Origin of the sequence: Actinoplanes sichuanensis (genome assembly GCF_033097365.1) — a bacterium.
In the GTDB taxonomy this organism is placed as follows: Bacteria; Actinomycetota; Actinomycetes; order Mycobacteriales; family Micromonosporaceae; genus Actinoplanes; species Actinoplanes sichuanensis.
The window spans coordinates 11,209,077-11,266,747 of sequence record NZ_AP028461.1 but is presented as its reverse complement, the minus strand read 5'-3'; the positions used below and the strand labels follow the sequence as shown (position 1 = coordinate 11,266,747).

At 69.3% G+C, this 57,671-nt stretch carries 30 protein-coding genes and 1 riboswitch (2 of these 31 cut by a window edge); of the genes, 17 read left to right on the top strand and 13 right to left on the bottom strand.

Annotation, left to right across the window (positions count from 1 at the left end; translation table 11 throughout):
* From Q0Z83_RS51645 to Q0Z83_RS51620, 6 genes are all read left to right on the top strand, one after another.
* A protein-coding gene (locus tag Q0Z83_RS51645; protein ID WP_317790908.1) for a carbohydrate ABC transporter permease crosses the window boundary here: on the top strand, window positions 1-699 show its 3' portion. 231 nt of this gene lie to the left of the window's left edge; the window shows 699 of its 930 coding nt (coding positions 232-930); the start codon falls outside the window, past its left edge; its stop codon occupies window positions 697-699.
* A gap of 5 nt (window positions 700-704) precedes the next feature.
* On the top strand, window positions 705-1,577 hold the full coding sequence (locus Q0Z83_RS51640; RefSeq protein WP_317790907.1) for a carbohydrate ABC transporter permease: 873 nt from the start codon (window positions 705-707) through the stop codon (window positions 1,575-1,577).
* 5 nt (window positions 1,578-1,582) lie between these two features.
* The gene (locus tag Q0Z83_RS51635; RefSeq protein WP_317790906.1) at window positions 1,583-3,127 is read left to right on the top strand and encodes a glycoside hydrolase family 13 protein; all 1,545 of its coding nucleotides are present in this window, start codon (window positions 1,583-1,585) and stop codon (window positions 3,125-3,127) included.
* An 81-nt stretch (window positions 3,128-3,208) separates the two neighbouring features.
* Entirely contained in the window at window positions 3,209-6,754 is a 3,546-nt protein-coding gene (locus Q0Z83_RS51630) for a discoidin domain-containing protein (RefSeq protein ID WP_317790905.1), read from the top strand.
* Window positions 6,755-6,815: 61 nt separating this feature from the next.
* Window positions 6,816-7,289 (top strand): YcxB family protein, encoded by a 474-nt coding sequence (locus Q0Z83_RS51625; protein WP_317790904.1) that lies wholly within the window; start codon window positions 6,816-6,818, stop codon window positions 7,287-7,289.
* Window positions 7,290-7,321: 32 nt separating this feature from the next.
* Window positions 7,322-8,074, top strand: a complete 753-nt coding sequence (locus Q0Z83_RS51620; protein WP_317790903.1) for a ComEA family DNA-binding protein — start codon at window positions 7,322-7,324, stop codon at window positions 8,072-8,074.
* Window positions 8,075-8,136: 62 nt separating this feature from the next.
* Here Q0Z83_RS51620 and Q0Z83_RS51615 read toward each other — a convergent pair whose 3' ends face one another.
* The 3 genes from Q0Z83_RS51615 to Q0Z83_RS51605 all read right to left on the bottom strand — a co-directional run bounded on the left by Q0Z83_RS51615 (window position 8,137) and on the right by Q0Z83_RS51605 (window position 13,598).
* On the bottom strand, window positions 8,137-10,263 hold the full coding sequence (locus Q0Z83_RS51615) for a bifunctional SulP family inorganic anion transporter/carbonic anhydrase (protein WP_317790902.1): 2,127 nt from the start codon (window positions 10,261-10,263) through the stop codon (window positions 8,137-8,139).
* Window positions 10,264-10,359: 96 nt separating this feature from the next.
* A complete protein-coding gene (locus Q0Z83_RS51610) occupies window positions 10,360-12,318 on the bottom strand; it encodes a serine/threonine-protein kinase (protein ID WP_317790901.1) in 1,959 nt (652 codons plus the stop codon).
* A 209-nt stretch (window positions 12,319-12,527) separates the two neighbouring features.
* Window positions 12,528-13,598, bottom strand: coding sequence for an NAD-dependent epimerase/dehydratase family protein (locus Q0Z83_RS51605; RefSeq protein ID WP_317790900.1), 1,071 nt, complete (start codon window positions 13,596-13,598; stop codon window positions 12,528-12,530).
* A 195-nt stretch (window positions 13,599-13,793) separates the two neighbouring features.
* Here Q0Z83_RS51605 and Q0Z83_RS51600 point away from each other — a divergent pair, with 195 nt between their 5' ends.
* From Q0Z83_RS51600 to Q0Z83_RS51575, 6 genes are all read left to right on the top strand, one after another.
* Window positions 13,794-16,370, top strand: coding sequence for a carboxylate--amine ligase/circularly permuted type 2 ATP-grasp protein (locus tag Q0Z83_RS51600; protein ID WP_317790899.1), 2,577 nt, complete (start codon window positions 13,794-13,796; stop codon window positions 16,368-16,370).
* A gap of 12 nt (window positions 16,371-16,382) precedes the next feature.
* Window positions 16,383-18,143, top strand: a complete 1,761-nt coding sequence (locus Q0Z83_RS51595; RefSeq protein ID WP_317790898.1) for an N-acetylglutaminylglutamine amidotransferase — start codon at window positions 16,383-16,385, stop codon at window positions 18,141-18,143.
* A 15-nt stretch (window positions 18,144-18,158) separates the two neighbouring features.
* Window positions 18,159-19,964 carry a S9 family peptidase gene (locus Q0Z83_RS51590; protein WP_317790897.1) on the top strand — a complete coding sequence of 602 codons (1,806 nt, stop codon included), beginning with the start codon at window positions 18,159-18,161 and terminating at the stop codon, window positions 19,962-19,964.
* Between the two features lie 79 nt (window positions 19,965-20,043).
* On the top strand, window positions 20,044-21,321 hold the full coding sequence (locus tag Q0Z83_RS51585; protein WP_317790896.1) for an MFS transporter: 1,278 nt from the start codon (window positions 20,044-20,046) through the stop codon (window positions 21,319-21,321).
* A gap of 78 nt (window positions 21,322-21,399) precedes the next feature.
* Entirely contained in the window at window positions 21,400-22,170 is a 771-nt protein-coding gene (locus Q0Z83_RS51580; protein WP_317790895.1) for a hypothetical protein, read from the top strand.
* A 2-nt stretch (window positions 22,171-22,172) separates the two neighbouring features.
* On the top strand, window positions 22,173-22,676 hold the full coding sequence (locus tag Q0Z83_RS51575; RefSeq protein ID WP_317797362.1) for a mycothiol transferase: 504 nt from the start codon (window positions 22,173-22,175) through the stop codon (window positions 22,674-22,676).
* Here Q0Z83_RS51575 and Q0Z83_RS51570 read toward each other — a convergent pair.
* The 4 genes from Q0Z83_RS51570 to Q0Z83_RS51555 form a co-directional block, all read right to left on the bottom strand.
* On the bottom strand, window positions 22,668-24,137 hold the full coding sequence (locus Q0Z83_RS51570; protein ID WP_317790894.1) for an ATP-binding protein: 1,470 nt from the start codon (window positions 24,135-24,137) through the stop codon (window positions 22,668-22,670). The genes Q0Z83_RS51575 and Q0Z83_RS51570 overlap by 9 nt on opposite strands.
* Window positions 24,138-24,198: 61 nt before the next feature.
* A complete protein-coding gene (locus Q0Z83_RS51565) occupies window positions 24,199-25,854 on the bottom strand; it encodes an FAD-dependent oxidoreductase (protein WP_317790893.1) in 1,656 nt (551 codons plus the stop codon).
* Window positions 25,855-25,864: 10 nt separating this feature from the next.
* Window positions 25,865-27,004: an NAD(+)/NADH kinase gene (locus tag Q0Z83_RS51560; protein WP_317790892.1), complete on the bottom strand. Its 1,140-nt coding sequence runs from the start codon at window positions 27,002-27,004 to the stop codon at window positions 25,865-25,867.
* A 45-nt stretch (window positions 27,005-27,049) separates the two neighbouring features.
* Complete coding sequence (locus Q0Z83_RS51555; protein ID WP_317790891.1) at window positions 27,050-28,027, bottom strand: class I SAM-dependent methyltransferase; 978 nt, start codon at window positions 28,025-28,027, stop codon at window positions 27,050-27,052.
* Between the two features lie 216 nt (window positions 28,028-28,243).
* Here Q0Z83_RS51555 and Q0Z83_RS51550 point away from each other — a divergent pair, with 216 nt between their 5' ends.
* Window positions 28,244-28,765 carry a molybdate ABC transporter substrate-binding protein gene (locus Q0Z83_RS51550; protein WP_317790890.1) on the top strand — a complete coding sequence of 174 codons (522 nt, stop codon included), beginning with the start codon at window positions 28,244-28,246 and terminating at the stop codon, window positions 28,763-28,765.
* A gap of 56 nt (window positions 28,766-28,821) precedes the next feature.
* On the opposite strand, the gene Q0Z83_RS51545 is transcribed toward Q0Z83_RS51550, so the two are convergent.
* Window positions 28,822-29,484, bottom strand: a complete 663-nt coding sequence (locus Q0Z83_RS51545) for an adenosylcobinamide amidohydrolase (protein ID WP_317790889.1) — start codon at window positions 29,482-29,484, stop codon at window positions 28,822-28,824.
* 1 nt (window position 29,485) lies between these two features.
* Window positions 29,486-30,025 carry a GNAT family N-acetyltransferase gene (locus Q0Z83_RS51540; RefSeq protein ID WP_317790888.1) on the bottom strand — a complete coding sequence of 180 codons (540 nt, stop codon included), beginning with the start codon at window positions 30,023-30,025 and terminating at the stop codon, window positions 29,486-29,488.
* 70 nt (window positions 30,026-30,095) lie between these two features.
* On the opposite strand from Q0Z83_RS51540, the gene Q0Z83_RS51535 reads away from it, so the two are divergent.
* Window positions 30,096-31,067 carry an Acg family FMN-binding oxidoreductase gene (locus tag Q0Z83_RS51535; RefSeq protein ID WP_317790887.1) on the top strand — a complete coding sequence of 324 codons (972 nt, stop codon included), beginning with the start codon at window positions 30,096-30,098 and terminating at the stop codon, window positions 31,065-31,067.
* A 16-nt stretch (window positions 31,068-31,083) separates the two neighbouring features.
* On the opposite strand, the gene Q0Z83_RS51530 is transcribed toward Q0Z83_RS51535, so the two are convergent.
* Entirely contained in the window at window positions 31,084-32,754 is a 1,671-nt protein-coding gene (locus tag Q0Z83_RS51530) for an alkaline phosphatase family protein (RefSeq protein WP_317790886.1), read from the bottom strand.
* 88 nt (window positions 32,755-32,842) lie between these two features.
* Here Q0Z83_RS51530 and Q0Z83_RS51525 point away from each other — a divergent pair, with 88 nt between their 5' ends.
* From Q0Z83_RS51525 to Q0Z83_RS51515, 3 genes are read left to right on the top strand one after another with little or no spacing between them, the layout of a single operon-like run.
* Window positions 32,843-33,454, top strand: a complete 612-nt coding sequence (locus tag Q0Z83_RS51525) for a TetR/AcrR family transcriptional regulator (protein ID WP_317790885.1) — start codon at window positions 32,843-32,845, stop codon at window positions 33,452-33,454.
* Window positions 33,448-35,187 carry an ABC transporter ATP-binding protein gene (locus tag Q0Z83_RS51520; RefSeq protein WP_317790884.1) on the top strand — a complete coding sequence of 580 codons (1,740 nt, stop codon included), beginning with the start codon at window positions 33,448-33,450 and terminating at the stop codon, window positions 35,185-35,187. The genes Q0Z83_RS51525 and Q0Z83_RS51520 overlap by 7 nt, the downstream gene beginning before the upstream one ends.
* Window positions 35,184-37,145 carry an ABC transporter ATP-binding protein gene (locus tag Q0Z83_RS51515; protein ID WP_378079026.1) on the top strand — a complete coding sequence of 654 codons (1,962 nt, stop codon included), beginning with the start codon at window positions 35,184-35,186 and terminating at the stop codon, window positions 37,143-37,145. Before Q0Z83_RS51520 ends, Q0Z83_RS51515 begins: the two co-directional genes overlap by 4 nt.
* 62 nt (window positions 37,146-37,207) lie before the next feature.
* Here Q0Z83_RS51515 and Q0Z83_RS51510 read toward each other — a convergent pair whose 3' ends face one another.
* From Q0Z83_RS51510 to Q0Z83_RS51500, 3 genes are all read right to left on the bottom strand, one after another.
* On the bottom strand, window positions 37,208-40,465 hold the full coding sequence (locus tag Q0Z83_RS51510; RefSeq protein ID WP_317790883.1) for a Calx-beta domain-containing protein: 3,258 nt from the start codon (window positions 40,463-40,465) through the stop codon (window positions 37,208-37,210).
* A 93-nt stretch (window positions 40,466-40,558) separates the two neighbouring features.
* Window positions 40,559-40,637: riboswitch (cyclic di-GMP riboswitch) on the bottom strand.
* Window positions 40,638-40,941: 304 nt separating this feature from the next.
* Window positions 40,942-50,406 carry a Calx-beta domain-containing protein gene (locus Q0Z83_RS51505; RefSeq protein ID WP_317790882.1) on the bottom strand — a complete coding sequence of 3,155 codons (9,465 nt, stop codon included), beginning with the start codon at window positions 50,404-50,406 and terminating at the stop codon, window positions 40,942-40,944.
* Window positions 50,407-50,436: 30 nt separating this feature from the next.
* Window positions 50,437-57,671, bottom strand: the 3' portion of a protein-coding gene (locus Q0Z83_RS51500) for a Calx-beta domain-containing protein (protein ID WP_317790881.1). It continues 2,287 nt past the right edge of the window; the window shows 7,235 of its 9,522 coding nt (coding positions 2,288-9,522); its start codon lies off the right edge, out of view; the stop codon is at window positions 50,437-50,439.

The window sequence follows — 57,671 nt, the reverse complement described above, 5'->3', positions numbered from 1 at the left end:
GAGGATCCGAGTTTCTGGGTCGCCTGGAAGAACACCTTCTACTTCACCGGGCTCGCGCTGCTCCTCGGTTTCGTGGCACCGTTCTTCGTCGCGATCCTGCTCAACGAGTTCCGCCACGCCAAGGGTTATCTGCGCATCCTGGTGTATCTGCCGGTCATGCTGCCGCCGGCGTCGGCGCTCTACCTCTTCAAGTACTACGCGTACGACCCGAGCGAAGCGGGCCTGTTCAACGCGATCCTCTCGGCCGTCGGCCTGCCCACGTCGGAGTGGATGCAGTCGTCGACGATGACGATACCGGCCATGGTGATCGCCTCGACCTGGATGAACATGGGCGGCGCGGTACTGATCTACCTGGCGGCACTGCAGAACATCCCGGGCGATCTGTACGAGGCGGCCGAACTCGACGGCGCCGGTCTGTGGAAGCGGATCTGGCACGTGACGATCCCGCAGACCCGGCTGATCCTGGCACTGCTGGCGATGATGCAGATCGTCGCGACCATGCAGCTGTTCATCGAGCCGCTGATCCTGGCCAACGGCGCGGGCACGCAGGACGCGGCCACCTCGGTCGTGTACCTGATCTACCAGCACGCGTTCGTCCAGAACGATCTCAACGGCGCCGCCGCCCTCGGCGTGATCATGTTGCTGGTGCTGGCCGCCTTCTCCGCCGCCTATCTGCGGCTGAGCACGAAACAGGACTAGAAACCATGTCTCGAACCCTCATCTCGCATGCTCAGCTCCAGCGCGGACGCGGCCGGTTCCTCTACTGGGCGCTGCTCGGCATCGTCGTCACGGCGTTCACCCTGATCTTCATCGGGCCGTTGTACTGGATGGTCACCGGCGCCCTCAAGTCGGGCCAGGAGATCGCGCAGACACCGCCGACCCTGTTCCCACGGGATCCGGAGTTCGCCAACTACACCGACGCGTGGACCCAGTTGGCCCTGGGCAAGCTGCTGTTCAACACGTTCTACTACGCGGCCGGGGCGGTGCTGTTCCAGCTGATCCTGGACACCGCGGCGGCGTACGCCCTCTCCAAGCTCCGCCCGGTCTTCGGCAACGTGATCCTCGGCGCGATGCTGGCGACGCTGATGATCCCGGCGATGGTGCTGATCGTCCCGCAGTACCAGACGGTGATCAGCCTTCCGGTGCTGGACATCAGCCTGATCGACTCGCCGTTCGCGATCTGGCTGCCGATGGTCGCCAACGCGTTCAACATCTTCCTGCTCAAGCGGTTCTTCGACTCGATTCCGGAAGAGATCATGTCGGCCGCGTTCATGGACGGCGCGTCGCCGCTGCGTACCCTCTGGTCGATCCTGCTGCCGATGTCCCGCCCGATCCTGGGCGTGGTGTCGATCTTCGCGGTGACCGCGGTCTGGAAGGACTTCCTCTGGCCGCTGCTGGTCATGCCGCATCCGGAGACACGCACGGTCAGCGTCGGCATCTACGCCTTCGCCGCCGGCACCCCGCAGAACGTGGTGGTCGCCGCCTCGGTGATCGCGGCCGTACCGACCGTGATCATCTTCTTGATCTTCCAGCGCAACATCATGTCCGGCCTGACCACAGGCAGCCTCAAGGGATGAGCGGGATGACGAATCAGTGGTGGCGTGACGCGGTGATCTACCAGGTCTATCCGCGCAGTTTCGCCGACGGCGACGGGGACGGAGTCGGTGACATCGCCGGCATCCGCGCGCGGCTCGGCCACCTCCGAGATCTCGGCGTCGACGCGATCTGGATGAGTCCGTGGTATCCGTCACCGATGGCCGATGCCGGGTACGACGTCTCCGACTTCCGCGACATCGACCCGGTCTTCGGTGACCTGTCCGAGGCGGAGGCGCTGATCGCCGAGGCGCACGAGGCGAACATCCGGATCATCATCGACATCGTCCCGAACCACATCTCCAGCGAGCATCCCTGGTTCAAAGCGGCCCTGGCCGGCGGAAAAGAGCGGGACTACTTTTGGTTTCGTAAAAGCCAAAATATGCCCACAAACTGGGTCGGCGAATTCGGCGGGACGGCCTGGACGAAGGTCGACGACGACACCTGGTATCTGCATCTCTTCACTCCGGAACAGCCGGATCTGAACTGGGAACACCCGGCGGTGAAAGCCGAATTCGAGAGCATCCTGCGGTTCTGGTTCGACCGGGGCGCCGACGGTATCCGGATCGACTCGGCGGCGCTGCTCTTCAAGGACCCGGCACTGCCCGAGGTGATCGACGGCGAACCACATCCGTTCCACGACCTGGACGCGGTGCACGACGTCTACCGGTCGTGGCGGCGGATCGCCGACGAGTACGAGGGACGCGCGCTGATCGGCGAGGTGTGGATGCCCGACGTCGAGCGGTTCACCAACTATCTCCGTCCGGACGAACTGCACGCGGCGTTCAACTTCGACCTGCTCGGGTGCGCTTGGGACCCGTACCTCATGCGCTCCTCGATCGAACGCACCCTGGACGCGCACGACCGCGTCGGCGCACCGCCCACCTGGGTCCTGTCGAACCATGACGTGACCCGGCATGTCACCCGGTACGGCCGGGCCGACACCACGTTCAGCTTCGAGAACAATCTGGACGGCACTCCCGTCGACCTGGAGCTCGGCACCCGACGGGCCCGGGCGGCCGCACTGCTCACCCTGTCGCTGCCCGGTTCGGCCTACGTCTACCAGGGCGAGGAACTGGGCCTCTGGGAGAACGAGACGATTCCTGAAGATCAAATTCAGGATCCGATGTACGCCCGGCGAGGCCACACCCGAGACGGCTGCCGGGTGCCGCTCCCGTGGGCGGGCGACGAGCCGCCCTACGAATTCACCGCCAGTGTCCCGTGGCTGCCCCAGCCCGCCGAGTGGAAGGACCGGACCGTCCAGGCGCAGACCGGCGACCCCAGTTCGATGCTGGAGCTCTACCGGTCGGCGATCCGCCTGCGCACCTTCAAGGATCGGGATTTCGCCTGGCTGGACCGCGGCGAGGGGGTTCTCGCCTGGACCCGCGGTACCGATTTCGCCTGTGTGCTCAACCTCTCCGGCGCACCCGTCCCGCTGCCGGAGCACGAAACCGTCCTGCTCGCCAGCGGTCCCCTCGACGGCGATCTCCTGCCCCGGGACACCGCGGCCTGGCTGCGGCTGAGGACGAAGTAACGGCGTCCGGGCGGGCGGCACCCACCGAAGCCGCCCGCCCGGCGATCACCACCTCTCACGGAAGAAAGGTGCGCTCCCCCGATGTCCAAATTGTCCCGAAGAATCCTCGCCACGGTGGCGGTGACGAGCGTGGTCGCCGCGCTCGTCCACGCCCCCGCGGCACTGGCCGCCGGCCCGAACCTGGCGGCCGGAAAGACCTTCAGCGCGAGCAGCTTCACCGACGTCTACTCGGCCGGGAACGCCGGCGACGGCAACGCCAACACCTACTGGGAGAGCGGCAACAACGCCTTCCCGCAGTGGCTGCAGGTCGACCTGGGTACGTCCACCCAGGTCAACCAGGCGGTGCTGAAGCTGCCGCCGGCCACCGCCTGGAACACCCGCACCGAGACCCTGTCGATCCAGGGCAGCACCGACGGCAACTCGTTCAGCACGCTCAAGGCGAGCGCCGGCTACACCTTCAACCCGGCCGGCGGTAACACGGTGACCGTCGACTTCACCGCCGCCAGCGCGCGGTTCGTGCGGCTGAATTTCACCGGCAACACCGCGTGGCCCGCCGGTCAGCTGTCCGAACTGGAGATCTACGGCCCGGTGAGCGGCGACAGCCAGGCGCCCAGCGCGCCGGGTGGCCTGGCCTACACCCAACCGGCGAGCGGGCAGATCCGGCTCACCTGGACCGCGTCCACCGACAACGTGGGTGTCACCGGGTACGACGTCTACGCGAACGGGGTGCTGCGTACCTCGCTCGGCAACGTCCTGACCTTCACCGACAGCCAGCCCGACTCGGCGACCGTGGCGTACCACGTGCGGGCGAAGGACGCGGCCGGCAACGTCTCCGGCAACAGCAACACGGTGACCCGCAACGGCACCCCACAGACCGGCACGGACCTGGCGGCCGGCAAGCCGATCGAGGCGTCGTCGGTCATCCACACCTTCGTCGCGGCCAACGCGAACGACGGTGACACGAACACCTACTGGGAGGGCAGCGCGTATCCGGCGAACCTGACGGTGAAGCTGGGCGCCAACGCGGCCGTCTCGTCGGTGGTGGTCAAGCTGAACCCGTCGACCGCGTGGGGCACGCGTCAGCAGACGTTCGCCGTCCTCGGGCGGGAGCAGTCGGCGACCTCTTACACGACCATCGCCGGCTCTGCGACGTACACCTTCAATCCCTCCTCGCAGAACACGGTGACCGTGCCGGTCTCGGCGACCACCGCGGACGTCCGGCTGTCCTTCACCGCCAACACCGGCGCGCCGAGCGGCCAGGTCGCGGAGCTGCAGGTGATCGGCACCGCCGCGCCGAACCCGGACCTGACCATCACCTCGACGAGCTACTCCCCGGCCGCGCCGGTGGAGATGGACGCGATCACCGCGTCGGCCACGGTCCGCAACGCGGGCACCGCGCCGTCGGCCGCTTCGAACATCAACTTCTACCTGGGTACGGCCAAAGTGGGCACCGTGGCGGTCCCGGCCCTCACGGCCGGCCAGTCGCAGACGGCGAGCGTGAGCATCGGCGCCCGCGACGCCGGCAGCTACCAGCTGTCGGCGAAGGTCGACGAGGCCGGCGCGATCTTCGAGACCAACGAGGCGAACAACTCCTGGACCCACCCGTCCGCGCTGGTCGTCACCCCGGTGAGCAGCGCCGACCTGGTCGCCTCGTCGGTCACGTGGACCCCGGGCACCCCGGCCGCCGGCAACGCGGTCGCGTTCTCGGTGACCCTGAAGAACCAGGGTTCGGCAGCGACCTCGTCCGGGGCGCACGGCGTCACGCTGACGATCCTCAACGGCTCGACGACAGTTCGCTCCCTGACCGCCTCGTACACCGGGACGCTCGCGGCCGGCGCCTCGACCGTGCTCAACCTGGGCTCGTGGACCGCAGCGAACGGCCGGTACACGGTCCGGACGGTGGTGGCGGTCGACTCCGCGGAACTGCCGGTCAAGCAGGCCAACAACACCAGCGAGAAGCCGTTCTTCGTGGGTCGCGGCGCGAACCTGCCGTTCGACTTCTACGAGGCCGAGGACGGTCAGCTCGGTGGCGGCGCGGCGATCGTCGGCCCGAACCGGATCGTCGGCAACCTCGCCGGTGAGGCGTCCGGCCGCAAGGCGGTCACGCTGAACCAGACCGGCTCGTACGTCCAGTGGAACACCCGGGCGGCGACGAACACCGTGGTCGCGCGCTTCTCCATTCCGGACGGCACGACCAGCTCGATCAACGTGTACGTCAACGGCTCGCTCAACCGGACGCTGCCGCTGAACTCGAAGTTCGCCTGGCTGTACGGCAACGAGGCGAACCCGCAGAACTCCGGCACCGGACCGCGGCACATCTACGACGAGGCGAACATCCTGCTGACCGGTTCGTTCCCGGCGGGCAGCACGATCAAGCTGCAGAAGGACTCCGGCAACAGCGGCGACATCGCGATCGACTTCATCAACCTGGAGCAGGTCGCGCCGGTCGCCAACCCGGACACGTCGAAGTACGTCGTGCCCACCGGCTTCGACCAGCAGTCGGTCCAGGCCGCCCTGGACGCGGCCCGGCAGGACACGTCCAAGCTGGGCGTCTACCTCCCGGCCGGCGACTACCAGACGTCGAACAAGTTCCAGGTGTACGGCCGCGCCGTCAAGGTGGTCGGCGCGGGTCCCTGGTACACCCGCTTCCACACCCCGTCCACCCAGTCCGAGACCGACGCCGGTTTCCGGGCCGACGCGACCGCCAACGGCTCGACGTTCGCGGACTTCGCGTTCTTCGGCAACTACACGATCCGCATCGACGGGCCCGGCAAGGTCTTCGACCTCGCCAACGTCGCGAACATCACCATCGACAACATCTGGGCCGAGCACGTGGTCTGCCTGTACTGGGGCGCGAACACCGACAACATGGTGATCAAGAACTCGCGGATCCGGAACACCTTCGCCGACGGCGTCAACATGACCAACGGCTCGACCGGCAACCTGGTCGACAACAACGAGGCCCGGGCCACCGGCGACGACAGTTTCGCGCTGTTCTCGGCGATCGACGCGGGCGGTGCCGACGAGATCAACAACACCTACTCGAACCTCACGACGATCCTGACGTGGCGGGCGGCGGGTATCGCGGTCTACGGCGGCTACGCGAACACGTTCAAGAACATCTACATCGCGGACACCCTGGTCTACTCGGGCATCACGATCAGCTCGCTGGACTTCGGCTACCCGATGAACGGGTTCGGGGCCGATCCGCCGACCGTGTTCGACAACATCTCGATCGTCCGGGCCGGCGGCCACTTCTGGGGCGCGCAGACCTTCCCGGCGATCTGGATGTTCAGCGCCTCGAAGGTGTTCCAGGGCATCCGGGTCAGCAACGTCGACATCGTCGACCCGACGTACTCCGGGATCATGTTCCAGACTCAGTACATCGGCGGCCAACCGGTCAACCCGATCAAGGACAGCGTCTTCACCAACGTCACCATCACCGGGGCGCAGAAGAGCGGTGACGAGTACGACGCCAAGTCCGGCTACGGGATCTGGGCCAACCCGCTGCCCGAGGCCGGACAGGGTCCCGCGGTCGGCTCGGCCACCTTCACCAACCTGCAGATGAGCAACAACTACCGGGACATCGAGAACCCGACCAGCACGTTCACCATCGTCCGCAACTAGTCCCTCCGCCATCGACGTGCCCGCGCCACGGACGGCGCGGGCACGTTCGTACGATCCATCGGTGCACATCGAGTTCACTCACGCCCGCACCCGTGCGTACTTCCGCCGGGTCCTGGCCGCCGGCGCGGAGCGCAAGGCCCAGCCGTACGTCGTCGCCGCCGTCACCATCCTGGCCGTCGCACTGCTACTCGCCGTCGGCGGCGAGTTCAGCGCGAACGCCCTTCTGCTGGCCGGTCCGCTGGCCGTCGCGGCACTGATCCCCCTGGCGTTCGCCGGCTGGCTGTGGCGGCGCGGGGTCACCGTGCCGGCGTCCCGGCTGGCCCCGCGCACCTGGACCCTCACCGAGGAGTCCTACGCCTCGCGCACGGCCGACTCGACCACCGAGATCGCCTGGCCGGACTTCGTGTCGTTCCGCACCACCGACGACGCGTACGTGCTGCGGCACCGGGCCGGAGCGACCTTCGACGTGCCGCGCGAGCCGATGACCGCCGACCAGGACACCGAGCTGGCCGCGTTCCTGCGGGCGGCGCAGTAGAGGCGGTTGAGTCGGCGGCATACCGTCGAGGAATGCAACCCGATCCACGCGTCGCGCCCGGATGGCACCACGAGACCCCGCCGCGTACCGGGTGGTGGTATCTCATTCCGCTGTTCACCTGTGGCTACGGCACGCCGATCATGGTCATCCTGGCCGGTGTCAAGCTGCGGTCCCGGTTGCACACTCTGCTCGGGTTCGGCTACTTCCTGGGGATCGCCGCGCTCCTGGTGACCCGGTCGGTCGCATCGGCGGGCTACGAGTCCGACGACGAGAACGCCGTGGTCGGCCTGCTCTCCCTGATGTTGTGGATCGTCGGCACCATCCACGTCGCGGCGTTGCAGGCGAAGGTGCGGGACCGTTGGTACCGCAAGGCGGCCCGACGGCACCAGCACGGGCTCACCCACTACCCGCCGCCGTCGCCCTGGCAGCACGGCACCGGCGTCGACCCGGCCCTGGCCGCGGCGCAGTGGCGGGCCGCCCGCCGCGAGGAGTCCCGTCAGCTCCAGGTCAGCCAGCCGACGATGGCGACCGAGCTGATGATCGGCCGCCCCGACCTGCCCGGCCGCCAGTACGACGACGGCGGCCTGGTCGACGTCAACCACGTCCCGGCCGACTGGCTGGTCCGCTACCTGACCATCGACCGCGCCCTGGCCGACCGGATCGTCGAGGCCCGCGAACTGCACGACGGTTTCACCAGCCCGGAGGAACTGGTCGTCTACTGCGAAGGCCTCACCCCGGCGAAGCTGGACCAGTTCCGCGACCGTCTGCTGTTCGTGCCCCGCTGACCGGCCCGCTCACGTGGTGACCCGCGGTCCGTTCGGACCCCGGATCACCACGCGGCATCGGGTCAGGCGGCGGGCTGGACGGCTACCGGGCGGCGGGCGCCGAGGACCGGGTCGACCTCGTACATCCGGGCCTCGGCCAGGTCGAAGTACATGCCGGTCAGACGGAGACGGCCGGCCGCCTCGGCGGCCCGGACCACCGGATACGTCCGCAGGTTGGCGAGCTGCCGCACCACGTTCTCGGTGCAGCAGCGCTCCTCGTCGTCCGGGTCGCTGAACCGGACGCCCGAGTTGGCCAGCCAGTCCCCGAGCGCCGAACCCGCGCGGGCGGCGTCGTTCATCAGGGCACGCACCGCGCCGCAGCCGGAGTGGCCGCAGACGGTGATCGTGGTGACGCCGAGGATGTCGACCGCGTACTCGACGGCCGCGCCCACCGAATCGTCGGCGGCGGTGTGCGGCGGGACGATGTTGCCGATGTTGCGGACACAGAACAGGTCGCCCGGCCCGCTCGCGGTGATCAGGTTGGGGACCACCCGGGAGTCGGCGCAGGTGATGAAGAGCTGCTGCGGACTCTGCCCCTCCCGGGCCAGATCGGCCAGGTGCGGGCGGACCATCGGGGCGACGGTTCGCTCGAACTCGGCGATCCCGGCCGCCATCGCGCCGCGTCGCTGCTGGTCCATGTCCTGCCAGCGGGACCACGAGCCGACCAGACGCGGGGTGCGTTTGCCGTCGCCGAGCCGACCCGACGTGGCCTGGTGGAACCAGGAGTCGTGCACCTCCCGTACGGTCACCGAGCCACCGGCCCGTTCGTGACCGGACCGCCAGTCTCGGATCGTCTCGAACGCACCGTGGTCGAGATAGTCCAGGTGCAGTTCGATTTCGACGTCCGCACCGGCCGGCAGGGCGCCGAGCTCACGGCTGAGCCGGGCCGACTCGACGAACGACAGGGTGCCGTGGATGGTGACCAGCCACTGGCCGGGGGCCTGTTCGACCCGGCGGATCTCCGAGCGGGTGAGCCGCCACAGGATGAGAACGGCCGCGGTGAGCATGCCGAGGGCCACACCGGTGAGCAGGTCGGTGAAGACCACGCCGAGTGCGGTGATCAGGTAGGTGGGCAGTTCCCGGTGCCGGGCGTAGGTGCGGATCTGGCCGAGGTCGACGAGCCGCAGACCGACGACGATCAGTACGGCGGCCAGCACCGCCATCGGAATGGTCTCCAGCAGGTCGGCGAAGAACAGCACGAACGCCGCTATCCACAGGCCGTGCATGATCGCCGACGCGCGAGTCTTGGCGCCGGCCGCCACATTCGTCGAGCTGCGCACGATCACGCCGGTCACCGGCAGGCCGCCGAGCAGCCCGGACGCGGTGTTGGCGACCCCCTGGCCGACCAGTTCCCGGTTGAGGTCGGCGCGCGGGCCGTCGTGCAGCCGGTCCACGGCCACCGCGGAGAGCAGCGACTCGACGCTGGCGACGATCGCGATGGTCAGCACGGCGACGGTGATCTCGCGCAGCGGCGCGTCCGGCCAGGCCGGGCGGATCAGGCCGGACAGCGGTTCGTCGGGCAGGTCGACGCGGTCCACGTCGGCGTTCATCGCGGTGGCGAGAGCGGTCATCGACACCACCGCGACCAGTGCGGCCGGCAGCAGCGACCAGCGGACCAGGCGGGGCCAGAGCACCAGGATCACGACGGTGAGTACGCCGAGGATCGCGGCCGTTCCATGGTGGGCGATCAGTTGGCCGGGCAGGTCGATCAGGTTATGCCAGGCGGAACTCTGCGGTGAGCCGCCGAGCATCACGTGCACCTGGCTGAGTGCGATGACCAGGCCGATGCCGGCGAGCATGCCGTGCACGACGGCGGGTGACAGGGCGAGGGCGGCGCGGCCCAGGCGGGACGCGCCGAGTGCGATCTGGACCAGGCCGGCGACCGCGACGATGGCGGCCGTACCGGCGAAACCGAAGTCGGCGACGGTGCCGGCGACGATCACGGTGAGGCCCGCGGCCGGGCCGCTGACCTGTAAGGGGGCGCCTCCCAGAGCGCCCGCGACGATGCCGCCGACCACTGCGGCGACCAATCCTGCGAGTAGGGGCGCACCCGAGGCCGCGGCGATGCCGAGGGACAACGGGATGGCGATCAGGAACACGACGATGGACGCCGGCAAGTCCCGGCGCAAAAACTGCGTCAAGTCGGACATTTCGGCAATGTACCGAATCTTGGTTAACGGGTCATTACGTAAACGCCCCTTACAGAAAAGACACAGGAAGTGCGAAAACGCCGACCAAAACCCCGATCATGGGGTACGGCTGACCCGCGCGTAGGAGTCGGTGGAGGTGTCCTCGTCGCCGTAGACGGTGAGACTGGTGTCCGAGCAGAGGTACGTCAGGGCGTACGACGTGGTCGGGTTGGTCACCTCGATCGACTGGTATTTTCCGTTGCGGGTCATCTTGTACGTCGGCCCGCCGGAGAACCCGCTGCCGTAGATCTTGCCGTTGCGGCTCTGGACCTTCGACTTCCGGTATCCGCGGAGCGTCTCGACGTACTTGTTGCCCTTGATCGTCGCGGTGAGCGAAGCCGACCGGCTGTAGTCCTCGGTCGTGGCGCCGTCCTCGCGAATCTTCAGAATCACGCCACCGCTGCCGGTGAACATCTTGTCGACGCCCTCGAAATGGTTGATGACCTGCGTCGAGACCGACCGCCAGGTGCCCACCAGGCAGGCGTCGAGGTGCGGGTTGACCGGTTTGACCGGCTGCGCCACCGCCGAAGCCGACACCGGAACCGAAGGCGCCGCACTCCCGGTGCTCGGCCCGGCCGCGGCCGGCTCACCGCCGCCGGACCGGGAGTCGGGCCAGAACAGTCGCACCGAGCCACCGGCCAGCAGCACCCCGGCCACCACGGCGGCGACCGGCCACACCCGGACCTTCCCACCCCGCCGTGACGCGCCCGGCACCCCGGGATGAGCGGGCAGCGGCGTCACGGTCCGGGCCCGCGAACCCCCCGCCGCCGAGTCGTGGAGCGTAGCCACATCAGCGACCACCAGCCCGGTCGTGTCATCGACCGCACTGCCCAGGTCCATCGTGGCCACCGGAGCGGTCACCGGCTCGTCCGCCGCGACGACGGCGACCGTCTCCGGCTCGCCATCGGACGCCGTCGCCTCCGGCGCGACAGCACTCGTCGCGGAAACCGCCGCCGCGGTGGAAACCGAAGGTCCGGTGGGAACCGCCGCCGCGGTGGCGTCGGAGGTGGCATCGGCGACGGTGATCGGCTCCGGATCGGGGGCGCCGGGTGTCGCCGGGGCCGCGCCGCCCTGCTGGTGGGCGGTGGGGGCGGCGAGTGTCGGTGACGGGGCGACCAGGGTGCCCGGCAGGCCCTCCGGAGTGTCCTCGGTACGGGTCTGGCGCAGTGGCCACCAGCGTGAACGCCGCTTGGCGGAGGTGTCCGGGGCGGTGATCCGAGCGACGTTGGCGAGCAGCTCACGGGCCTGTTCTGCACCGAGGCGGCGGACCGGATCCTTGTCCAGCAGGCCCTTGATCACCGGCCACAGTCGTCCGGCGTGCGGCGGGGTCTCCGGCCGGTGGTGCAGGATCGCGGCCAGGGTGGCCTGGGTGTCCTCCCGCTGGAACGGTGACCGGCCGGTCACCGCCGTGTAGAGGGTGACGCCGAGCGACCACAGGTCGGCGGCGGCCGTCGCGGGCCGACCGTCGATCCGTTCCGGCGCCAGGTAGGCCGGGGAGCCGACCATCTGGCCGGTCGCGGTGAGGGCGGTCGCGTCGTCGATGGCGGCGATGCCGAAGTCGGTCAGCACCACCCGGCCCTCCTCCAGGAGGATGTTCGCCGGTTTCACGTCGCGGTGCGCGATGCCCTCGCGGTGGGCGGCCCGCAGCGCGTCGAGCACGTGCAGGCCGATCTCGGCGGTCCGGCGCTCGGTGAGCAGGCCGTGCTCGGCGATCGTCTCGGCCAGGGAACGGCCCTCGACCAGCTCCATCACGATCCACGGGGCGCCCTCGTCGGTGACCACGTCGTAGACGGTCACGATGGACGGATGCCGGAGACGGGCCGCGGCCTGCGCCTCCCGCAGCGTCCGCCGCACCTGTGGATCGGAGGGCTGCCCGGTGCCCGACACCTCCTTGAGGGCCACGTCCCGCCCGAGCAGGGTGTCCTCGGCCTGCCAGACCGCGCCCATCCCGCCGCGGCCCAGCATCCGACCCAGCCGGTACCGCCCGGCGATCACCCGTCCCGACCCGACGCTCATGACGCCGAATCTATCGGTCCCGATCCAACGCACCCTCCCCACCGCGCCGAACCGGCGCACCCGGGCGCGGGAGGGGGGCTCGGCTCAGGAACGCGGCGAGCCGGCCGCCGGACTGGCGCACCCGAGCGAGGGAGGGGATCAGGGAAGGGGAGGGGGCGCGGCCGGGTCTGTGCCGCGCCGCCCTCGAGTGAGACGCTGGAGGGCGGCGATCAGGCCTTCCACAGCTCCTGGTTGGCCTCGTAGATCTCGCGCAGGATGGCCGGCACGTCGTAGGTCAGCTTCCACTCCGGGTAGTGCTGCTCGAACCGGCCGGTGCCGCTGATCCACCACTGGTGGTCGCCCATCCGGTTCTGGTCGACATACTCGGTCTGGGCCTCCAGACCGGTGATCTCCGACGCGATCTTGAAGGCCTCGATGTGCGAGCAGTTGGAGAACCGGCCGCCGCCCATGTTGTAGATCTCGGCCACCCGCGGAGCCTTGTGGAACGCCTCGAACGCGGTGATCAGGTCGTGCGAGTGGATGGCGTCGCGGACCATCTTGCCCTTGTAGCCGAAGATCTTGTACGTCCGCTGCTCCATCACACAGCGCATGACGTAGGCCAGGAAGCCGTGCAGCTCGGCCGCCGAGTGGCCCGGACCGGTCAGCGTGCCGCCACGGAACACCGCGGTCGGCATGTCGAAGTAGCGGCCGTACTCCTGCACCATGATGTCGGCGGCCACCTTGGAGGCGCCGAAGACCGAGTGCATGCTGCTGTCGATCGACATGGTCTCGTCGATGCCGCCATACCACTTGTGGTCTTCCGGCAGTTCCCAGCGCGTCTCCTGCTCGATCAGCGGCAGGGAGTTCGGCGTGTCGCCGTACACCTTGTTGGTCGAGGTGAAGATGAACGGGGCGTCCTTGGCGTGCCGCCGGGTCGCCTCCAGCATGTTGATCGTGCCGACGGCGTTCACGTCGAAGTCGGTGAACGGCTCGCGGGCGGCCCAGTCGTGGCTCGGCTGCGCGGCGGCGTGGATGACCAGGCCGACGTTGGACCCGAGGCCGGCGAAGAGCTTGTCCAGCCCGTCGCGGTCACGGATGTCGACGCTGTGGTGCGTGTAGCGGTCGCCGACCTCCTTGACCAGCCGCTGCAGGTTCCACTGGGTGGAGCCGTCGGCGCCGAAGAAGTAGCCGCGCATGTCGTTGTCGACCCCGACCACGTCCATGCCGAGACCGGCGAAGTGCCGGACCGCCTCTGATCCGATCAGACCGGCCGATCCGGTGATGACGACAACGCTGCTCATTTCCTGACCTCCGGGTGTCGGGCGTCACCGGGGAGAGTACCGGTGAGCTGGAGCAGTCTGACCGCCCGGTCGGTCGTGTCGTGATCGTCATGCTTGACCGTGGCACGAAATGGGCACGTCACGAATTCGCTACATCCGATGGGAAAGCTCCGACGGATACGGCGGTTTCACGACGAATTCGCAAGGGCGGTCCCCATGACGGAGTCACTACAGGCTGAACAGCACACCACCCCCGGCCGGGCCGCCCTGACGCTCGGCGTGGAGGAGGAGCTGCACGTCGTCGACCTCGGGACGCGGGAGCTCGTACCCCGGGCGCCGGAGATCCTGGACCGGCTGGACGCCGCGCACTTCTCCGCCGAGCTGCACCGATCGGTGGTGGAGACCAACACGCCGGTCAGCAGCACCCTCGACGACCTGCGAACCGGCGTCGCGGAGCGGCGCCGGGAGGCGATCCGGACGGCCGAGTCGCTCGGCCTGGGTCTGGTCGCGGCGGGCACCGTGCCGCTGGTCGACCTGGACGCGCTGCCGGTCACGCCGACGTCGCGTTACCAGCGGATGCTGCACGAGTACCAGATGCTCGTCCGTGAGCAGCTGATCTGCGGCACCCAGGTGCACGTCGGGGTGCCGGATCGGGACGAGGCGGTCGCGGTGGCCCAGCGGGTGGCCCCCACACTGCCGGTGCTGCTCGCGCTCTCCACCAGTTCGCCCTACTGGCTCGGCGAGGACTCCGGGTACGCCAGCGTCCGCTCGCTGGTGTGGATGCGCTGGCCAACCGCTGGCGACAGCGGGCCGCTGCACTCGGCGGCCGAACACGAGGCGCTGGTCAGCGACCTGATCGCGTCCGGGACGATCAGTGACCCGAAGATGGTCTACTTCGACGTCCGGCCGTCGGCGCACGTGCCCACGGTGGAACTGCGGGTCACCGACTCCAGCCCGGATGTCGAGACGGTGATTCTGCTGGCCGGGATCTTCCGGGCGCTGGTGCTGCGGGCGCTCGGTGAGCACCGGGCCGGGCTCGAGCCGCCCACCGCGCGGCCGCCGCTGCACCGGGCCGCGATGTGGCGGGCCGCCCGGTCCGGGCTGGAGGGCGATCTGCTCGACCTGCCCCGGTCGCCGGTTCCGGTGCCGGCCGCGGTCGCGGTGGAACGCCTGGTCGGTGAGCTGCGCCCGCAGCTGGAGGAGCTCGGCGACTGGGATCAGGTGTTCGATCTGACCCTGCGGGCGTTGAGCCGGGGCAGTTCGGCGGCTCGGCAGCGGCGGGCGCTGGCCCGGCGCGGGCGGCTGTCCGACGTGGTGGACCTGCTGGTGGCCGACACCCGCGGGGGTGTCACCGAGGCCGGGCCGGCCGGGCCGCCGGCGCCGGCGTTGATCGAGGCGTACGTGGCCGACGGCGACGAGGCGTTCCCGGGCGGGCGGGTCGCCCCCGCCTACGCCGGAATCCTGCCGGTGCTGACCTCGCTCGGCGCGACCGGCCTGCGGCAGCGCGAGGACGCCCGGGACGACGAGCAGCGGGCCCGCGGCATCACGTTCAGTGTCGCCGGTGAGGCGGCGACCAGGCTGTTCCCGTTCGACCTGGTGCCCCGGATCGTCCCCGCCGACGACTGGGCCGGGCTGCGGCAGGGGCTGGTCCAGCGGGTGCGGGCGCTCAACGCGTTCCTCGGTGACGTCTACGCCGACCGGCAGGTGGTGGCCGACGGGATCGTGCCGGAGTGGGTGATCGACGGTTCTCCGGAGCTGCGGGCCAGCGGCGCTCTGATCAGCCGGCCGGCGGTCCGTACCCAGGTCGCCGGGGTTGATCTGGTCCGGGACGGCACCGGGAAGTGGTGTGTGCTGGAGGACAACCTGCGGGTGCCGTCCGGAATCGCCTACGCCATGCAGAACCGCCGCCTCACCTGGAGCGTCCTGCCCGAACTGCCGCGCCCGGCCGCACTGATCTCCGTCGAGGACACCCCGAAGCTGCTCAAACAGGCCCTGTTGGAGGCCGCCGGTCCGGCCGCCGCCGACGATCCGGCGATCGTCGTGCTCAGCCAGGGCCCGGACGACTCGGCCTGGTTCGAGCACCGGATGCTGGCCGAGGCGATGGAGGTGCCGGTCGTCCGCAGCACCGAACTGTTCGTCGACGAGGGCCGGGTGTGGCGGCTGAAGAACGGCCACCGGTACCCGGTGGACGTCATCTACCTGCGGATGGGCGAGGACAGCCTGGTCCACTCCCCCGGCGCGGACGGCATGCCGCTGGGCCCGAGCCTGGTGTCGGCGCTGCACGCGGACACCATCGTGCTGGCCAACGCACTGGGCAACGGGATCGCCGACGACAAGGCGGTGTACGCCTACGTGCCCCGCCTCATCGAGTACTACCTGAACGAGAAGCCGCTGCTCGCCGACGTGCCGACCTACCTGTGCGGCATTCCGGACCAGCGGACCGAGGTGCTGGCCCGTCTGGACGAGCTGGTCTGCAAGCCGGTCGACGGCTACGGCGGCGACCGGATCGTGATCGGCCCGCACGCGACCGCCGACGAGCTGGCCGCACTGCGCCGGCAGATCCGCACCGCCCCGCATCGGTGGGTGGCCCAGGAGGTGGTGAACCTCTCCACCCATCCGGTCTTCGACGGGCACCGGCTCGCCCCACGGCACGTCGACCTGCGGGCGTTCGTCTTCACCGGCCGGGAGTCGGTGGTCGCGCCGGCCGCCCTGACCCGGGTCGCCCCGGCCGGCAGCATGATCGTCAATTCCTCACGCGGCGGCGGCTCGAAGGACACCTGGCTGCTCGGATAGAAGGAGGATTTCATGTGTGGGATCGCCGGCGAGATCTGTTACGGCGACCGGCGGGCGGACACCGAGGCGATCCGGCGGATGCTGCCCTGCCTCGAGTCCCGGGGCCCGGACGGTGCCGGGCTCTGGGACGGCGGCCGGATCACTTTCGGCCACCGCCGCCTGAAGATCATCGACCTTTCGGAGGCCGGTGCCCAGCCGATGACCGACGAGCAGCTGCGGCTCACCGTGGTGTTCAACGGTTGCATCTACAACTATCGGCAACTGCGTGACGAGCTGATCGGGTACGGCTACACGTTCTTCTCGACGTCGGACACCGAGGTGATCCTCAAGGCGTACCACCGCTGGGGCGCCGACTGTGTCACCCGTTTCCTCGGGATGTTCGCGTTCGCGGTCGCCGAGCACGACACCGGGACGGTCACGCTGGCCCGGGACCGGCTCGGGATCAAGCCGATGTATCTGGCCGAGTCGCCGGGTCGGCTGCGGTTCGCCTCGACGCTGCCGGCGCTGCTCGCGGCGGGCGGGGTGGACACCGGCATCGACAAGGTCGCGCTGCACCACTACATGACGTTCCACTCGGTGGTGCCGGCGCCGCGGACCATCCTGGCCGGGGTGCGCAAACTGCCCCCGGCCACGGTCCGGGTGATCCGGGCCGACGGCACGTCGAGCGAGCGGGTCTACTGGGAGGCGCGCTTCGAGCGCACTCTCGACGAGACCGATTGGACCGCGGCGGTACGGGCGAAGCTGCGCCAGGCGGTCGAACGTCGGATGGTCGCCGACGTGCCGGTCGGTGTGCTGCTGTCCGGCGGGCTGGACTCCAGTCTCATCGTGGCCCTGCTGGCCGAACGGGGGCAGGCCGGGCTCACCACGTTCAGCATCGGGTTCGACTCCGGTGGCGGGGAGAGCGGTGACGAGTTCGAGTATTCGGACCTCGTCGCCAAGCAGTTCGGCACCGAGCACCACCAGATCAGGATCGGTCAGGACCGGTTCCTGCCGGCGGTGCAGCGAACCGTGGCGGCGATGAGCGAACCGATGGTGAGCCACGACTGCATCGCGTTCAATCTGCTCAGCGAAGACGTTGCAAAGCATGTGAAGGTGGTGCAATCTGGGCAGGGAGCGGACGAGATCTTCGCCGGCTACAGCTGGTATCCACCGCTCGCCGACGTGCCCCGGGACCAGGCCGTCGCGGCGTATGCCGGGGAGTTCTTCGACAGGCCGCACCACGACCTGGCCCGGCAGCTCAACCCCGAGTGGCTGCCGGACGGCGACGTCAGCCGGGACTTCGTGGCGGCGAGTTTCGCCCGGCCCGGTGCCACCACCGCCGTCGATGCCGCGCTGCGCCTCGACTCGCAGGTGATGCTCGTCGACGATCCGGTCAAACGGGTCGACAACATGACTATGGCGTTCGGGCTGGAGGCGCGCGTACCGTTCCTGGATCACGAGCTGGTGGAGATCGCGGCGGCCTGCCCGCCCGAGCTGAAACTGGCCCGTGACGGCAAGGGGGTGCTCAAGGACGCGGCCCGCGGGCTCGTCCCGGACGAGGTCATCGACCGACCGAAGGGCTACTTCCCGGTGCCCGGCATCCGGCACCTGGAGGGCCCGGTGCTCGACCTGGTCCGCGACGCACTGCACGCGCCGGCCGCCCGCGACCGGGCACTGTTCCGGCCGGAGTACGTGGACGCGCTCCTGGCCGACCCGAACACCCCGCGCACCACGCTCGGTGCGAACCAGTTGTGGCAGCTCGCGCTGCTGGAGATGTGGTTGCAGCAGTTGTAGACAGGAGGATCCCCGTTGGACGGCCGGCTCCATCGCACCGACGTGACCGTACTGCCCGCCGGGTGGCGGCCGATCGAATCGGAGGTCGCCGGCAACCGATCGCCGGCACTGTCCCCGGACGGGCGGCACATGGCGTACGTCTCCGACCGTGGTGGGGTGCCGGCCGTCTGGGTGCAGCCGGTCGGCAGCGAGCTGGCCTTCCGCGTCGGCACCGGGCCGGAACCGGTATCGGCGGTCCGCTGGTCGTCCGGGGGCGGCTGGCTGGCCTGCCAGATCGCTCCCGGCGGCGCGCCCCGGCACGAGGTGTGGCTGGTCCGACCGGACGGGTCCGACCTGCACCAGGTGGCCGGGTTCGGCGCGGACACCGCGGACAACATGCGGTGGCTGCCCGGACGGCCGATCCTCGCCCTCACCGAGAACCTCACCACGGCCGTGTTGATCGACGTCACGGCCGGGACGCGGACGGTGGTCACCGAGGGCGATCTGGTCACCCTTCTCGACGTGGACCCGGCCGGGCGCTTCGCGCTTCTGCGGTACGGGCCACGCGGCGCCCGCCAGATCGTGCTGCGTGACCTGACCCTCGGCACGGAGAAGCCGGTCACCCGTGGGGAGCGGGCGGTCTTCAGCCCCGGCGGCGGTTGTGTCTACGCCCTGAGCCAGGACGGCGAGTTCCCGGCCCTGCTCCGGATCGCGGGTGACGCCGTCGAGGTGCTGGCCCAGTCGCCCACCGCCCTCGGCACGCCCGCCTCCGCCGGGCTTCTCGGGGAGATCGAGGACTTCGAGGTGGCGGCCGATGGGCGTACCGCCGCGTTGTTGTGGAACGTCCGGGGCGGCGAATCGGAAGTCGCGGTGATCGACCTGGACCACGACGGCGATCGCGTCCCGGTCCTCCTCTCGCCGCTGCCCGGCCCGGTCGCCGCCGACCTGGTGTGGAGTTTCGACGGCTCCGCGCTCGGGTTCACCGCGGAAGGGCCGGGACAGCCGAACGGCGTCTGGGTGTGGCAGTGGAGATCCGGGCCGGTCGAGGCGGTGTCCGCGGAACCGGCGTCACCCGGCGCGATCCGGCCCGAGCTGCGGACCTTCCCGGCGCACGACGGGCTGACGCTGACCGGATGGCTGTTCACGCCGCGGACGCCCGGGCCGCATCCGGTGGTGGTGTGGCTGCACGGCGGGCCGGAAGCGCAGGAACGCCCGGGGCACGGACCGCTCTTCCAGTCGCTGGCCGACCGGGGCATCGCCGTCTTCGCCGCCAACGTGCGCGGTTCGTCGGGTTTCGGGCGCTCGTTCGTCGACGCCGACAACGGGGGGCTGCGGCACGCCGCGATCGAGGACGTCCGGTCCTGCGTGACCTATCTGCGCCGCGCCGGGGTCGCCGACCGGGTCGGTGTGATGGGCCGTTCCTACGGCGGTTACCTCACGCTGGCGGCGCTGACCAGGTTCCCGGAACTGTTCGACGTCGGCGTGGACATCTGCGGCATGTCCGACTTCGCGACCTTCTACCAGCACACCGAGCCGTGGATCGCGTCGGCGGCGGTGAGCAAATACGGACACCCGGTCCACGACGCCGCCCTGCTGCGCGAACTCTCCCCGATCCACTCGATCGACAGGCTGCGCGCCCCGCTGCTGGTGGTGCACGGCGCCAACGACACGAACGTGCCGGTGATCGAGGCCGAACAGGTGGTCGCCGCGCTGGCCGCCCGCAACCACCCACACCGCTACCTGCTCTTCCCCGGCGAGGGTCACGAACTGCTGCACCGAGCCGCCCGAGCCGAGTTCCTCCGGGAGACCCTCGCCTGGCTGGAGACGCACCTTACTGAGTGAGAAGACGCACGTTGCCGGGGGTATGGGTAACGGAGAAGGGTGGTAGTTGCACGTTACCCGGCACTGCGGAAGGCGTCTGATGGCCCTGCGTCCCTGGGCGGTGTGGGCCGCCGGCCTGGCCGCGTACACGGTGGCGGTGCTGCACCGCAGTTCGATCGGGGTGGCGGGGCTCGACGCCCAGGAGCGGTTCGGGGTGGGCGGCGGTGCGCTCGCCGTCTTCGCGGTGCTTCAGCTGCTCGTCTACGCCGGGCTGCAGATCCCGGTGGGGCTGCTGCTGGACCGGTTCGGGTCGTTGCGGCTCGTGCTGGCCGGGGCCGCGGTGATGGCGTCCGGGCAGGTGCTGATGGCGTTCACCGATGGGATGGGCGGGGCGATCCTGGCCCGGGTGCTGGTCGGCGCCGGTGACGCGATGACGTTCATCAGTGTGTTGCGCCTGGTGCCGCACTGGTTCCCGGCCAAGCGGGTGCCCGTTCTCACCCAGCTGACCGGGCTCATCGGGCAGCTGGGGCAGGTGCTCTCGGCCATCCCGCTCGCCGCCGTGCTGGCCGGTGCGGGCTGGACCACCGCGTTCCTCGGCACCGCCGGCCTCGGGGTGTTCGTGGCGCTGGTGGTGCTGGCCACTCTGCGGGACACGCCGGAGCGGCGGATCAGCGGCGCCCCGGTGAGCTGGCAGCAGCTCGGCACCGACCTGGGCAGCTCGTGGCGGCACCCGGGCACCCGGCTGGGGCTGTGGGCGCACTTCACCAGCCAGTTCACCGGCACGGTGTTCGCGCTGATGTGGGGTGTGCCGTTCCTGGTGGCCGGTCAGGGGCTGAGTCGGGCCACCGCCGGTGTGCTGCTGACCGTCTTCGTGGTGACCGGCATGCTGGCCGGACCGGTGCTCGGCATGCTCACCCAGCGTCATCCACTGCGCCGGTCGTGGCTGGTGCTGGGCATCGTGGCGATCAACATGACGGCGTGGGCCGTGGTGATCGCCTGGCCCGGGCGGGCGCCGCTGCCGCTCCTGGTGGCACTGGTGATCGCGCTGGGTCTGGGCGGCCCGGGGTCGATGATCGGGTTCGACTTCGCGCGCAGCTTCAACCCGCCGAGCCGGTTGGGCACCGCGACCGGAGTCGTCAACGTCGGTGGGTTCGTGGCCTCGCTGGTGACGATCGAGTTGATCGGGCTGATCCTCGACTACCGCACAGGCGGCGGTAACGACTATCACATCGATGATTTCAAGGTCGCGATGTCGGTGCAGTTCCTGGTGGCCGCGGCCGGTGTGGCGGGCATCCTGCGGACCCGGCTGTTGACCCGGCGGCACGTGGCGGCCGAGTCGGCGGGTTTAGCGACCTCCGTGGAGGTAAAGGCTTCCTGATCCGCGCGAAACGACGCACGACGAACCGCGCGCGGGGCGCGGCATCGCGCGCGGTCGGAGAGCAGGGATCAGGAGGATATGTCTGAGCAGGCAGTGGGCCGTTTCTGGTCCGGTATCGACGTTCCGAAGACCATCGCCGGCACCCTTGCGGCCGTCTCGGCGGCGGTGCTCGGCTCCTTCCTGGGGGTGGCCGGCACGGTGATCGGGGCCGCCCTGGCGAGTCTAATCAGCTCGATCGGGACGGAGATCTACCACCGATCGATCAACCACGGCACCAAGCAGCTTCAGTCGGCGTTCGTGATCGCCCCGGCGGCGGTGGGCACCCCGGCGGTGGAGGCCGCCTCCGAAAGCGCACCGTCGGAGACGGCGGACAAGGGCACGACAACGGACGGCGCCGCGGGCACGACGGACGGACCGGAGCCGGGGCACCGCATCCACTGGAAGCGGGTCGCCCTCGTCACCGGCGCGTTCTTCCTGCTGGGCATGGGTGTGCTGACCACCGCGGAGCTGTTCGCCGGTCGGTCCGCCGCCGATGTGACGAGCGGGCGCGACACCGGCAGCCCGACGATCCTGTTCGACACCGCCGGGGAGGAGAGCGACGACGACCAGCAGCAGCAGCAGAAGCCGGGCGTGGTCCCCTCAGACGGGCCCGCCACCACGACGACCGAGGCCCCGGCGCCCACCGGGCCGGCCGATCCCACCACGACCCCGGCCGAGCCCACCCCCACGACCGAGGGCCCGACGGTGACCACGCCCGCCGAGACCGGCGCGCCGGAGCAGAATGAGACGGGCGGCGACAAGGGCACCGATTCGGGGCAGGAACAACCCGCCGAGGGAACGGGAGAGTGAGCATGGACGTCCAGGAGATCCTCAAGGACGGGTACGGCCGGCTGCCGGACACCATCGAGGCGGCGGTCCGTGGTCTCACCCCGGAGCAGCTGCGCTGGGCACCGAAGCCCGGTGCCAACTCGATCGGCTGGCTGGTCTGGCATCTGACCCGGGTGCAGGATCACCACCTCACCGGGGTCATCGGCGGCGAGCAGATCTACGTGACCGGTGACTGGGGGCCGCGGTTCGGGTTGAAGACCGACCCGGACGACACCGGCTACGGGCACACGGCCGGCCAGGTCGAGACCGTCGCGCCGGAGAGCTGGGAGACCCTGACCGGTTACTTCGGGGCCGTGCTCACCCGTACCGTCGCGTGGGTCGGCACCTTGACCCCCGCCGACCTGGACCGGATCGTCGACCGCAACTGGGATCCGCCGGTGACCCTCGGGGTCCGCCTGGTCAGCGTGCTGGACGATGACGCCCAGCACGCCGGACAGGCGGCCTATCTCCGCGGCATCCTAGGCTGACGCCGGTTCGGTGAACGGCAGCCGGATCAGGAAGCGGGTGTCGCCGGGCTGCGACTGGACCTCGATGTCGCCGCCGTGGCCGTTGACCACGATGCGGTAGGAGATGTCGAGGCCCAGCCCGGTGCCCTCGCCCACCGGTTTCGTGGTGAAGAACGGCTCGAAGATCCGCTTGCGGACCTCCGGGGTGATGCCCGGGCCGGTGTCGCCGACCGAGACGACCAGCCGGTCGTCATCGCGGTAGGTGCGGATGGTCAGCGTCCCGGCGCCGGTCATCGCCTGGACCGCGTTGTCGATGACGTTCGTCCACACCTGGTTGAGCTCGGCCGGGTGGACCGGGATCTGCGGCAGGTCCCGGTCGTAGTCCTTGACCACCCGGATCCCGTCCCCGATCTTGTGACCGAGCATGACGAGCGTGCTGTCCAGGCCGACGTGCACATCGATCCACTGGTGGGCGGACCGGTCCACGTGCGAATACTGCTTGGCCGCGTGCACCAGCTTGGAGACGCGGCCGGTGGCGTCCTCGATGTCGCTCATCAGCTGCTCGGTCTCCAGGGCGTACCCGATCCAGTGGATCGCCTGGTCGAGCAGCTCCGGGGAGGCCAGCCGGGACTCCAGATCGGTGAGGCAGTCGGTGTCGATGCCGCCCTGGGCGAAGACCGGCGCCAGGTCCCAGGCGGCGGTGATCTCCCGGCCCTCCATCCAGTCGCCGAGCTCGTCCTCCAGGTCGGCGGTCTGCATGGCGGTCATCGCGGGCGCCTTCGCGGCCCGCTCGATCACCTCCTCCTGCAACTCCAGAAGGGCGACGAGCCGGTCCGGCGCGACCTTGCCGGCGGCCAGCTTGCCGAGTTTCAGGCGCATCGCGGCGACCCGCTGACGCAGCGCCCCGGTGGCCCGGGAGGCGGCGGCGGCCGGATTGTTCAGCTCGTGCATGAGCCCGGCCGACAGGGCGCCGAGGGCGGCCAGCCGCTGCCGCTCGCCGATCGCCGCCTGCGAACTGCGCATCCCCAGCGCGAGACCCTCGAGCAGGTGGATCGCCATCGGGAACCAGTCGCGCATGAGCGAGCCGAAGTCGTCGGCGGACAGCACGAAGAACTCGGCGTCGGTGATCGCCCGCATCGACGCCTGGTAGGTCCGGGGCACCCCGTCCTCACGCAGGTACGCCTGGGTGGCACCCATGTAGACGCCACGCTGCTCGGTCCGGGTGGTGGTGACCTCGTCCTGCCCGACCCGGCGGGTCAGGGTGATCGTGCCGCTGAGCAGCACGAAGAACGAGACGGCGGGGTCGCCCTCGCGCAGCACCAGGCCGCCGCCGGGGACCCGCATGGTGCAGCCGTGCTCGGCCAGCCAGGCCAACTGCTCGTCGGTGAGCTTGGCGAACAGGAAGAGCGAGCGCAGGTCCTCGGTGGTGAGCCGGCCGGGCTCGCAGGGTTCGAGACGGATCTCGTCACTCAGGTCGGACATTACTGTGCCTCCCGGTCATGCCCTCGCGGCCCTTGCTTCGCTGCGGTGCACTCGGTCATGACTATGCCTCCAGGTAGCGGTGGACCAGCGCGACGGCCATCGCACCCTCGCCGACCGCCGAGGCCACCCGTTTCACCGAACTGGCCCGGACGTCGCCGGCCGCGAAGATGCCGGGGACACTGCTCTCCAAGTAGAACGGATCCCGGTCCCGATCCCATCCCCGTGGACGCTCCCCGTTCGCCAGAAGGTCGGTTCCGGTCCGGATGAAGCCCTTCCCGTCACGCAGCACGGTGTCGCCGAGCCAGTCGGTGCGCGGCTCCGCCCCGATGAACACGAACAGGTAACCGCACTCGACGGTCGCCTTCGTCCCGTTCTTGCTGTCACAGATGGTGATCGCCTGGAGGTGGCCCTCACCCTGTGCGCCGATCACCTCGCAGCGGGTCCGGACCTCGATGTTCGCCACCTGGGCGAGCTGCTGGATCAGGTAGTACGACATCGACGACTCCAGGGAGTCGCCGCGCACCAGCAGGGTGACGCGACGGGCGTACCGGGCGAAGAACAGCGCCGCCTGACCGGCGGAATTGGCGCCGCCGACGATGTACACATCGGTGCCGGCACAGGCCGGCCCCTCGGTGGCGGCCGAGCCGTAGAACACCCCGGATCCGGTCAGATCGGCGACGCCGTCAGCGATCAGCGGACGGTACGACACACCGGTGGCCAGCAGAATCGCGTGCGCCGACACCTCGCCGCCGTCGGCGAAGGTGAGCGTGCGGGCCGACCCGTCGGTACGCAGCCCGACGACCTCCCGGGTGCTGATCGTCTCGGCGGCGAACTTGTCGGCCTGCCGACGGGCCCGGTCGGTGAGCTGGGCGCCCGAGATGCCGTCCGGGAAGCCCAGGTAGTTCTCGATCCGGGAGCTCTGCCCGGCCTGCCCGCCGACCGCCTGCCGCTCGATCAGCAGCGTCTTGAGGCCCTCCGACCCGCCGTAGACGGCCGCGCCCAGACCGGCCGGGCCACCGCCCACGATGATCAGGTCGTAGAAGTCCCGGCCCGGGTTGGTGGACAGGCCGGCCACCTCGGCGACCTCCTGCACGCTCGGCCGGGACAGCGCCCGCCCGTCGGCCGTCACCACCAGCGGCACCGACTCCGGCCCGGCCTCGGCCGCCTCCAGCAGGCGGCGGCCCTCCGGCTCGTCGGCGCCGAAGTACTTGTACGGCACCAGGTTGCGGGCCAGGAAGTCGCGGATCTGGAAGGACGGCTCGCTCCACCGGTGGCCGACCAGGCGGATGTCCGGCAGTTCCTGCTCACCGGTCGCCTCCCAGGCGTCCAGCAGCGAGTCGAGCACCGGGTAGAGCTTCTCCTCCGGCGGGTCCCACGGCTTGAGCAGGTAGTGGTCGACGTCGACCAGGTTGATCGCCTGGATCGCGGCGTCGGTGTCGGCGTAGGCGGTGAGCAGCGCCCGCCGGGCGTGCGGGAACAGGTCCATCGCCTGCTCCAGGAACTCGATGCCGTTCATCTGCGGCATCCGGTAGTCGGCGAGGATCACCGCGACCCGCCCGCCGCGCAGTTTCAGCTCGCGCAGCACCTCCAGGGCTTCGTCGCCGGAGGAGGCCCGGACCACCCGGTACCTGTCGGCGTAGCGGCGGCGCAGGTCACGTGCGATGGCGCGGGAGACGGACGGGTCGTCGTCGACCGTGAGGATCGCGGCTTGGCCCATTGATCTGTCCTCAGCTCTCGGAATGTCGTTCGAGATAGCCCGCCACGTACGGGCAGGTGGCGATGACCGTGAGATCGCGAGCCCGGGCGGCGGCGAGCGCGGCGGCGGCCAGGCGGCCGGCCAGTCCCCGACCGGAGAACGCCTGGTCGATCTCGGTGTTCAGTAACTCAATTTGTCCGGATTTCATGGCATACTCGAGGGTTCCGACTACCTCCCCGCCGATCTGCACCTCGTAACGATGCCGCTCGAAACTGTCGACGACCACCGCGTCGGACGGATCGAGCGCGACCGCCGACGCACTGCCCTCCACCCGCAGCTTGCGCCGGGCCCGCTCATAGAACGACGTGCGGCCGAACCGGATCACCTGGGCCGCCAGGGGCACCGGCCGGATCTCGAGCGTGGAACCGGGCTCGGCGTAGCCCTCGATGATCCCGTCGACCTCGATCGCCAGCCGCCCGCTGGTCGGCAGCACGTCCAGCGCCAACTGCTCGGAGGTGTCCAACACCAGGGACCTGTTGAACGACGAGTGCGCCGCCGCCGCGGACACGATCAGCGCCTGCACGTTCGGCGAGACGATCGGGCCACCAGCCGAGAAGCTGTACGCCGTGGAGCCGGTCGGCGTCGACACGATCACGGCGTCGGCCGCATAGTTGACGAACCCGCCACCCTCCACCCGGATCCCCACCGCGGCCAGACCGTGCCCCGGCACCCGGACCAGGGCGATGTCGTTGAACGCCGACACCGCACGCCCGTCCGGCAGCGTCGTGTGCACCGCGGTCCGCGACTCGATGGTGAACCGATGCTCGTCGATCGCCGACAGCGCCTCGCCGAGACCGGAGAGATCCACCTCGGCGAGGAACCCGAGCCGGCCCACGTTGACCCCGAGCACCGGGGTTTCGTGCCCCTCCACCAGGCGCATCGTGCGCAACATCGTGCCGTCGCCGCCGAGACTGACCAGCAGCCCGGCCCGCTCGACCATCTCCGCCGCCTCGACCGCCTCGGCGGAGCAACCACTGATCCGGCTCACCTCGTCGGGCAGACCGAGCACGGTGACCCCGCGCTCGACGGCCCAGCCGGTGATCGCCTCGATCGCGGAGCCGCAGTCACGACGCGGATGCAGCACCAGCCCGACTACCTTGACCATGCCCATGCGGGCAAGCCTTCCATGTCGCAGGCGGGATTCCCATCAGCCGAGTCACACGCGAGCGGCTCGGGCCAGGAAGCGGTCGGGAACGTCCTCGTAGTGGTCGAGGGTCCAGCCGCTCGCCGCCAGGAGCGGGCCGAGGCGCTCCTCGGAGAGAGGCTCGCCGGGGCGCAGGGTCCGGCCGTGGCGGGCGGCCAGCTGAGCCCGGCCGGTCGGGTGGAAGATCGCCAGGACGCCGCCGGGACGGGTGACCCGGGCCAGTTCGGCCAGGCCGGCCGCCGGGTCGGGCAGGTGGTGGACCAGGCCGGCCGCGAAGATCACGTCGGCGGTGGCGTCGGCCACCGGAAGCCGGCGGGCGTCGGCCAGCAGCAGGGTGGCGCACTCGTCACGGCCGGCCCGGCGGGCGGCGGCGAGCATCCCGGGGGTGAAGTCGAGACCGATCACCCGGCCCGCGGGACCGGCCGCGGCGGCCAGGGCGGGCAGGGCACGGCCGGTTCCGCAGCCCACGTCGAGGACGACGTGCCCCGGCCGCACCCCGGCCAGCCGGACCGCCTCGGTGTAACGGGGCATGTCGTCGCCGAACTTGGTGTCCCAGTCGGCGGCCCGGGCGGCGAAGAAGGCCCGGCTCTCCGACAGATACCACCGGTCGACGTGGGCCAGGTCGGGATGCAGGTGGCGGATGACCGGCCAGTCCGGGTCACGGTGATCGATGACGACCTGGGCGCGGCGCTCGCCGTCACCCTCGGTGAACCGGTGACGGGGGCCGCCGCGCAGGTACACCAGGATGCGGTCGGTGGCCGGCTCGAGGACGTTGAGCGCCGAGTCGAACAGTCCGCCGCCGGGGCCGATCAGTCCGAGGACGGCGTCCACGTTCCAGGCGCGGGCGGTGGCCGGGAACGCGGCGGCGAGACGGGACGCGAACTGCGCCGCGGCACCCGGGTCACCGCCGTCGACGATCACGGTGAGCGGGGCACGTGGCGCCAGGACCTCGGCGAGCAGTGCGGTTACTTCGGTGATGCGTTCCGGCACGCCACCAGCATGACGTCGGAGATGTGACGTACGCAACGCCGGAACGGTGGCACTTTTTGTGCCGATTTGCCGCTCGACGCCCGGCACCGATCTGCGCATTCCCGAAGTGCCGCACGGAAGCGGTCGGAACGCCGACAGCCGGCGCCCGGCCGGAACCGGCACGGCCGTGCCCGGAGTCGAAACGACGACGTTCGAAGTCGTGATCGGAGGGGAACGATGCGCGGATTCATCGCCGTTCTGCTGGCCGGGGTCCTGGCCGTCGGGGGTTGCGCCGGTGTGCCTGACAAGGGAGAGGAGAACCTGATCGGCCCGACGGCGCCGAGTTCGGGAGCAGGAGACGGGAGCGGCCGGGGTACGGGCGACGGCAGCGGGACGGGTGACGTCGGGCCGCAGGCGGAGCTGGTCGAGCTCAAGGTGGCCGTGGACGAGTCGCTGGCGGAGGCCTTCGCACAGGTGGAGCACGGGTTCGAGATGAATCATCCGAACATCGAGGTCGTCCTCTCGTACGGTGAAGGGTCGACTCTGGCCGATCGCATCGCCGGCGGCGAACCGGCGGACGTCTTCGTCACCGACGATCCGTTCGCCGCGCGCGACGTGACCCTGAACGCCGAGCCGGTGGCGGTCGGCCGGGTGAGTCTGGTGCTGGTGAAGCCGGGTGCGGGCGACAAGTTCGTGAATTTCGTCCGCGACGGCGACGGACGGCGGATCCTGATCGACTCCGGTCTGCTGCGCCCCTGACCGAAAGCCCTTGACGCGAAAGGCCCGCGACCCGAAAGGCCCGCGACCCGAAAGGCCTAGAGCGAGGAGGACCAGGAGCGGCCGGTGGCCAGGTTGGCCGCGCCGCCGTCGAGGACCGCCCGGTGGACGGCCCGGGCCAGCGGCGCGCCCCACCGCGACCGGGGTCCGCCGTAGGCCGCGGGCGGGCCGTCGAGCGGGCAGAGCACACAGACCGCGTCGGTGGCCGTGCCGGTCGCGGCGAGGCCGAGCTCGGTGAGGGCCTGCGCCTTGGCCTCGGTGGCGGTGGCGATCGTGTTGATCAACGCGCCGTCGGCGAGGCGCTGGGGCACCCACACGACGATGTTGACCGTGCCCGGTCGGTGATCGAAGCCGGACTCCGGTGAGGCGGCCTGGATCGGGGCGCCGAGCCCGACCGTCGCGTACACCTGCACCTCGTCGTCTCGGGTGTGCACCGCGTCGGCCACGTCGACGCCGGTGAGCAGCCCGATCCCCGGCCCGGTCAGGCCCAGCCCGGCGGCGAGAGCGGCCAGGTGCGCATCCGGATCGGGCCGGGCGTAGGACATCGGGACCGACGCGTTGATCAGCCACTCACGGGGACCGGCCCCGCCGCCGAGGACCGCGCTGGACGCGGCGAGCAGCGGCACCGGGAACCGCCAGAGCAGCAGCGGGACGTCGGCGCCGTCCTCGCGGCGGTGGGTCAACGACGGTTCGGCGAACAAGCTACTTCCATTCAGAGGCCAGGACGGCCCAGATCTCGGTGTCGTTGCGGACACCGTTCCACGGGTACGCCTCGCGCAGCAGCGCCTCCCGGGTCATCCCGAGCCGGCGGGCCACGGCTGAGCTGGCGATGTTGTCGGGGTTGCAGTGCCATTCGGCGCGGTGCAGGCCACGGGTCCGGAACGCCCAGTCGATCAGCACCCGGGCCGCCTTGGTGACCAGGCCCCGGCCGACCCCCGCGGGCTCCAGCCAGACGCCCAGCTCACAGTTGCCCGCCTTGGCGTCGAAGGCGACGAACATGGCGCCGCCGACCAGCACCTCGTCCAGCCAGATGCCGAAGAGCCGCTGCTTGTCCCGAGCCGCGTTGTCGGCGTAACGCTGGAGGGTCGCGGTGGCACTGGCCAGGTCGGTGCTGATGCTCGCCCACGGGATCCACGGGTCGACAGTGGCACGGGCCCGGTCCATGTGGGCCAGGAACTCCTCGGCCTGCCACGGTTCGAGCGGGCGCAGCTGGGCATTTTCGGTCAGGTCGACACTGAACATCGCAGAAGCGTAACGGCGCTAGGGTCGGAAGACCGTACCCGTGGCCAGGTGGATGGCGCACGATAGGTACATGAGCGACACCGACGAGGTCAAGCGCGCACTGGTCCAGGCGGCGGATGCGGCACGGTTCGCCCCGTCGATCCACAACACGCAGCCGTGGCGCTGGGTGGTCCGGGAGGGCCGGCTGGAACTGTTCGGCGTCTCCGAGCGGCAGCTCCGCGAGCAGGACCCGGAGGGCCGGATGCTTCTGCTGAGCTGCGGGACGGCGCTGCACCACGCGCAGGTGGCGCTGGAGGCGGAGGGCTGGCGGCACGAGGTGGACCGGCCGGCCGGCGAACCACTCGCGGTGATCCGTCCGGTCGAGCAGATCCCGGCCCGCCCGGAGGCCACTCGGCACTATCAGATGCTTCAGGTACGGCGTACCGACCGGCGAACCGTGACCGATGAGCGGGTGCCCGAGGACACACTGCGGCACCTGGTGAAGGTGACCGAGGAGAGCGGCGCCCGGCTGCACGTACTCGGCCGGGACCAGGTGCTCGCGCTGGCGGTGGCGGTCGACCGGGCCCAGCACGCCGAGTCGCACGACGACCGGCTGTCGGCGGAGACGGCCACCTGGGTCGGCGGTGACCGGCCGGAGGGCACCGGCATCCCGGCGTCGGCGCTGCCCGAGGAGGTGCCGCTGACCACGGTCGCCGAGCGGGACTTCCAGTCGAAGGGCACCCTGGCCGCCGGGGACGGGCATGACAAGGCGGCGGTGTACGCGGTGCTCTACGGCGACGGTGACGGGGCCGAGGACTGGCTGCGCGGTGGCGAGGCGTTGAGCCGGCTGTGGCTGGCCGCGACCGAGCAGGCGGTCAGCCTGCTTCCGCTGAGCAGCCCGGTGGAGATCCCGTTCACCAGGCAGACCCTGCGCCGGATGCTCGGGGACGTCGGGTTCCCGTACCTCGCGGTGCGTCTCGGCACGCTGGATCCGGCGCACTCGGCCCCGCCGAAGACCCCCCGGCTCCCGGCCGGGCAGGTCATCGACATCATCCCGGGCTGAGCTCCGTGGACCGCGCTCAGTGCGGGTCGCCTTCCGGGCCGTAGGCGGCGAGGAAACGGTCCCGGAAGGTGTCCATCCGCCAGACCGGGGCGGCCGGGTCGGGCTTGAGGCCGTCGGTCCAGCCCCACCCGGCGATCCGGTTCAGGACGGCCGGGTCCTTGGCGACGATCGTGATCGGCACGTCGTGGGTGGCCTGGGTGCCGACCACCGCGGAGGCCGGCTGGTGGTCGCCGAGGAAGACCATCACCAGGTCGTCGCGGCCGTATTTCGCCATGTGGCCGAGCAGGCTGTCCATCGAGTAGGCGATCGAGCGGGCGTACTCGGTACGCATCCGGTTCTCGTCCTTCCACACGCTCGTCGGTCCCTCGGCGCTCGCGGCCATCGGTCCGTAGACGCTGCCGTCACCGATCGAGTCCCAGTCGATCATGCTGGGCACCGGTGCCCACGGGGTGTGGCTGGAGGTCAGGGTGATCTCGGCGAGCAGCCGGCCACGATCCGTCGGCCCGTATTCGAGCTTCTGGAAGGCCGACATCACGTACTGGTCGGGCATCGGGGACCAGCTGAAACCGGGTCCGTTGTAGCCGAGCGTGTGCGAGTCGTAGATGTGGTCGTACCCGTAGAAGGCGCCCTCCGGCCAGGCGAAGATGATGCCCGGTTCGACTCCGACCGTACGATGGCCGCTGCTCTTGAATGCCCTGGTGAGGGTCAGCCGATCGGAGGAGACGAGGCTGCGGTAACGCTGCTCGTTGTCGATCCAGAGCCCGGACAGGAACGTCGAGTGGGCGAGCCAGCTGCCGCCGCCGGCCGTCGACGAGGTGAGCCAGCCGCTGCGGGCCGCGAAACCCTTGGCGGTGAGCGCCTGCTGGTTGGCGGCGAGGCTGGCCTGAACGGCGCTGTTGAAGGCCGGGTTCTCGATGGCGTCGCGGCCGTAGCTCTCGATGAACGAGATGATCACGTCCTTGTCGCGCAGTGCGGTCAGGATCTGGTCGTCGGGCCGGTCCCGGTACGCGTCGACCTGCACCTCGGCGGCGAAACGCTTGCGGTCGGCGAGGTCGTTGGGCAGCGCGAGGGCGGTGTGCGCGGCCAGCTCGGCGGCGGTGTGCGAGGCGACCGGAATGCCGCCGATCAGCTGGGTGCCCATCAGGGTGAGCGCGACCCAGGCGGCCGCGACGGTGCCGATCCCGCGCCAGGCGGCCACCCGATGGTTCAGCGCGATGCCGCTGAGCCGCAGGACCGCCCAGGTCATCGCGGCGACCAGGCCGATCGAGAGGAGCACCAGCCCGGCGGCGAGACCGATGGTGGCGGCTTCGCCGATCGAGTCGACCATGAAGTTGTACGCGTCGTCGACCAGGATCCAGTCGAGCACCGGGTCGAACCGGCGGGCCAGCACCGCGAAGAAACCGATGTCGATCATCTTGACCACGGTGAGGAGCCCGAGCAGCAGTCCCAGGACACCGGCGATCGGGCGGCGGGACCGGCCGAGGCGCCCCCGTTGCGGCAGCAGAAGCAGGAGCGCTCCGGCGATCAGCGCCTCGACCGGGACTCGCAGGAGCGCGGTGAAGACCGAATTGCCGGGCGGCAGCCGGAAGATCTGGTCCGGGACGATCAGGGCCAGGAACACCAGAACAGCGGCGAATCCCGTGGTCAGGTGCCGGATGACGCGGCGGTACGACTTCTTTTGGCTCACGTTCCCTTCATACGCCAAGGGCTGAATTCTGGTTCGACCGGCATAAAGAAGTTGGCTGAGTGAGTACTCGCTCATTACTGTGGCGGCCATGGAGAACCGACGCAGACGCGTCCCGGCGATGGCACCGGAGGAGCGGCGGGCCGCCCTCATCGAGGCGACCATCCCGCTGTTGCACGAGCACGGGCTGGAGGTGAGCACCCGGCAGATCGCCAGCGCGGCCGGAGTGGCCGAGGGCACCATCTTCGGCGTCTTCGAGAGCAAGAGCCAGCTGGTGGTCTGCTCGGTGATCAAGGCACTCGACCCGCAACCCGACCTGGACGCACTGGCCGCGATCGACCGGGCCGCTCCCCTGCGCGAGCGGGTGATCGCCGCGGCCGAGCTGGTGCACAAGCGGTTCCTGGAGCGGGCCCACCTGATGCACGCGGCCCGCAAGCTGATCATGGTCGGCGAGCAGGACCCGGAGACGGTCGCCCGGATGGCCGCCAACCGGGCGAAGATCGGCACCGCGGTCGCCGACGTCTTCGCGCCCGACGCGGCCCGCCTCCGAGTGACGCCCGACCGGGCCGCCCACCTGCTGCTGATGTTCTGCGGCGCCAACACCTTCGGGCCATACGGGGAGCCCGACTCGTTCAGCGGAGCGGACCTGGCTTCGCTGCTGCTGGACGGCATTCACATCAGAGAGACGGAACAGGCGTGCTGATCAAACTATTGAAAGTGCATCTGCGGCCGTACCGGACGGAGATCACCCTGGTGGTGCTCTTCCAGTTCCTGCAGACGATCGCGACGCTCTACCTGCCCGCGCTCAACGCGGACATCATCGACAACGGCGTGGTCAAGGGCGACACCGACTACGTGCTGCGGGTCGGCGCCGGCATGCTCGGCATCACCCTGCTCCAGATCATCGCGCAGGGCGTGGCGGTGTATTTCGGGGCCCGGACCGCCATGGCCGTCGGCCGCGACCTGCGAGCCTCGATCTTCACCCGGGTGCAGGGCTTCTCGGCCCGTGAGGTGGGCCAGTTCGGCGCACCCTCGCTGATCACCCGGACCACCAACGACGTCCAGCAGATCCAGATGCTGGTCCTGCTCACCTTCACGCTGATGGTGTCGGCGCCGATCATGTGCGTCGGCGGCATCGTGCTGGCCATGCGGGAGGATGTGCCGCTCTCCTCGCTGCTGCTGGTCATCGTGCCGATCCTGGTGACCGTGATCGGCCTGATCATCGCGAAGATGCGGCCGCTGTTCCGGTCCATGCAGGAGCGGCTGGACCGGGTCAACCAGGTGATGCGCGAGCAGATCACCGGCATCCGGGTGATCCGGGCGTTCGTCCGCGACGACCACGAGCGGGCGCGGTACGGCGTCGCCAACCACGAGCTGACCGACGTGTCGCTGCGGGTCGGCAAGATCATGGCGCTGATGTTCCCGACGGTCATGCTGATCGTGAACATCTCCAGCGTCGCGGTGCTCTGGTTCGGCGGCCACCGGATCGACACCAACGCCATGCAGGTCGGCGAACTGACCGCATTCATCAGCTACCTCATGCAGATCCTCATGTCGATCATGATGGCCACCTTCATGTTCATGATGGTGCCGCGGGCCGAGGTGTGCGCCGAGCGGATCGAGGAGGTGCTGGGCACCGAGTCCAGCGTCGCGGCGCCGACGGCGCCGGTCACGACGCTGTCGCGACACGGCGAGCTCGAGCTCCGCGACGTCGGTTTCCGCTATCCGGGGGCTGAGGCAGGCGTGCTTTCGGGGGTACGTCTCACCGCACGCCCGAACGAGGTGACGGCGATCATCGGCAGCACCGGCAGCGGCAAGACCACCCTGCTCAACCTGATCCCCCGGCTGTTCGACGCCACCGAGGGCCAGGTCCTGGTCGACGGCGTGGACGTCCGGGAGATCGACCCGGCACTGCTGTCCGGGCTGATCGGCCTGGTCCCGCAGCGGCCCTACCTGTTCACCGGCACGATCGCGTCCAACCTGCGCTACGGCAACCCGGACGCCACCGACGAACAGCTCTGGGAGGCACTGGAGATCGCGCAGGCCCGACCGTTCGTCGAATCGATGGAAGGGCAGCTCGACGCACCGATCGCGCAGGGCGGCACCAACGTGTCGGGTGGTCAGCGTCAACGGCTGGCGATCGCCCGCACGCTCGTACACCGGCCGGAGATCTACCTGTTCGACGACTCGTTCTCGGCTCTCGACTACGCCACCGACGCGGCGCTGCGAGCGGCCCTGACCGACCACATCGCGGACGCCACCGTGGTGATCGTGGCACAGCGGGTCAGCACGATCCGCGACGCCGACCGGATCATCGTGCTCGACGACGGCAAGGTGGTCGGCACCGGCACTCATGAGGAATTGATGGAGACCAGCCCGACGTACCGCGAGATCGTCCTGTCCCAGCTCACGGTCGAGGAGGCGAGCACCCGATGAGTCAACCTCAACGCCGTGGGCCCGTTCCGGGCGGGCCGCCCGCCGCTCGCATGATGATGGGCGGTGGGCCGCCGGAGAAGCTGCAGGACTTCAAGGGCTCCACCAAACGCCTGCTCGCGCTGCTCAAGCCACAGCGCCTGTTCGTCGGCGGCGCACTGTTCTTCGGCGCCCTCGGGGTCTTCCTGTCGGTTCTCGGGCCGTACCTTCTCGGCCACGCCACCGACGTGATCTTCGGCGGGGTGATCGGTCGGATGCCCGGCTTCCCGCCCGGTGCCACCAAGGACCAGGTCATCGAGTACCTGCGGGCCAACGGCCAGAACACCCAGGCCGATCTGCTGTCCGGCGTCGACTTCATCCCGGGGCAGGGCATCGACTTCGACCGGCTGGGTCAGGTCCTCGCCTGGGTGGCGCTCGTCTACGTGTTCGCCTGGGTCTTCGGCGTGCTGCAGGGCCGGCTCACCACCCGCGCCGTGCAGGCCGCCGTCTACGACCTGCGGCAGCAGGTGGAGGAGAAGCTCGGCCGGCTGCCGCTGTCCTATTTCGACAAGCAGCCGCGCGGTGAGGTGCTGAGCCGCGCCACCAACGACACCGACAACATCGCGCAGACCCTGCAGCAGACGTTCGCCCAACTGGTGACGGCCCTGCTGATGATCGTCGGCGTACTCGGGATGATGTTCTGGATCTCCCCGCTGCTGGCGCTGATCGCGCTGGTCACGGTGCCGCTGTCGATCTGGCTGACCACCGTGATCGGCAAGCGGTCCCAGCCGCAGTTCGTCGCCCAGTGGAAGGTCACCGGGCAGCTCAACGGCCACATCGAGGAGATGTTCACCGGGCACACCCTGGTCAAGGTCTTCGGCCGGCAGGGCGAGGCGGCGGCGACCTTCCAGGAACACAACGAGAAGCTGTACGCGTCGAGCTTCCGCGCCCAGTTCGTCTCCGGACTGATCCAGCCGGCCATGATGTTCATCGGCAACGTCAACTACGTGCTGGTCGCGGTGGTCGGCGGTCTACGGGTGGCGTCCGGCTCGCTGAGCCTCGGCGAGGTGCAGGCGTTCATCCAGTACTCCCGCCAGTTCAGCCAGCCGCTCACCCAGGTGGCCAGCATGGCGAACCTGGTGCAGTCCGGGGTGGCGTCGGCGGAGCGGGTGTTCGCCCTGCTCGACGCGCCCGAGCAGTCCCCCGATCCGGCTCCGGTCGAGCTCGACGGGGTGCGCGGGCGGATCGCGTTCGAGGACGTGTCGTTCCGTTACTTGCCGGACAAACCGCTGATCGAGAACCTGAACCTCAGCGTCGAGCCCGGACAGACCGTCGCGATCGTCGGACCCACCGGCGCCGGCAAGACCACCCTGGTCAACCTGCTGATGCGGTTCTACGACGTGACCGGCGGCCGGATCACTCTGGACGGTGTGGACATCGCGACCATGCCGCGCGAGCAACTGCGCGAGCAGATCGGCATGGTGCTGCAGGACACCTGGCTGTTCGGCGGCAGCATCGCCGAGAACATCGGGTACGGGGCTTCGGTCTTCGACGAGGCAGCCATCCATCAGGCCGCCGAGGCCGCCCACGTCGACGGGTTCGTGCGGATGCTCCCCGAGGGCTACGACACGAAGATCGACGAGGAGGGTTCGAACGTCAGCGCCGGGCAGAAACAGCTGGTCACCATCGCCCGGGCGTTCCTCGCCGAACCGAGCATCCTGATCCTCGACGAGGCCACCAGCTCGGTCGACACGCGTACCGAGGTGCTGATCCAGCGGGCCATGGCCACCCTGCGCAGCGGCCGGACCAGCTTCGTCATCGCGCACCGGCTCTCCACCATCCGCGACGCCGACGTGATCCTGGTGATGGAGAACGGGTCGATCGTCGAGCAGGGCACCCACGAATCGCTGATCGCCAGTGGTGGGGCGTACGCCCGGCTCTACTCCGCGCAGTTCGCCCAGGCCGTCGCCGAAGTCGACTGACCCGGCACACACAACGGAACGGGGGCGGCCTCTCGGCCGCCCCCGTCTCGTATCACCAGGACTTACTTGATGGTGACCTTCTTCTGAGCCGAGTACCCGGCGTTGATACCCATGCTCGCGTCACCGGCGACCCAGGCCCGCAGCGTGACCTTGGACTTCGTCTTGACGCTGATGGTGCCCTTCCAGCCGCTGTCAGTGGTGGTGCCCTTGCCGATGGTCACCCACTTGCCGCCGGTGTAACGCTGCACCGAGACGGCCTGGCCGGCCATCCGCGGGTTGCCCGCCACCGAGACGCTCAGCTTGCCCTTCTTCGAGGAGCTCGCCGAGAAGGACGGCAGCTGCGTCACCTTGACGGTCTTGACCGCCGAGTTGATCTCCTGCGACCGGGCGACGAACGCCCAGCCGGAGGCGAGGGACTTCGGCGCCAGCTCGAAGTAACCGTCATCGTCGGCGGTCGTCTCGCTGATGTACTTGAAGGCCTTCGGGTCGGTCTCCGGGAGAGCGGCGCCCCACAGCTCGACCGTCGTGTTCGGAGCGGCCGTGCCGACGAACTTCGCCAGGCCGACACCCTTCGACGGACCGGTCGCGCTCAGCGTCGGGGTGACCGGGTCGGCCTTGTCCTCCGACTTGATCGTGACCGTGCCGTCGCCCCGGGTCACCGCCGCACCCGTCGGGGTGGCGACGCCCAGCTTGACGTGGAACTCCTCGTCGTTCTCCTTCAACTTGTCGTCGATGACGGGAACGTTGATCACGGCGCTGAGGTCACCGGGCTTGAGGGTGATCATGCCCTTCGAGCCCTTGTAGTCCTCGTCCTCGCGAGCGCTGCCCGGAACCGTCCACCAGGGGATGTTCACGGTCTGCGTGGTGGACTTGGTGTTCTCGTCGAAGGCGAAGTCCACGTGGACGTCGACCGACTTCTCCCATTCACCGATCGACTCGTCGCGGATCGAGGCCGCCGGCGGAAGGTCCGCCGGGTCGTCATTGATCCGGAAGGTGGCCGTGGAATCGGTGAAGCCCTGCGGCGATGCCGTGGTCTCCTTGACCTCGATGCTGAACGTCTCGAGAGGCTCGTCGGCGTCGTCCGGCGCCAGGTAGATGTCACCCAGCGTTCCGGTCAGTGCGGTCTGCCCCTTGGTGATCTTGATGGGCGTGGTGGTGAATCCGGCCGGCAGCTCGAAGTCCGTGCCCGGAGTCGCCGGGTTGTCTCCACTACCCGCCACGACGAGGCTCAGGTCGTAGGGGTACTGCGAGACACCGGTGAGCGTGCCGGCTACCCGGATCGAACCGCTCTCGGTCCCGCTGATCTGGGTGAGGTTCACCGTCGGCTTCGCGTCGTCGTTAGTGATCGCCACTCGCGCCGAGTGCAGGACATCTGCTGTGAGGTTGTCATTGACCACGGTGCTGGTGGTGTCGATGTCGACGATGAATGCCTCGTCCCGTTCGAAGACCGTGTCTCCGTTGATCGGGAATTCGAGGAAAGCCGACTGCTGACCGGCCTTGATCGTCGTGCTGCGCACGGCCGGCAGGTCATAGTCGTTGTCGCCGACAGTGAGGCCCGAGTTGACACCGGTCTCGGTTGCGCTGCCCGGCGTGTTGAACGTTGCGGTGAACAGCACATCCGCCGCCGCCGGACCGCTCAGGGTGATCGGCACCTTGGCGGTCGTGGTGCCGGTGTTGCCCTCGACGATCGAGACGTCCGCAGTAGTCCAGGTCGGCGCGACGTCGTCCGTCGGGTCCTCGGTGATCGTGATCGTCTTGGTGGCCTCGGCGACCGTCTTGGTGCTGCTGCTCAGCACCACGTCGAACGTCTCGTTGCCGGTCTCGTCGATGGTGTCACCGATGATCGTGACCGGGATCTTGCCGCTCCATGTCGCCCGGGTCGCACCGACCGGGATGGTGAAGCTGCCCGCGGTGCCCTTGTAGTCGACACCGTTCAGCGCGGTGCCGTCCTTGAAGGAGTAGTCGACCTTGATCGGCACCTGGAAGGGGCCGGCCGTGGAGGCGTTCAGGGTGACCGCGATGTTACGGACGTTCTCGCCGGTCGCGAGCTCCTTGAAGGTGGTGCCGCTCGGAAGGCCGTCGGCCGGGTCACCCGCGGTGGTCAGGTCCAGCGTGGGACCGGAGTCGCCGTCGTTGATGACGCCGGTGCCGGTGGCGGTACCGATCGTCACGCCGGTCGGCGTCGAGATCGTCACCTTGGTGTTCTCGGGCCCCTCGAAGGCGGTGTCGTCCTTCGCCTTGACCGCGATCAGGCGGCCCTTCGAGTACGCGGCGATCGGCACGTCCGCGGCCACGGTAACGGCCGGGTCGAGGTCGGCGGCGACTGCCGGGTTCGAGTCGGGAAGCGTCGTTCCGTCGCCCGTCAAGTACTTGACGTTCAGCGACGTCGAGTCGGACTGCCGATCCAGCGTCAAGGGGTAGTTGAGGTAGCCCCCTTCATCCGCCGCCGGAGCGTTACCGATGGACGCCACCGGCGCCGGATCGTCGTCCGTGATAGTGATCGTGCTTTTATCGGAGTCGGTGACCCCGGACTTGACGATCACCGGTGTGCCCGCGGACTGCACCTTGAAACTCTGACCACCGGAGTTCGTCTCGTCGACGGCGTCGTCGTAGAGCTCGACGGTCACGCTGCCCGTGTAGGAGTACTCGGGAATGGTGATCGTCGCCGTCGACGGCAGTGCCGTGTAGTCACGGAGCTCACCGCCGGTGGAGACCGCATCCGCGATCGTGGCGCCGGCGCTGACCGTCGCCACCGGCAGGGTCACCGGGTGGGCAAGGGTCTTGTCCAACGTCGCCGTCACGGTGACAGTCTTTTGGACTGTCGCGCCCGAAGCGTTCTTGGACGCGGTCTCGGCGACCGACGCAGCGCTCGGCGAAAGGGTGAACACGGGGTAGGCCGCGTCCGCGACCGCCCAGATGGTGCCGGTGGCGGTCTTGGTGTTGTCCAGCGCGTCCGTCACAACGAGGCTGAATGTCTCATCAGCGTTGTCACCATCCGCGACCGTGTCCACGGTCACGGTCACGGTGTTGGTTCCGCCGGAAGCCGTGCCGGGGAAGGTGTAACTCGTCCGGCTGGGCGCGGTCGTGTAGTCGGTTCCGCCTGCGACAGCATGCCCGGTTCCAACACCGGTCACCGCGGTGGCGATGGTCTTGAAGGTGGCGGCTGCGGCGCCGGTGTAGGTCAGGGTGAAGGTGACCTTGGAGCCTTCCCAGGCGCCGGCGTCGCTGATGATGAGGTTGTCGACGCTCGCGTGGGCTGGGGAGCTGACCAGGGCCACCGGGATCAGACCAGCAGCCGAGGCGGCAATCGTCGCCAGCACTGTCCGGATCCGCTTCCGTCCCCAGAGCGTGAACGGCACCCGCTCTCGCGGCGCCGTTTGGATGGGTCGATGACGCATTCTCTTCCTGTCTCCTTCGGCGGCTGGGCTACCTCCAGCGGGGAGGCCCCTGGCTTTGCGTCCCCGTCTCGCGACGGGTTTGCCTGTTCGGGTACCGCACCTAGGGCGGTTCGGGGTGCCGATTCGAAACCGGCTCTCAGCAGCGCAAACACCGGATTTGATGATCCGCGTGAGGCGGCGCCAACTGCAATCTAACCGGCGTATCGGACCGTTCGCGGCGGAACGGGTTTTTCGGTAGAAAGTCCTTCACATAGCCGGGAAACGGCCTGGTCGCGTGGCTCTGACCGGCCCGCGACGGCACCCTGACCAGCGGCGAACTGTACTCGCCGCCCGGGGTGGACGTCCCGGGAAACGGGTGAAGGGCGGTCCGTACGGACCGCCCTTCACCACGTTCGGACCTATTTGACCTTGACCGTCCGGGCCGGTGAGGTGCCGGCGAGGATGCCGAGCGACGGGGTCGCGGCGATCACCGCGCGGAACACATTGTTCCCGGCTTTCAGGGAACGCACGGTGGTGGAGTACTTGCCGCTCGCGTTGAGCTTGCCGTCCTCCAGGTCGTCCCAGCCGCCCTTGACCTGCCGCTGAATCGTTACCTTCTGTCCGGGTTCGTCAGGGTCGCCGGAGACCGTGAGTGTCGCGGTGCCCTTGGCGTTGGAGACCGCGGTCAGCTCCGGATCCTGCCGCACCTGGATGGTCTGGACCGGCGAGATCAGCCCACCGGCACGGACCTGAACCCGGTAGCCGTGGGTGAAGTTGGGCCGGAACGAGTAGGCGCCGTCGTCGTCGGCCTGGGTGGTGGCGGCCACCTTGAACGTGCCGCCGGAGACGCCCGGCGCGCTGAGCAGCTCGACCTTGGTCCCGGCGGCGGCCGTACCGCTGATGGTGACCCGGCCGGTGCCGGTGTTGCTGGCGGGCGCGCTGACGGTAGGCGCCTTCGCCTTGTCGTCGTCCTCGATGGTGACCAGACCGTCCGGCTCGGTGACCTTCACGTCGGCGGGCGACGCGGAGCCGAGCCGCACCGTGAAGGTCTGGTCCGACTCGTCCTTGGTGTCGCCGAGGATCGGCACCGTGACCGTGGCGGTGGTGGTGCCCGGAGCGAAGGTGAGGGTGCCGCCCGACTTGGTGTAGTCCTTGCCCGCGTCGGCGGTACCGTCCACGGTCTGCCACGGCACGCTGATGATGCGTTCGGTGCTGGTGGCACCACTGAATCGGAGGTCGACGGTGAGCGAGACCCGGCCGTCGCTCTCACCGACCGACGCGCCGTCGATGGAGACGGTCGGCGGGGTGTCGGCCGGGTCGTCGTTGATGCGGAAGGTGCGGGTGGTTCCGGCGATGGACACGGTGGCCGACTCGGTGTCCTCATCGATGCTGTCGCCGGGGAAGCTGATCGCGCCGAGGCGGAGCCGAGTACCGCTCGGGGTACCGCCGGGCACCGTGACCGGCGCCTGCTCGAGTTCGTAGTCGTCCGGCTCGGCCGCATCGTCAGCCGCCGCCGCGCCGGCTGCGGCTGACGTGTCGATCCGATACTCCCGCTGCGCCACGCCCTTCACCGTGCCGAACAGCTCGATCGTGTCGCCCTCGGCCACGGTGGCGGCGGTCGGTTCGAGGCTGAACGTGGGTGCGGCATCGTCGTCGGTGATCGCCAGGGTGACCTCCCGCGGACTGCCGACGGCATCGTCCTCGCCGGCCGCCAGTGCGACGGTGACCTGTGCCTTCTCGTCACCCTCGTACACGTCGTCGGGGCGGATCGGCAGATTCACCGTCGCCGACCGGGCGCCCTGCGGGATGCGTACGGCCGTGGGGGGAAGGTCGTAGTCGTCGCCGCCGGCTCCCGGGCCGGTGTCGGTGGCCGTACCGTCACGAACGCCGACGGTGAGGTCGATGTCGCTGGGCGCCGCCGTGCTCAGTTCGACCGTGACGCCGGCGCTGCCGGCGCTCTCCCGGACGGTCAGCGTGTCGGTCGCCGAGAACGACGGGCGGGAGGCGGAGTCGTCATCGTCGATGGTGATGACGGCCAGATCGACCGCTGCTCTGACGTCCGCCGGTGCGAGCCCGGTGGCCTGCACCATGAACACCTCGGACGGCTCGAAGCGGTTGTCGTTGGTGATCGGCACCCGGATCGTGCCGCTCGTCGCGCCGGGCTGGATGACCAGCGGGTTCGACGAGATCGGGGACCCGAAGTCGTCGGCGCCCGCGGATGCCGGAGTCGTCAGGTACTGGATCGAGATCGGACGTTCGGTCGAGGTGGCGTCGTTGCCGGTCTCGTAGCGCAGGCTCACCGGAATCTCGGCGACGCCGGCGCCCTCCGACACACTGACGGTCTCGACGCCGACCGCCGGTGGCTGGTCGATCGGGTCGTCGAGGACCCGGACCCGGGTGGAGACGGCCGGTTGTCCGGGATCCGCCAGGTTCTCCAGCGTCACCTTGACCGACTCGACGTCCTCGTCGATCTTGTCGGCCGCCAGTTTGACCGAACCCACCGAAACCGGACCGGTGCTCCCTCCGGGCAGGACGGCCCGCGGTACGGCGGAGAAGTCGACCGCCTCGGCGGGATCGGCGCCGTCGGTGGCGTCTCCGCTGAGGTTCATCAGGAAGTCGATCGGTTCCTGCGCCACGCCCTCCGGTACGGCCATGACGTCGACGGCGCCGCCCTCCTGCCCGGTGACCGGGTTCAGGGTGACGGAGGGGACCGGGTCATCGTCGGCGATGGTCAGGGTGCTCTGCTGCGGCGTACCGACCGCATCCGTCTCGCCGGTGGCGAGAGCCACCGTGACCTGCGCGGATTCCTTCGGCTCGAAGACCGCGTCGCCGATGATCGGGATGGTGATCGTGCCGGTCGTCGCGCCGGCCGGGATGGTGAGGAGGAGCATCGGCGTCATGTAGTCGTCGCCGCCCGGACCGGATCCACCGTGCCGCGCGGTCCCGTCGGTGGTGGAGACGGCGAACTGCACCGGGGTGAACGTCGGCTCGCTCAACGAGACCGTGATCTGCGCGGCGGACTGTCCCTCGGTGACGTACACGTCCGGGGTGACCTGGAAGGTCGGTACCGGGGCCGCGGGGCCCTTGATGGTGACGGTGGACGAGGTGGCGCCGAGGTCGGCGTTCCTGGTGTTGCCGAGCAGGACGAGGAACGATTCGTCGCCTTCGGCGTCGTCCGCGTCGGGCAGGGTGGGTACGGCGATGTCAGCCGACGTGGTCGACGGGTCGAAGACCAGCGTGCCGGTGGTCGTCTGGTAGTCGACGTCGGCGGTCGCGGTGTTCGGGGCGGTGCTGTAGTCGACGGTGACGACCTTCTCGGTGGACGTCGCGGTGTTGCCGGGCACCGCGGTGAAGTCGAGGTTGACCGGCACGAACGCGGTACCCGCCTCGTTGACCGAGACCTGCCCCGCCGGGATGACCTTGGGCGGCAGTTGGGTGTGCCAGTCCCGGATGGTCCCGAACCCGGTGGAGGTGCCGCCCTCGAGGTCGGCGGCGACCTTGATGGTCTCGTCGTACTCGTCGGCGGAGTCCATGGTGAAGTCCAGGGTTCCGACGTCGACCCGGGTGCCGCCGGGGGCGAGCGTGCCGGACAGGGTGAGGCCGGTCCGGGTGAAGTCGGTCTCCTCAGCCGGGTCACTGCCGTTGAAGACGTCGCCGCCGACCGTGGCGGTCCACGGCAGCGGGTCCTGTGCGGTGCCGGTGGCGGTGAACCAGACGCCGATGCCGCCGGTGCCCTCGGACTGGTCGAAGCCGTCGAAGGTCAGTTTCGGGGCGGCGTCGTCGTTGACGATCGTGAGGGTGCCGGTGCGCGGTTCACCGCTCACGTCCTGGTCGCCGGCGGGCGGGCTGACGATGATCGCCGCGGTCTCGTCCTTCTCGTAGACGGCGTCACCGTTGATCTGGACGTCGAAGGTGGCGCTGTACTGACCCGCGTCGAAGTGCACCGAACTCGGGACCGTGAAGTCCTGGCCGCCCGCGCCGCTCCCGGTCCGGACCGCGGTGCCGTCATCGGCGGTGATCGGCAGGTCCAGCGGGACCGCGGTGGGGTGGCTCAGCTTGACCGTGAAGGTGGCCTGGGTGGCCGCCCCACCCTCCTCCTGCGCCACGGAGCCGACGGCCGCGATCCCGGACGGGCCGTCGTCGTCGATGATGCTGAAGAGATGGTCCCCACCACCGGAGAAGGGGACGGTGGTGTAGATGTGCTGCAGCCTGATCAGGAAGGTCTCGTCGGCCGGCTCCGCGGTCGTATCGCCACGGATCGGCACGACGATCTGCTTGGTCATCTCCCCCGGCTCGAAGACGATCTGCCCGGGTTGGACGAGATCGAAGTCCACCGACGGGGTCGCGGTGCCGGCGAGAATCTCGTAGTCCATCTGGATCCGGGCGTCCACAGCCATACTCAGCCGGACCTCGAAGACCTGGTCACGGACGCCCGCGTGGCCCTCGAAGATCTCACCGACCGGGGTCACCGAGATCACGCCGTCGAGCATCTTGCCGGTCGCGGTCAACGTTCCGGCGATCGCCCCACCGGTGTCGGTGATCGTCAAGCCGACCGTCTCCGAACCCGGTTCGGTGTCTCCGTCGTACCTGGTCCGTACATCGATGGTCTTGGTGATCTCGCCCGGCTGGAACGTCACCCACTGGTCGTAGATCCGCTCGTAGTCGACGTCTCCGATGGCGGTGCCGTCGGTGGTGGAGACCCGGATCGTGATCGGCGAGCCGCTCGGCCGGTCCAGCGTGACCGGGAACCGGATCGTCTGCCCCTCGACCACACCGGCGGCGGGCGTGCCGACGCTCACCACCGGCGGCGTCTCCTTGATCGTCAGCGTGCCCCAGCCGTTCCCCATGTCGGCGTTCCTGGGGTTGAACAGGGAGATGTTGACGGTCTCCTCCGGTTCGACGACCGAGTCCGCAGTGGTCGGGATCGTGAGCGTCGCCTCGGTGGCGCCCGGGGCGAAGGTCAGCGTTCCGCTGGTCGGGCTGTAGTCGTCGGTCTCGGTCGCGCTGCCGGGTTGGACGTTGTACTGGACCGAGATCGGTTTCTCGGAGCCGGTGGTCATGCCGCCGTTCCAGGAGTAGTCCAGCTTCACCGGCACCGTGGCGGGCCCGCCCTCGATGACCGTCAACGGCGTGCCCAGCATGATCCGCGGCGGCTGGTCGTTCCCCGAGTCCCGGACCGTCCAGAAGCCGGCGGACGACCCCGCACCGGGTGAGCTGACACTGATCCGGATCGTCTCGTCGAACTCGTCGACATTGTCGGTTCGCAAAGCGATCGCACCCAGGTCGATCCGGTTGGCGCCGGGTTCCAGCGTGCCCGACAGCCGTAGGTTGCTCGCGTCGAAGTCGTCGTCCTCAGCCGGGTCGCTGCCGTTGTCGTCGGCGGCCCCCGCGACGGAGGCAGTCCAGGCGATCGCGTCCTGGGCCTGACCGGTGACGGTGAACGAGACGCCGGCCCACTGGTTGCCCTCCCACTGGTCGGGGCCGTCGAGGGTCAGCTTCGGAGCGGCGTCGTCGTTGACGATCGTGAGCGTCGCCTCCTGCGGGGGCCCGACCACGTTCGGTTCACCGTCCTCCGGGCGGACGACGATCGTCGCGGTCTCGTCCTGCTCGTAGATCATGTCGCCGAAGACCTGCACGCCGAAGGTCGCGGTGTCCTGGCCGGGCTGGAAGTACACGAAGTTGTCATAGGCGGCGTAGTCCATGCCGCCGATGCCGTTCATCGCCCGGACGGCGCTGCCGTCGACCCCGGTGACCTGCAGTCGAAGTGGCGCCGCGGTCGGTTGGCTCAACCGGACCGTGAACCAGGCCGTCATGGTGTTGAACCCGCCCTCGTTCACGGTCACCGGATCCATCGCCAGGACGGTGGCCGGAGTGTCGTCCTCGACGATCGTGAACGTGTATTCCTTCGTCTCCCGGTAGACCATGCCGCCGGAGTTGTTATACAGCCGGATCTTGAAGGTTTCGCCGGCCCCTTCCGGCAGCAGGTCGCCGCGAATCGGCACGGAGATCTGTTTGTGGGTCTCCCCCGGCTGGAAGTTGAGCTGCCCGGAGTTCGGGTCGAAGTCCTGATAGGAACTCGCGGTCCCGGCGACCAGGTCGTAACTGAGCCACAGCGGCATGTCCACCGGAGCGCTGAGCCGCACGTCGAAAAGCTGGTCACGAACGCCGCTCGTACCCTCGGTGATCTCGCCGACCGGAGTCACCGTGATCACGCCGTCGACGATCTCGCCGGTGGCGGTCAGGTTTCCCGCCGTGGCACCGCCGGTGTTGGTGATCTCCAGGGTGATCGTTTCCGGATCGGGTTCGGCCACGTTGTCGGAGTTCGTCCACACATCGACGAACCGGCTCGTCTCCCCGGGATTGAAGTACACCGTCGTGTTGTAGAACGACTGATAGTCCTCGTTCACGTTTGCGGTGCCGGACGCGACCGAGATGGAGACGTTGATCGGGTAGGCGCTCGGGCGGTCCAGCGTGACCGGGAACCGGAGCGGCGCGCCCTCGACGACGGTGGCCGGCGGTGGGCCGATGCTCACCGCCGATGGCGTCTCCTTGATCGTCATGTTGCCCCAGGCACCGTCGGCGCTGGCGTTCTTGGCGTTGACCAGGACGATGTTGATCATCTCGTCCTGCTCCGGGATCTGATCCGCGACCGTCGCGATGGTGAACCCCATCTCGGTGGCGTTCGGGGGGAAGTCCAAGGTGCCGCCGGTGGGCCGGAAGTCGTCCTGACTCGCGCCGTTCGGATGCACGGCGTAGTCGACCGAGATGGGTTTCTCGCTGCCGGTCGTGTTGCCACCGTTTCCGGTGTAGTCGAGCCGGACCGGTACCGTGGCGGTCTCCCCCTCGAGGACCGACATCGGGTTCGCCAGCACGATCCGAGGCTGTTGATCGTTCCAGTTGTCCCGGATCGTGCCGAACCCGGAGGTCCGAACCCCGTCCGGATCCTCGACGGTGACCCGGAACGTCTCGTCGAACTCGTCGACGTGGTCGATCCGGAAATCCAGGACGCCCAGCTCGAGTTGCCGCGCGCCCGGCGGCAGGGTGACGGTGGACTGGAATCCGCTCTTGTCGAGGTCACCGTCCTCGGCCGGGTCGCTGCCGAAGTCGTCGGCGGCGCCCTCCAGGGTCGCCGTCAGGGGAATCGGGTCCTGCGCGTCACCGGTGACGGAGAACCGCACGAAGGCGCCCAGGTTGCCCTCGTCCCGCTCCAGACGCTCAAGGACGAAGGTCGGCTTCGCGTCGTCGTTGACGATGCTCAGTGTCGCGGACTGCGGCCCGCCGCCCACCAGCGGATCGTTCTCGCGTGGCGTGACGATGATGCTCGCGGTCTCGTCCTTCTCGTAGACCATGTCGCCGTAAACGGTCACCCAGAACGTGGCGGTGGTCTGGTTGGCCGGGATCGTCACGGTGGGCGGCAGGGAGTAGTCGTTGGTGCCCATACCGTTCATCGGTTGAACCGCGGTGCCGTCGTCACCGGTCAGGTTGAGGGTGACGTCCTGCGGGCTCGGGGCGGTCAGCTCGACCTCGAACGGCACCTGCGAATATCCGTTGCCCTCCGGCTGGGGAACCGCGGTGACCGACTCGATGGCCGGCAACGCGGGTTCCTCGTCGGTGATCGTTCCGGTGGCGGTCACACCGGGGCCGAGCATGGCGAGGTCGGGGTCGATGATCGACACGGACACCGTCTCGGGTTCGGCCTCCACCTCATCGTCCGGGATCGTGTTGACCATGAAGTCTCTACGGGTGTCCCACATGCCCTGAAACCGCACGGGCTGGATCCACTCGGAATAGTCGGCGCCCGCCGTGGCCGTCCCACCCGTCACGGCGAGCTTCACCGTGATGGGGACATCACTCGGAACGTTGAGCGTCACCGGAAACAGCAGCGACCGGCCCTCGCGTGTGGCTGCCGCGTTTCCGACGTTCACCTGGCGTATGTCACTCATGACGTACACGTCCACCGAAGCGTCCGAGACCTCATTGTTCAACGGCCTGTTCAGCACGACGTTCCGGGGATTGCTCAGCACGACGGTGAAGAACTCGTCGCCCTCCGGCATCCAGTCCTCGCTGATCGGGATGGTGATGTCGGCGGCGTAAGCCAGAGGGCCGCCGGCGGAGGGCTGAAGGCTGAAGGTCAGCGTGCCGGAGGCGGCGGTGAAGTCCACGCCCTCCTGAGCGGAGGCACCCTGCACCGTGTAATCCACCTTGACGGTCTTCTCCGTCGACGTGGCGGTGTTCTGCGAGGGCCACCCCGTGGGGAATTCGAGCTTGAACGGGAGCTTCGCCGGATCCGACTCCTTGACCGCGAACCGCTCCGGCAGAACGAGCTGGGGCTCCTTGTCCGACTCCGAGTCGCGAATCGTGCCGAAACCGTGGAACTGGCCGAGTCCTGGAGCGTCCAGGATGACCTTCAACATCTCGTCGTATTCGTCACGGTTGTCGTTATTGAACTGGATGGGACCCAGATCGATCCGCTCGTCGCCGGGCTGAAGTGTGCCGGAGTTGTTGGGACCCCAGAACTGGCTGAGGCCCGAGCTCTGGTAGTCGTACGGTTCGGCCGGATCGGCGACACCGTCCGAGACGTTCTCGATCCTGGCATTCCACGGAAACGCCTCCTGCGCTTCGCCGGTCACCGTGAACGAGAGGTTCGCCTGCATTCCCTCGGGCTGGTCGAGGGGGTCGAGGGTGATCTGGGGACGGTCGTCGTCGTTGGTGATGATCAGGGTCGCCTCGGACGTCGAACCGATCAATCCGGTTCCCGGCGCGACCGTGATCCGGGCGCTCTCGTCCTTCTCGTAGACCTCGTCACCGTTGATCCGCACGTCGAACGTCGCGGTCGACTCGCCGGTCTCGAAAGTCACGGTGGGCGGCACGTCGTAGTCGTCCGCGCCGATCGCACCGGGGGCCTGCACCGCGGTCTGGTCCTGAGCGGACACTCCGAGGACGACCTCTTCGGTCGCGGGGTTGGTCAGGATCACGGTGAAGGTCGCGACCGTGGGCCCACTGTCGCCTTCCGGCAGGGTCCGGCTGGTCACCGCCGCGATCTGCGGCACGCCGTCGTCGTCGAGAATGTTGAAGGTACGCGTCTCCAGCCCGACCACGGAGCCACCGGTCAGGTCGCTGAAGGCTATCTGGAAGTACTTGTCCACGCCGTCGCCGTCGGCGTCGTCACCGTTGATCGTCACCTGGATGCGCTTCGTCCGCTCCCCCGGCGCGAAGGTGAGGGGCACGTCGGTGGCCGCGGTGTAGTCCTGTCCGGCGAGCGCCGAACCGTCGAGCAGCGAGTATTCGACGGTGACGGTGGTCTGGAAGGCGACGTTGAGCGAGACGTCGAACTCCTGGGTACGGCCGGGGTCGTCGCCCTCGATGATCGGCTGGACCGCATTCACCATCAGCCGGGCGTCGACGATCCGGCCCATTCCGGTCATCCGTACTCCCGGGTTCACGGCTCCGGGATCGATGATCCGGAGGTTGACCGTCTCCGGCTCGTCCTCGGGACTGTTGTCGGCTCTCGTCGGCACGTCGACCGTCTTGACCGTCTGGCCCGGATCGAAGACGACCTCCACTCCGGTCAGGGTGGTGTAGTCGTCGTTGCCGCCGATCGCCGTGCCGCCCTCGGTGGAGACCCGCACGCTGACCGGGTAGGCGGCGGGTTCACTCAAGGTCAGCGGGAAGTGCAGGGTCTCGCCCTCGGCGACCTCGGCCGCGTCCGCCACGGTCACCGTCGGGACGGTGAGTGCCAGCGCCGGGCGCGGGAGGATCGCCGTCGCGGGAACGAACCCGGCGGCGGTGGCCGCGATGACCGAGACAGCGGTACGGAATCTCGCCGGCGCCCACAGCCGGAACGGGACGTCGTCGGACGTACGGATGTTCCGTCGATTGCGCATGGGTTCTCTCGTCCCTAGGAGTTCGGTTCGTCAGCGGACCTTCACCGGTCGGGTCGGTGACGTGCCGGCGAGAATGCCGAGTGACGTCGACGCCGCGATGACCGCCCGATATGTGTACGTACGACCGGAGCGCAGCCCACGCTGTGTCGCCGTGAACGTGCCGTCGGCGCCGAGCTTGCCGGTCGTCACGGTGTCCCAGTCGCCGCTGTTCAACCGCTGCACGGTGACCGCCTGCCCGGCCCGGTCGGGGTCTCCGGTGACGGTGATCCGGGCGGTCCCGGCAGCGGGCGAGGCGGTGGCGATCGACGGGTCCTGCCGCACCTGGATGGTGCGCACCGGCGAGACCAGGCCGTCGGCGCGCACGTACACCCGATATCCCTGGGTGAAGTTGGGGTTGAAGCTGAATTTGCCGTCGTCGTCGGCCTCGGCGGTGAGGACGGTCCGGTAACCGCCGGTGCCGGTGACACCGGGAGCGCTGAGCAGCTCGACGGTGGTGCCGGGGGCGGCGGTGCCGGAGAGCCGGACCCGCTGGCTGCCGGTGGTGGTGCCGGTCGCCGCGTTGAGGGTCGGCTTGACGGCGGTGTCGTCGTCTTCGATGGTGACGGTGCCGGACGGTTTGGTGACCTCGACGTCGCTGGGTGTCGCGTTGCCGAGCCGCACGACGAAGTCCTGGTCCTCCTCCTTCGCCGAGTCTCCGATGATCGGCACGCTGATGGTGGCGGAGTCGCGGCCGGGCTCGATGACGGCCGTACCGCTGCTCGCGGTGAAGTCCGTGCCGTCCTGCGCGGATCCGGCGACCGTGCGCCAGGGGACGGAGATGCTGCGTTCGGTGCCGGTGGTGCCGTCCGCGAGTTTGCGGGTGATCTTCAGATCGACGCTCTGCTCGTTCTCCCGGATCGATTCGTCGCTGATCGACAGGGTCGGGGCGCCGTCCCGCGGGTCGTCGGTGATCCGGACGCTCGACTTGCGGAGGCCGAGGGTGAGGTCGAGGGCCTCGGTGGCCTCGTCGACGGTGTCGTCACGCAGTTCGATCGAGGCGACGTCGACGCGGCTGCCGGAGGCGGATCCGCCCGGTACGACGACGTTGTTGCCGAGCAACTTGTAGTCGTCTGCCTCGGCCGGGTCGCCGGTGGTGTCGGGGCGTACTTCGAGCGAGCCGTAGCTGAGGTCGGGCTGGGTGATGCCGTCGATGGTGCCGGTGATCGACAGGAAGTCGCCCTCGACACCGGACAGGGCGGGGGTGAGGCTCAGCATCGGCCGGGAGTCGTCGTTGCCGATGGTCAGGGCCGCCTCCTTGGCGGCGCCGGTGGCATCGGTCTCGCCGGCCGCCAGGGCGACCGTGACCTTGGCCGTCTCGTCGTTCTCGAAGACCGTGTCGGGCTTGATCGGGACGGTGAACGTGCCGCTCCGGGCGCCGGCTTTGATCCGCAGCGTGCCGGCCGGCGGGTCGTAGTCGTCACCGCCGATCCCCTTCGCCGCGTCCGTCGCGGTGCCGTCCTGGATGGTGACGGTGAGGTCGACGTCCCCCGTCACGGCTTCGCTGAGCGCGACGGTGAAGGTGGCCGCGCCACCGCCCTCGCTCACCGATGCCGCACCCACCGAGAAGGTGGGCTGGGCGATGCTCTGGTCGTCGTCGGTGATGGTGACGGTGCCCGAATCGGTACCGATGGTGGCTCCGGTCGGTCCGACCGCGGTGGCCCGCACGATGAACTGCTCGTCGGGCTCGCGAAGCTTGTCGTCGATGAGGGGCACGGTGATCGAACCGGTGGTGGCGCCGGCCGCGATCGTCTGCGGGCTGGCCGGGTTGCCGTAGTCACCGGGGCCGGCGGTCACCGCGAGGATCGTCGGTGTGATGGTCACGGCCTGCTCGGACGAGGTGGCGTCGTTGCCCGCCAGGAAGGTCAGGGTGACCGGGACGGCCGCGGCGGGGAGGGCCTCGGAGACCGTGATCGGGCCGAGCGACACCGACGGCGGCAGGTCGGCGGCATCGTCGGTGATCGTGTAGAGGCCGTTCACCGCGCCTGTCGTGTAGGTGCTGTTGGTGACGGTCGCCTTGATGGTCTCGTCCGGCTCATCCACCTTGTCAGCCGACAGCGGTACGGATCCCAGGTTCACCGTCGAGCCTGACGGGGTCCCGCCGTTGACCGTGGTGGTTCCGGCGTTGTCGGTGTAGTCGGCGCTCTCGGCCGCGTTGTTGCTGCCGGTCGCGTCCCCGCCCAGCGCCAACGCGTACGTCATGTCCCGTTCGGCGACGCCGGTCGTGGTCGCGGTGACCGCCAGGGAGGCGTTCTCCGCCGCTTGCGCGGCGACCATCGTCAGGGTGGGCACGGTCTCGTCGTCGGTGATGGTGACGGTACGGCTGACCGGCGCCCCCGTCGCGAGAGTCTCCCCGGAGTCCCGGGCGATCTGCACGGTGAACGTCTCGTCGCCCTCGTAGACCGTGTCGTTGCCGATCGGGATGCTGACCTTCGCGGTTCGCTGGTCCTTCGCGATCGTGAAGTCCACCGTCGGCGCGGTGTAGTCGTCCTTGCCCGCGTTCAGCGTGCCGCCGCGGGTGGCGGTGATGTCCGAGACCGTCGCGTCGAAGTCGATCGTGTCGGCGGCCGGGCTGTCCAGCGTCACGGTCAGTTCGGCCACGGCGCCCGCACCCTCGGCGACCGTCGGGTTCGCCGACACCGTGAACCCGGGGATGGCGCTGCCGTCGTCGTCGGTGATCTCGACACTGTTCGTGGCCGTGCCGAGGGTGGCGTTCGCCGGGTTCGCGAGGGTCACGTCGAAGCGCTCGTTCGTCTCGAAGAGACCGTCCGAAACGATCGGCACGCTGATGTTCGCGCTGTTGTTCCCCGGGGTGAACGACACGGTGCCCGCGGAGCTGGTGTAGTCGTCGCCGGCGGTGGCCGTACCGGCGCTGGTGGTGTAACCGGCTGTGACCGCCTTTTCGGTGGTCGCGGCGGAACTGCCGGTGAAGTCCAGGGTGACCGGCACCGACGCCGGACCGGCGGCCTCACCGACCGTGGTCGGCGACGCGAGGTTCACCGTCGGAGCGGTGTCGTTGGGGTCGTCGGTGATGGTGTAGACCTCGGACACGTCCGGGGTGGAGTAGGTGTCGTTGTGCGCGGTGACCCGGAACGTCTCGTCCGGCTCGTCGATGGTGTCCGCGGCGGCCGGCACCGACCGTAGCGTGACCGGCGTTCCGGCGGTGGTGCCGCCGGGTACCGTCCCGGCGACGGCGCTGTCGGTGAAGTCGGCGCCCTCGGCCGCGTTCCCGCCCGGGGCCGCCTCGCCGGCCAGCGTCAGCGTGTAGGACATGGCTCGTTCGGCGAGACCGCTGGTGGTGGCGGTGACCGCCACGGGGGCGTTCTCCGCCGCTTGCGCGGCGACCATGGTCAGGGTGGGCACGGTCTCGTCGTCGGCGATGGTGAGGGTACGGTCGACCTGCGGGCCGGTCGCCAGAGTCTCGCCGGAGTCCAGTTTGATCTGCAGCGTCAGGCTTTCGGTGCCCTCGTAGGCGGCGTCGTTGCCGATCGGGATGCTGACCGTCGCGGTCCGCTGGTCCTTTCCGATCGTGAAGTCCCCGATCGGTGCGGTGTAGTCGTCGGTGCCGAGGTTGAGCGTGCCGCCGTCGGTCGTGGTGACATCGACGATCGCCGCGTCGAAGTCGATCGTTCCGGCCGCCGGACTGTCCAGCGTGACCGTGAAGTCGGCGGTCACTCCGGCACCCTCGGTCACCGTCTGGTTCGCCGACACCGTGAAGCCGGGGATGGCCGAGGCGTCGTCGTCGGTGATCTCCACACTGTTCGTGGCGGTGCCCAGGGTGGCGTTCACCGGGCTCGACAGCGTCACGTCGAAACGTTCGTTCGTCTCGTACAGCGAGTCGGGTGCGATCGGCACGCTGAGGTTCGCGCTGTTGGTGCCCGGGGTGAAGGACAGCGTGTTCGTGGTGGTGGTGTAGTCGTCGCCGGCGGTGGCCGTACCGGGGGCGGTGGTGTAGCCGACGGTGACGGACTTCTCCGTGGTTGCGGCGGAACTCGTGGCGAAGTCGAGGGTGGCCGTCACCGAAGCCGTACCCGCCGCCTCCGCCACGGTGGTCAACGACGCGAGATTCACCGTCGGCGCCGTGTCGTTGACGTCGTCGGTGATCGTGTACAACCCGGCCGCGTCGGTGATGGCGGCGGTGTCGTTGTGGGCGTTGACCTTGACGGTCTCGGTCTCCTCGTCGATGGTGTCGGCGGCGAGGTTGATCGACCCGACCGGCACGGGCACTCCCGACGTCGAGCCGCCGGGCAGGGTGAACGTGGTGAGGGCGTGCGTGTAGTCGCCGCTCTCGGCCGGGTTCGCACCGTTGGCGCTGTCGCCCGCGACGGTCAGCGTGTAGATCATGTTGCGCTGGGCCACACCGGTCGGAGTGGCGGCCACGGGCGCCGCGGTGTTCTCGGCACCCGTGGCGGAGGCCAGCGTGATCGCCGGAACCGAGTCTCCGTCGGTGATGGTGATGGTCTGGCTCTGGACGCTTCCGGTCACATCGGTCTGACCGGAGGCGAGCGCCACGTTGAGAGTCCGCGTCTCGTCGCCCTCGTAGACGTTGTCGGCCGACACCGGGATCGAGATGGTGCCCTCGGTCAGCCCGGCGTTGATGGTGAGCGTCGCGGACGGGGCGGTGTAGTCGGCCTCTCCCGGATCAGAACCACCGGACTGGGCGTTCCCGCCGGTCAGGGTCACGTCGAAGATGGTGTTGGTGATCGCTGCGGCACTCAGTTTCACCTTGTAGACCACTGTGCCGCCCTCGGCCACGGTGGTACCGGCCGCTGGATCGAGGGAGAACGTCGGCCGGGCGGTCGGGTCGTCGTCGGTGATCGTGACCGTGTCGCTCGCGGTCGGGACGGTGGCCCCGACCACCTGGGAGAGGCCGACGTTGAACGTCTCGGTCAGCTCGTAGACGCCGTCGGGGGCGATCGGCACGGTGACGTTCTTCGTGGTGTCGCCGGGCGCGAAGCTCAGCGCTGACGAGGTCGTCGTGTAGTCGGCGGGCTGGACGGCCGTACCGTCGGAGGTCTGTGCCTGCACCGTGATCGTCTTCTCGGTGGAGGTGGCGGTGTTGCCGCCGCCGGCCAGTGCGGCCCAGCTCCTGGAGACCGGGATGACGGCGTTGCCGTCGCTCTCGGTGACCGTGACGGGCGGTCCGAAAACCAGCTCGGGGGACATGTTCGCGGCCGCGTCGAGGATGCCGTAGGTCTGCCGGCCGGCCTCCGCGCCCGCGGTGTCGTTGGTGACGACGACGGTGAACTTCTCGGTGTTCTCGTCGATCAGGTCGCCGTTGACGGTGACCGTCTTGAGTGGACTGGTGACGGTGTCGGTGCCGCCGGTGACGGTGATCGTCCCGGCCGGGACGGAGAAGTCGCCACCCTCCGCGGGGTCGTCACCGCCCGAGGAGTCCCCGGCCGCCGCCACGCTGTAGACGATGTCGTCCTCGGCGATCCCGGTCTGGGTCGCGGTGATCGCGAACGGGGTGCCCTCGGTGGCGTTACCGGAGTTGAGCGCCAGAGTCGGCATCGGATCGCCGTCGGTGATGGTGATCGTGCGGTTCTGGGTGGTGCCGGTGACGTCGTTCTCGCTGCCGTCGAGCGCCACGGCCAGGTTCCGGGTCTCGGTGCCCTCGTAGACGCCGTCGGCGGCCACCGGGATCGAGATCGTCGCCTCGAGATCACCGGCGTTGATGGTGACCGGTGTCGTCGGCGCGGTGTAGTCGTCACCACCGGGGGTCATCGCTCCGGACTGGGCCTCCCCACCGGACATCGTCAGGTTGAACGTGGTGGCGGTCAACGACGCCGCACTCAGCTTGATCTTGTATTGGGCGGTGCCGCCCTCGGCCACCGTCGCGCCGCCCACCGGGTCCACCGTGAAGGTGGGCCGGGCCGCGGAGTCGTTGTCGGTGATGTTGACCGTCTGATCCGCCACCGGAATCGTCGCGCCGTCCGCGGCCGACAGCCGGACCAGGAAACTCTCATTCAGTTCGTAGACGCCGTCGTCGTTGAGACCGACCGAGATGTTCTTACTCGAATCGCCCATGGCGAAACTCAGGTCACCTGATGCGGTCGCCGAGGTGTAGTCGTCGGTCACCTTCGCCGTACCGTCCACCGCCTGGTAATGCACGGTGATCGTCTTCTCCGTCGACGAGGCGTCGTTGTCGTTCGGGTCGAGGTCGGCCCAGGTCTTCGTCACCGGCACGACCGCGGGACCGGTCTCGGCGACCGTGACGGGCGGCCCGAACGTCAATTCCGGCGACATGTTCGAGACGGCGTCGAGGATTCCGTAGACCTGCTGCGAGTCGGCCCGGCTCAGGGTGTCGTTGTTGACGCTCGCCCGGATGTTCTCGGTGTTCTCGTCGATGGTGTCGCCGAGCGGGGTGACCGCGATCAGAGTCGTCGGCGTGCTGGTCGCCGTTCCGCCGTTCCGGACGACCGTCGCGGTGGTGCCGGTGAAGTCGCCGCTCTCCGCCGGATCGGCGCTGTTCGCGCTGTCGCCCGCCACCGCGACCGTGTAGGTCATGTTGCTCTCGGTCACGCCGGTGCTGGTGGCGGTGATGTTGAACGGCGTGCCCTCGAGATGATCACTGGTGGTCAGCACGAGCGTCGGGATCGGATCCTCGTCGGTGATCGTCAGCGTCCCGTTCTGCGCTCCGGCAGCCACACTCGTCACGCCGTCGCGCTCGGCCGAGACGGTGGCCGTCTGCGTGCCCTCGTAAAGGGTGTCGGGGTTGGTCTGCACCGTGAACGTGGCCGTGGTCGCGTCCTTCAGCACCGTCACCGTGCCGGTCGGCGCGTCGTAGTCGTCGTCACCGAGCTGCCCGGTCGAGGTCTCGACCGCGGTGCCGGGAGTGTGGGTGATGGTGAACGGCGTGTCGATGGCCGCCGGACCGGTGAGCGTGATGGTGAAGGTGGCCACCCCGCCCTCGGTGACCGGCCCGTTCTGCGTCACCGTGAACGTCGGAGGCGACCCGTCGTTGTCGGACACCGTGACCGTGGCGGTGGCCTGTTCCAACGCGGCGGCGCCGACGGCATTGGACAGACCGACCGTGAAGTCCTCGTTGACCTCGAAGAAGTTGTCGTCGGCGAGGGTCACGCTGACGTTCTTCGCGGTCTGGCCGGGGGTGAACGTCAACGTGCCGGTGGCGGTCGTGTAGTCGGTGGTCGCCTTCGCCGTGTTCGGGCTGGTCGCGTAGTCGACCGTGATGGTGTGCTCGGTGCTCTGTGCCGACGAGACACCGG

What these genes read in the sequence shown, in the direction of transcription:
- Q0Z83_RS51640 (WP_317790907.1), top strand. Translation starts at nt 705, where the DNA reads ATGTCTCGAACCCTCATCTCGCATGCTCAGCTCCAGCGCGGACGCGGC.
- Q0Z83_RS51635 (WP_317790906.1), top strand. Translation starts at nt 1,583, where the DNA reads ATGACGAATCAGTGGTGGCGTGACGCGGTGATCTACCAGGTCTATCCG.
- Q0Z83_RS51630 (WP_317790905.1), top strand. Translation starts at nt 3,209, where the DNA reads ATGTCCAAATTGTCCCGAAGAATCCTCGCCACGGTGGCGGTGACGAGC.
- Q0Z83_RS51620 (WP_317790903.1), top strand. Translation starts at nt 7,322, where the DNA reads ATGCAACCCGATCCACGCGTCGCGCCCGGATGGCACCACGAGACCCCG.
- Q0Z83_RS51615 (WP_317790902.1), bottom strand. Translation starts at nt 10,263, where the DNA reads ATGTCCGACTTGACGCAGTTTTTGCGCCGGGACTTGCCGGCGTCCATC.
- Q0Z83_RS51610 (WP_317790901.1), bottom strand. Translation starts at nt 12,318, where the DNA reads ATGAGCGTCGGGTCGGGACGGGTGATCGCCGGGCGGTACCGGCTGGGT.
- Q0Z83_RS51605 (WP_317790900.1), bottom strand. Translation starts at nt 13,598, where the DNA reads ATGAGCAGCGTTGTCGTCATCACCGGATCGGCCGGTCTGATCGGATCA.
- Q0Z83_RS51600 (WP_317790899.1), top strand. Translation starts at nt 13,794, where the DNA reads ATGACGGAGTCACTACAGGCTGAACAGCACACCACCCCCGGCCGGGCC.
- Q0Z83_RS51595 (WP_317790898.1), top strand. Translation starts at nt 16,383, where the DNA reads ATGTGTGGGATCGCCGGCGAGATCTGTTACGGCGACCGGCGGGCGGAC.
- Q0Z83_RS51585 (WP_317790896.1), top strand. Translation starts at nt 20,044, where the DNA reads ATGGCCCTGCGTCCCTGGGCGGTGTGGGCCGCCGGCCTGGCCGCGTAC.
- Q0Z83_RS51580 (WP_317790895.1), top strand. Translation starts at nt 21,400, where the DNA reads ATGTCTGAGCAGGCAGTGGGCCGTTTCTGGTCCGGTATCGACGTTCCG.
- Q0Z83_RS51575 (WP_317797362.1), top strand. Translation starts at nt 22,173, where the DNA reads ATGGACGTCCAGGAGATCCTCAAGGACGGGTACGGCCGGCTGCCGGAC.
- Q0Z83_RS51570 (WP_317790894.1), bottom strand. Translation starts at nt 24,137, where the DNA reads ATGTCCGACCTGAGTGACGAGATCCGTCTCGAACCCTGCGAGCCCGGC.
- Q0Z83_RS51565 (WP_317790893.1), bottom strand. Translation starts at nt 25,854, where the DNA reads ATGGGCCAAGCCGCGATCCTCACGGTCGACGACGACCCGTCCGTCTCC.
- Q0Z83_RS51560 (WP_317790892.1), bottom strand. Translation starts at nt 27,004, where the DNA reads ATGGGCATGGTCAAGGTAGTCGGGCTGGTGCTGCATCCGCGTCGTGAC.
- Q0Z83_RS51550 (WP_317790890.1), top strand. Translation starts at nt 28,244, where the DNA reads ATGCGCGGATTCATCGCCGTTCTGCTGGCCGGGGTCCTGGCCGTCGGG.
- Q0Z83_RS51540 (WP_317790888.1), bottom strand. Translation starts at nt 30,025, where the DNA reads ATGTTCAGTGTCGACCTGACCGAAAATGCCCAGCTGCGCCCGCTCGAA.
- Q0Z83_RS51535 (WP_317790887.1), top strand. Translation starts at nt 30,096, where the DNA reads ATGAGCGACACCGACGAGGTCAAGCGCGCACTGGTCCAGGCGGCGGAT.
- Q0Z83_RS51525 (WP_317790885.1), top strand. Translation starts at nt 32,843, where the DNA reads ATGGAGAACCGACGCAGACGCGTCCCGGCGATGGCACCGGAGGAGCGG.
- Q0Z83_RS51515 (WP_378079026.1), top strand. Translation starts at nt 35,184, where the DNA reads ATGAGTCAACCTCAACGCCGTGGGCCCGTTCCGGGCGGGCCGCCCGCC.
- Q0Z83_RS51505 (WP_317790882.1), bottom strand. Translation starts at nt 50,406, where the DNA reads ATGCGCAATCGACGGAACATCCGTACGTCCGACGACGTCCCGTTCCGG.